Annotated in this window: 44 protein-coding genes (1 of these 44 running past the window's edge); 20 read left to right on the top strand and 24 right to left on the bottom strand. The window is 54.9% G+C overall.

Annotated elements, in window-relative coordinates:
- Nucleotides 1-119 precede the first annotated feature (119 nt).
- Nucleotides 120-623 (bottom strand): molybdopterin-guanine dinucleotide biosynthesis protein MobB, encoded by a 504-nt coding sequence (gene mobB, locus BJ887_RS00975; protein WP_121339076.1) that lies wholly within the window; start codon nucleotides 621-623, stop codon nucleotides 120-122.
- Nucleotides 620-1,204, bottom strand: coding sequence for a molybdenum cofactor guanylyltransferase MobA (gene mobA / locus BJ887_RS00970; protein WP_032679272.1), 585 nt, complete (start codon nucleotides 1,202-1,204; stop codon nucleotides 620-622). The genes mobB and mobA overlap by 4 nt, the downstream gene beginning before the upstream one ends.
- Nucleotides 1,205-1,272: 68 nt before the next feature.
- Here mobA and BJ887_RS00965 point away from each other — a divergent pair, with 68 nt between their 5' ends.
- From BJ887_RS00965 to dsbA, 3 genes are all read left to right on the top strand, one after another.
- Nucleotides 1,273-1,542 (top strand): YihD family protein, encoded by a 270-nt coding sequence (locus BJ887_RS00965; protein ID WP_010436801.1) that lies wholly within the window; start codon nucleotides 1,273-1,275, stop codon nucleotides 1,540-1,542.
- Between the two features lie 75 nt (nucleotides 1,543-1,617).
- A complete protein-coding gene (locus BJ887_RS00960) occupies nucleotides 1,618-2,604 on the top strand; it encodes a serine/threonine protein kinase (RefSeq protein WP_020883991.1) in 987 nt (328 codons plus the stop codon).
- A gap of 27 nt (nucleotides 2,605-2,631) precedes the next feature.
- Nucleotides 2,632-3,255 (top strand): thiol:disulfide interchange protein DsbA, encoded by a 624-nt coding sequence (dsbA, locus tag BJ887_RS00955; protein ID WP_020883990.1) that lies wholly within the window; start codon nucleotides 2,632-2,634, stop codon nucleotides 3,253-3,255.
- Between the two features lie 24 nt (nucleotides 3,256-3,279).
- Here dsbA and BJ887_RS00950 read toward each other — a convergent pair whose 3' ends face one another.
- Nucleotides 3,280-4,131: an acyltransferase gene (locus BJ887_RS00950; protein ID WP_229216791.1), complete on the bottom strand. Its 852-nt coding sequence runs from the start codon at nucleotides 4,129-4,131 to the stop codon at nucleotides 3,280-3,282.
- Between BJ887_RS00950 and BJ887_RS22985 the strand changes: the two genes are divergently transcribed.
- A complete protein-coding gene (locus tag BJ887_RS22985; protein WP_226864116.1) occupies nucleotides 4,028-4,306 on the top strand; it encodes a hypothetical protein in 279 nt (92 codons plus the stop codon). The two genes, BJ887_RS00950 and BJ887_RS22985, sit on opposite strands and share 104 nt — an antisense overlap.
- Nucleotides 4,307-4,628: 322 nt before the next feature.
- Nucleotides 4,629-7,421 (top strand): DNA polymerase I, encoded by a 2,793-nt coding sequence (polA, locus tag BJ887_RS00945; protein ID WP_032679270.1) that lies wholly within the window; start codon nucleotides 4,629-4,631, stop codon nucleotides 7,419-7,421.
- A 312-nt stretch (nucleotides 7,422-7,733) separates the two neighbouring features.
- On the opposite strand, the gene yihA is transcribed toward polA, so the two are convergent.
- Complete coding sequence (gene yihA, locus BJ887_RS00940; protein ID WP_014172255.1) at nucleotides 7,734-8,363, bottom strand: ribosome biogenesis GTP-binding protein YihA/YsxC; 630 nt, start codon at nucleotides 8,361-8,363, stop codon at nucleotides 7,734-7,736.
- Between the two features lie 578 nt (nucleotides 8,364-8,941).
- Here yihA and yihI point away from each other — a divergent pair.
- Together yihI and hemN are read left to right on the top strand one after the other, a co-directional pair.
- Nucleotides 8,942-9,457 (top strand): Der GTPase-activating protein YihI, encoded by a 516-nt coding sequence (gene yihI / locus BJ887_RS00935; protein WP_121339073.1) that lies wholly within the window; start codon nucleotides 8,942-8,944, stop codon nucleotides 9,455-9,457.
- A gap of 188 nt (nucleotides 9,458-9,645) precedes the next feature.
- Nucleotides 9,646-11,019 (top strand): oxygen-independent coproporphyrinogen III oxidase, encoded by a 1,374-nt coding sequence (hemN, locus tag BJ887_RS00925; protein ID WP_049021822.1) that lies wholly within the window; start codon nucleotides 9,646-9,648, stop codon nucleotides 11,017-11,019.
- Nucleotides 11,020-11,083: 64 nt separating this feature from the next.
- On the opposite strand, the gene BJ887_RS00920 is transcribed toward hemN, so the two are convergent.
- The 4 genes from BJ887_RS00920 to glnA all read right to left on the bottom strand — a co-directional run bounded on the left by BJ887_RS00920 (nucleotide 11,084) and on the right by glnA (nucleotide 15,373).
- Nucleotides 11,084-11,194, bottom strand: coding sequence for a YshB family small membrane protein (locus BJ887_RS00920; protein ID WP_032670298.1), 111 nt, complete (start codon nucleotides 11,192-11,194; stop codon nucleotides 11,084-11,086).
- A 110-nt stretch (nucleotides 11,195-11,304) separates the two neighbouring features.
- Nucleotides 11,305-12,717, bottom strand: coding sequence for a nitrogen regulation protein NR(I) (gene glnG / locus BJ887_RS00915; protein WP_020883985.1), 1,413 nt, complete (start codon nucleotides 12,715-12,717; stop codon nucleotides 11,305-11,307).
- Between the two features lie 11 nt (nucleotides 12,718-12,728).
- The gene (gene glnL, locus BJ887_RS00910; protein WP_014172250.1) at nucleotides 12,729-13,778 is read right to left on the bottom strand and encodes a nitrogen regulation protein NR(II); all 1,050 of its coding nucleotides are present in this window, start codon (nucleotides 13,776-13,778) and stop codon (nucleotides 12,729-12,731) included.
- Nucleotides 13,779-13,963: 185 nt separating this feature from the next.
- On the bottom strand, nucleotides 13,964-15,373 hold the full coding sequence (gene glnA / locus BJ887_RS00900; protein WP_014172249.1) for a glutamate--ammonia ligase: 1,410 nt from the start codon (nucleotides 15,371-15,373) through the stop codon (nucleotides 13,964-13,966).
- 387 nt (nucleotides 15,374-15,760) lie between these two features.
- Between glnA and typA the strand changes: the two genes are divergently transcribed.
- A complete protein-coding gene (gene typA / locus BJ887_RS00895) occupies nucleotides 15,761-17,584 on the top strand; it encodes a ribosome-dependent GTPase TypA (RefSeq protein ID WP_014172248.1) in 1,824 nt (607 codons plus the stop codon).
- Nucleotides 17,585-17,667: 83 nt separating this feature from the next.
- Here typA and ompL read toward each other — a convergent pair whose 3' ends face one another.
- From ompL to yihU, 7 genes are all read right to left on the bottom strand, one after another.
- Nucleotides 17,668-18,354 (bottom strand): porin OmpL, encoded by a 687-nt coding sequence (gene ompL / locus BJ887_RS00890; RefSeq protein WP_121339071.1) that lies wholly within the window; start codon nucleotides 18,352-18,354, stop codon nucleotides 17,668-17,670.
- A 74-nt stretch (nucleotides 18,355-18,428) separates the two neighbouring features.
- Nucleotides 18,429-19,853 (bottom strand): MFS transporter, encoded by a 1,425-nt coding sequence (locus tag BJ887_RS00885; protein WP_121339069.1) that lies wholly within the window; start codon nucleotides 19,851-19,853, stop codon nucleotides 18,429-18,431.
- A 43-nt stretch (nucleotides 19,854-19,896) separates the two neighbouring features.
- Nucleotides 19,897-21,279, bottom strand: a complete 1,383-nt coding sequence (locus BJ887_RS00880) for an MFS transporter (RefSeq protein ID WP_020883982.1) — start codon at nucleotides 21,277-21,279, stop codon at nucleotides 19,897-19,899.
- A gap of 45 nt (nucleotides 21,280-21,324) precedes the next feature.
- Nucleotides 21,325-23,349 (bottom strand): alpha-glucosidase, encoded by a 2,025-nt coding sequence (locus tag BJ887_RS00875; RefSeq protein WP_121339066.1) that lies wholly within the window; start codon nucleotides 23,347-23,349, stop codon nucleotides 21,325-21,327.
- A 16-nt stretch (nucleotides 23,350-23,365) separates the two neighbouring features.
- Nucleotides 23,366-24,607 (bottom strand): sulfoquinovose isomerase, encoded by a 1,242-nt coding sequence (yihS, locus tag BJ887_RS00870; RefSeq protein ID WP_121339065.1) that lies wholly within the window; start codon nucleotides 24,605-24,607, stop codon nucleotides 23,366-23,368.
- 14 nt (nucleotides 24,608-24,621) lie between these two features.
- A complete protein-coding gene (gene yihT / locus BJ887_RS00865; RefSeq protein ID WP_025202734.1) occupies nucleotides 24,622-25,497 on the bottom strand; it encodes a sulfofructosephosphate aldolase in 876 nt (291 codons plus the stop codon).
- 17 nt (nucleotides 25,498-25,514) lie between these two features.
- Nucleotides 25,515-26,405: a sulfolactaldehyde 3-reductase gene (gene yihU / locus BJ887_RS00860; protein ID WP_121339063.1), complete on the bottom strand. Its 891-nt coding sequence runs from the start codon at nucleotides 26,403-26,405 to the stop codon at nucleotides 25,515-25,517.
- A gap of 155 nt (nucleotides 26,406-26,560) precedes the next feature.
- Between yihU and BJ887_RS00855 the strand changes: the two genes are divergently transcribed.
- From BJ887_RS00855 to fabY, 6 genes are all read left to right on the top strand, one after another.
- Nucleotides 26,561-27,457, top strand: coding sequence for a sugar kinase (locus BJ887_RS00855; RefSeq protein ID WP_044867216.1), 897 nt, complete (start codon nucleotides 26,561-26,563; stop codon nucleotides 27,455-27,457).
- 34 nt (nucleotides 27,458-27,491) lie between these two features.
- Entirely contained in the window at nucleotides 27,492-28,292 is an 801-nt protein-coding gene (locus BJ887_RS00850) for a DeoR/GlpR family DNA-binding transcription regulator (RefSeq protein ID WP_032679260.1), read from the top strand.
- Nucleotides 28,293-28,414: 122 nt separating this feature from the next.
- Nucleotides 28,415-29,014, top strand: coding sequence for a glucose-1-phosphatase (gene yihX / locus BJ887_RS00845; RefSeq protein ID WP_014172238.1), 600 nt, complete (start codon nucleotides 28,415-28,417; stop codon nucleotides 29,012-29,014).
- Nucleotides 29,008-29,889 carry a virulence factor BrkB family protein gene (locus BJ887_RS00840; protein ID WP_014172237.1) on the top strand — a complete coding sequence of 294 codons (882 nt, stop codon included), beginning with the start codon at nucleotides 29,008-29,010 and terminating at the stop codon, nucleotides 29,887-29,889. Before yihX ends, BJ887_RS00840 begins: the two co-directional genes overlap by 7 nt.
- Nucleotides 29,886-30,323, top strand: coding sequence for a D-aminoacyl-tRNA deacylase (gene dtd / locus BJ887_RS00835; protein WP_020883977.1), 438 nt, complete (start codon nucleotides 29,886-29,888; stop codon nucleotides 30,321-30,323). The genes BJ887_RS00840 and dtd overlap by 4 nt, the downstream gene beginning before the upstream one ends.
- A gap of 44 nt (nucleotides 30,324-30,367) precedes the next feature.
- Nucleotides 30,368-31,309: a fatty acid biosynthesis protein FabY gene (fabY, locus tag BJ887_RS00830; RefSeq protein ID WP_020883976.1), complete on the top strand. Its 942-nt coding sequence runs from the start codon at nucleotides 30,368-30,370 to the stop codon at nucleotides 31,307-31,309.
- A 28-nt stretch (nucleotides 31,310-31,337) separates the two neighbouring features.
- Here fabY and BJ887_RS00825 read toward each other — a convergent pair whose 3' ends face one another.
- From BJ887_RS00825 to fdnG, 5 genes are all read right to left on the bottom strand, one after another.
- The gene (locus BJ887_RS00825; protein ID WP_121339060.1) at nucleotides 31,338-32,252 is read right to left on the bottom strand and encodes an alpha/beta hydrolase; all 915 of its coding nucleotides are present in this window, start codon (nucleotides 32,250-32,252) and stop codon (nucleotides 31,338-31,340) included.
- Between the two features lie 265 nt (nucleotides 32,253-32,517).
- On the bottom strand, nucleotides 32,518-33,447 hold the full coding sequence (gene fdhE / locus BJ887_RS00820) for a formate dehydrogenase accessory protein FdhE (RefSeq protein ID WP_014172233.1): 930 nt from the start codon (nucleotides 33,445-33,447) through the stop codon (nucleotides 32,518-32,520).
- Entirely contained in the window at nucleotides 33,444-34,079 is a 636-nt protein-coding gene (fdoI, locus tag BJ887_RS00815) for a formate dehydrogenase cytochrome b556 subunit (protein ID WP_014172232.1), read from the bottom strand. Before fdoI ends, fdhE begins: the two co-directional genes overlap by 4 nt.
- The gene (gene fdxH, locus BJ887_RS00810) at nucleotides 34,076-34,978 is read right to left on the bottom strand and encodes a formate dehydrogenase subunit beta (protein WP_014172231.1); all 903 of its coding nucleotides are present in this window, start codon (nucleotides 34,976-34,978) and stop codon (nucleotides 34,076-34,078) included. Before fdxH ends, fdoI begins: the two co-directional genes overlap by 4 nt.
- A gap of 12 nt (nucleotides 34,979-34,990) precedes the next feature.
- Entirely contained in the window at nucleotides 34,991-38,041 is a 3,051-nt protein-coding gene (fdnG, locus tag BJ887_RS00805) for a formate dehydrogenase-N subunit alpha (RefSeq protein WP_088202997.1), read from the bottom strand.
- Between the two features lie 383 nt (nucleotides 38,042-38,424).
- Between fdnG and fdhD the strand changes: the two genes are divergently transcribed.
- Together fdhD and BJ887_RS00790 are read left to right on the top strand one after the other, a co-directional pair.
- On the top strand, nucleotides 38,425-39,261 hold the full coding sequence (fdhD, locus tag BJ887_RS00795) for a formate dehydrogenase accessory sulfurtransferase FdhD (protein ID WP_025202740.1): 837 nt from the start codon (nucleotides 38,425-38,427) through the stop codon (nucleotides 39,259-39,261).
- Nucleotides 39,262-39,375: 114 nt separating this feature from the next.
- The gene (locus BJ887_RS00790; RefSeq protein WP_008501827.1) at nucleotides 39,376-39,588 is read left to right on the top strand and encodes a DUF1471 domain-containing protein; all 213 of its coding nucleotides are present in this window, start codon (nucleotides 39,376-39,378) and stop codon (nucleotides 39,586-39,588) included.
- Nucleotides 39,589-39,628: 40 nt separating this feature from the next.
- On the opposite strand, the gene BJ887_RS00785 is transcribed toward BJ887_RS00790, so the two are convergent.
- Together BJ887_RS00785 and BJ887_RS00780 are read right to left on the bottom strand one after the other, a co-directional pair.
- The gene (locus BJ887_RS00785; protein WP_025202741.1) at nucleotides 39,629-39,952 is read right to left on the bottom strand and encodes an AzlD domain-containing protein; all 324 of its coding nucleotides are present in this window, start codon (nucleotides 39,950-39,952) and stop codon (nucleotides 39,629-39,631) included.
- Nucleotides 39,952-40,611 (bottom strand): AzlC family ABC transporter permease, encoded by a 660-nt coding sequence (locus BJ887_RS00780; RefSeq protein ID WP_014172226.1) that lies wholly within the window; start codon nucleotides 40,609-40,611, stop codon nucleotides 39,952-39,954. Before BJ887_RS00780 ends, BJ887_RS00785 begins: the two co-directional genes overlap by 1 nt.
- 104 nt (nucleotides 40,612-40,715) lie before the next feature.
- On the opposite strand from BJ887_RS00780, the gene BJ887_RS00775 reads away from it, so the two are divergent.
- The 4 genes from BJ887_RS00775 (at nucleotide 40,716) to BJ887_RS00760 (ending at nucleotide 45,815) form a co-directional block, all read left to right on the top strand.
- Nucleotides 40,716-41,264, top strand: a complete 549-nt coding sequence (locus BJ887_RS00775; RefSeq protein ID WP_014172225.1) for a helix-turn-helix domain-containing protein — start codon at nucleotides 40,716-40,718, stop codon at nucleotides 41,262-41,264.
- 17 nt (nucleotides 41,265-41,281) lie between these two features.
- A complete protein-coding gene (locus BJ887_RS00770) occupies nucleotides 41,282-42,277 on the top strand; it encodes a substrate-binding domain-containing protein (RefSeq protein WP_032679253.1) in 996 nt (331 codons plus the stop codon).
- A gap of 104 nt (nucleotides 42,278-42,381) precedes the next feature.
- Nucleotides 42,382-44,505, top strand: coding sequence for an alpha-galactosidase (locus tag BJ887_RS00765; protein ID WP_121339058.1), 2,124 nt, complete (start codon nucleotides 42,382-42,384; stop codon nucleotides 44,503-44,505).
- A 44-nt stretch (nucleotides 44,506-44,549) separates the two neighbouring features.
- Nucleotides 44,550-45,815 carry an MFS transporter gene (locus BJ887_RS00760; RefSeq protein WP_121339056.1) on the top strand — a complete coding sequence of 422 codons (1,266 nt, stop codon included), beginning with the start codon at nucleotides 44,550-44,552 and terminating at the stop codon, nucleotides 45,813-45,815.
- A 36-nt stretch (nucleotides 45,816-45,851) separates the two neighbouring features.
- Here BJ887_RS00760 and rhaM read toward each other — a convergent pair whose 3' ends face one another.
- Together rhaM and rhaD are read right to left on the bottom strand one after the other, a co-directional pair.
- Nucleotides 45,852-46,166, bottom strand: coding sequence for an L-rhamnose mutarotase (gene rhaM / locus BJ887_RS00755; RefSeq protein ID WP_032679248.1), 315 nt, complete (start codon nucleotides 46,164-46,166; stop codon nucleotides 45,852-45,854).
- A 27-nt stretch (nucleotides 46,167-46,193) separates the two neighbouring features.
- Nucleotides 46,194-46,999, bottom strand: the 3' portion of a protein-coding gene (rhaD, locus tag BJ887_RS00750; RefSeq protein WP_059306261.1) for a rhamnulose-1-phosphate aldolase. The gene runs 25 nt beyond the window's last position; the window shows 806 of its 831 coding nt (coding positions 26-831); its start codon lies off the right edge, out of view — the gene reads right to left on this strand; its stop codon occupies nucleotides 46,194-46,196.

The following is a 46,999-nucleotide window of genomic DNA, read 5'->3' as shown; positions in this document are numbered from 1 at the left end:
TGGTAGTGTGGGGTCTCCCCATGTGAGAGTAGGGAACTGCCAGGCATCAATTAAAAGAACCCCGTACCGTATGGTGCGGGGTTTTTTGCTTTGGGTTTTTCCCGCCACCAGAGAGAGCATCAGACAGCACACCAATTCAAAATAAACGCGGCGATCTCCTCAACGTTATTCAAATTCAGTACCGGTACCTCCAGATCCAGGGCTACGTCACTGGCGACTGCAATTACATGCTCATCGAGCGTCAGCTCGTGAACATCATGCCCGGCATGGCTTCTGAACAGCAGGATCTTTGCCACCGCGTCATGCTTAAACCCCTCAACCAGCACCAGATCCAGAGTAGAGTGATCCATCCGGCTAACCAGATACATGAGATCCAGCGGCGCTTCATCCGGTGTTTCAGTCATCAATGCCCAGCGCTGATCACTCGCCACCATCGTTTGGGCTGCTCCCGCCTTACGCAGCTCATAGCTGTCTTTTCCCGGCTTATCGACATCCATATTGTGATGCGTATGCTTAATTAATCCGGGGCGAACACCTTTAGCGCAAAGCGCAGGGATCAGTTTTTTCAGCAGCGTCGTTTTCCCGGTACCACTCCAGGCTGAAATGGCCAAAACAGGTATCATTTTTTCTCCTGCATCATCTGCAAATCTTCTGTGGTATTGACGTTCATAAACGCCGATTTCAGATCGCTAAAATCGACGGGATGGCCGCCTGACTGGCGCATAAAAGCCATCACCCTGCGCTCTCCTGCCGTCAGGTACTCCTGTAACGCCGGAACTAACGAACGGTGGATCAACGCAACAGCAGGGTGGTCACGCTCACCGTCATGGGCCCAGACAACGGGTGCGCTACCACGAAGCCGCACCATGCGTTCGACAAGACAAGACGGAATAAACGGGGTATCACACGGACAGAAGATAAACCACTCCCCGTGCGACTGCTGCATAACCGAAAGCATACCGGCCAGCGGCCCGGGGTAATTCTCCTGCGTATCCTCGTAAACGGGATACCCGCTACGCTGATAAACATCTCTATGCCTGTTAGCGCTGATGGCCATTGTCATGACCTGGTCCGCAAGCGTATCAGCGACATGCTGCCAGAGTGGCTTACCGTTAAGGAGCTGAAGACCTTTATCTTTCCCCCCCATTCGGGTTGCCTTGCCACCCGCCAGAACAACGCCGATTATTTGCTGGCCATGATTCATGAATATCGCCTCTTTTATTGTGGGATTGACCCTGCTAACGTGTCACTCTCAATGAAAGGAGCACCACCATGAAATGTAAACGTCTGAATGAAGTCATTGAACTCCTCCAGCCGGCCTGGCAAAAAGAGCCAGAGCTTAATCTGATGCAATTTTTACAGAAACTGGCGAAAGAGTCAGGTTTTGACGGCGAACTGACAGACCTTTCTGACGATATCCTGATCTACCATCTCAAAATGCGCGACTCTGCCAAAGACGCTGTTATTCCTGGTATTCAGAAAGATTATGAGGAAGATTTTAAAACCGCGTTGCTGCGCGCACGTGGCGTAATTAAAGAGTAAAAGCTTGTAAGCGGCGGCACCGAAATCGCCACAAGATGATATCCTGAATCATTCGTATAATTTCCGGATGATCGGATGAACGACCAGGCTTTTACTTTCCAGACATTACACCCGGATACCATTATGGATGCGCTGTTTGAACAGGGTATTCGGGTGGATTCCGGGTTAACTCCCTTAAATAGCTACGAAAACCGCGTCTATCAGTTTCAGGACGAGGATCGTCAGCGCTTCGTCGTAAAGTTCTATCGCCCTCAACGTTGGTCCGCAGAACAAATTCAGGAAGAGCACCAGTTTGCTCACGATCTGCTGGATGATGATGTTCCCGTTGCCGCGCCGCTTAAATTTAATAACCAAACGCTGCTCACCCACGAAGGGTTTTACTATGCCGTATTCCCAAGCCTGGGGGGCCGCCAGTTTGAAGCGGATAATATCGATCAGATGGAGTGGGTTGCCCGATATCTGGGACGCATTCACCAGACGGGACGCAAAGAAGACTTTATTGCCCGTCCGACAATCGGTATTCAGGAATACCTGCTTGAACCTCGTCAGGTATTTGAAACCTCGGCGCTAATCCCCAAAGCGCTTAAGGATAATTTCCTCAACGCGACCGATAAACTTATTGATGCGGTGAAAACTTGCTGGCGCGATGATATTTCCGTTCTGCGTCTGCACGGCGATTGTCACGCTGGTAATATTCTCTGGCGTGATGGCCCGCTGTTCGTCGATCTCGATGATGCACGTATGGGGCCTGCGGTTCAGGACCTGTGGATGCTGCTCAATGGCGATAAAGCTGAGCAACGGATGCAGCTTGAAACGATTATTGAGGCCTATGAAGAGTTTAGCCCTTTTAATTCAGACGAAATTGTCCTGATTGAACCTTTACGCGCGATGCGTTTTGTTTATTATCTCGCATGGTTAATCAGGCGTTGGGACGATCCTGCATTTCCCCGTAATTTCCCGTGGCTTACCGGAGAGGATTACTGGCGCAGCCAGATATCCACATTTACTGAGCAGGTTAAGGTTCTTAAGGAGCCCCCTCTGCAATTAACGCCGATGTATTAATTGGACACACCCAGGAGAGAGTTAATCATGAAAAAAATTTGGCTGGCGCTGGCAGGTATGATTCTGGCATTTAGCGCTTCTGCTGCGCAGTTTACCGACGGCAAACAGTATACGACGCTGGAAAAACCAGTCGCTGGCGAGCCACAGGTTCTGGAGTTCTTCTCGTTCTATTGCCCACATTGCTATCAGTTCGAGCAGGTGCTGCATGTTTCCGATAACGTGAAGAAAAAGCTGCCAGAAGGCACCAAAATGACCAAGTATCACGTTGAGTTCCTGGGCCCATTGGGTAAAGACCTGACTCAGGCATGGGCGGTAGCTATCGCGCTGGGCGTGGAAGATAAGATCACTGCACCAATGTTTGAAGCAGTCCAGAAAACCCAGACAGTTCAGACGACTGCAGATATCCGTAAAGTCTTCGTGGATGCCGGTGTGAAAGGTGAAGAATACGACGCGGCATGGAACAGCTTTGTGGTGAAATCTCTGGTAGCCCAGCAGGAAAAAGCCGCCGCAGACCTTCAGCTGCAGGGCGTTCCGGCGATGTATGTTAACGGCAAATATCAGCTGAACACGCAGGGCATGGACACCAGCAGCATGGATATCTTCGTACAGCAGTACGCGGATACCGTGAAATATCTGGTCGAGAAGAAGTAAGATCAATAAAGAAAAAAACGCCGGTCACTGACCGGCGTTTTTGTATGAAGATTTAATCTTTTCTATCTGTTCATCTTTCTCATTCCAGAGCGTATTCAGCCAACGCTGGAAAAGACGTTTGAAATTCTTATCGTTAACGTAATCCCCGTGCAACCCGTCATCAACCGGCACCAGCTCGATGCGTACAACGATCCGCGTCAGCTTGCCGCTGAGCATATCGAAGAACGGTGTCCTGTCGTTTTCCGGATAGCAGAGCGTGACGTTGAGTAATTTATCGAACTGCGCGCCCAACACGTTAAGCGCCATCGCAATGCCCGCAGCCTTGGGCGGCAGCAGGTGCTGATAAGGAGAGCGAGTTTGTTGACGCTTCTCTTCCGTAAAGCGCGAGCCTTCCACGAAGTTCACAATGGTTGTCGGATGCGCGCGAAATTTTTCGCAGGAACGGCGCGTGGTTTCCACATCTTTACCACGACGCTCCGGATGACGAAGCAAATAGCTGCGCGAATAGCGTTTCATAAACGGCATATCGAGCGCCCAGCAGGCCAGACCGATAAAAGGCACCCAGGCGAGCTGCTGTTTCAGAAAGTATTTGTTCATCGGGATATGTTTGCGGAAAAGCACGCATAACACCACGATGTCTGCCCAGCTGTGGTGGTTGCAGATAAGCAGGTACCAGTTCTTTTTGTTGAGGCCTTCAAGCCCTTCCACATCCCACTTCAGGTGTGGGTTCAGGTACAACAGGAACGCCAGTCCTTCACACCAGCAGTACATCATGAAATTACAAAATGCGGATACGGCTCGCCATACCACGGGCACGGGCAGCAGCAACTTAATGATGCCGGCAACAATGATCGGCACAGAACAGGCGACAGTCACCAGAATAGTTAAAATGATGCTTAAAGGTAATGTTATTGCTGCGAGCAATCTCGACATGATGAGCTTTTTCAGATGGTTAGCTGTAAGTGAGCGGCCGGCTATCCGGTGCAGGGCGCTGATTTTATCAGAAATCAGACAAAATAAGGGTGCTTTCATGCCAGGCGTTGCGGGATAACGCCTGGGAGCAGAAGATTTCGCTATAACGGCATGCGGCCCTGGGCTTATATCCACATAGACTAAATTGTCATCAATTGGCCATAAAGATCAAATGAAACATAATAACTCTATGATATATAGAATCTATTTATTATGAGGTATGTACTTTTAGCGTCTGTTATTCCTGTGACGTAAAAGTATGCACAAACTTATCCACAGATTTATTTTTGCGAGCGATCCTCACGATCGCAAAATCTTTTCCTGTATCTGGCGCTAATAACTGATGTTTTCATCCTTCTGTGGCATCCTTTACGCATAAATTGATTAAAGGCACGGACATTATGGTTCAGATCCCAGAAAACCCTCTTATTCTCGTCGACGGCTCTTCTTACCTGTATCGGGCGTACCATGCGTTTCCTCCTCTGACCAATAGCGCAGGGGAACCTACCGGCGCAATGTACGGCGTGCTAAACATGCTGCGCAGCCTGATCCTTCAGTACCAGCCAACCCATGCGGCAGTGGTGTTTGATGCGAAAGGTAAAACCTTCCGCGACGAGCTTTTTGAGCATTACAAATCTCACCGTCCGCCAATGCCTGACGATCTGCGTGCGCAGATTGAACCGCTGCACGCGATGGTAAAAGCGATGGGCTTGCCGCTGCTGGCCGTCTCTGGGGTCGAAGCCGATGACGTAATAGGTACGCTGGCACGTGAAGCAGAAAAAATGGGTCGTCCGGTACTGATCAGTACGGGGGATAAAGATATGGCGCAGCTGGTAACGCCAGGTATCACCCTGATTAACACCATGACCAACACCATCCTGGGGCCTGAAGAGGTGGTCACAAAATATGGCGTGCCGCCAGAGCTGATTATCGACTTCCTCGCGCTGATGGGCGACTCCTCGGATAACATCCCAGGTGTACCTGGCGTGGGTGAAAAGACCGCACAGGCGCTGCTTCAGGGATTGGGCGGGCTGGATACGCTGTACGCGGAGCCGGACAAAATCGCCGGGCTCTCCTTCCGTGGTGCAAAAACCATGGCCGGAAAGCTGGAAGAGAACAAAGAGGTGGCTTATCTCTCCTATAAGCTGGCAACCATTAAAACCGATGTTGAACTGGAACTGGGTTGTGAGCAGCTGGAAGTGCAGCAGCCTTCCGCAGACGAACTGCTAAGCCTGTTTAAGAAATACGAATTCAAGCGCTGGACCACGGACGTGGAAGCCGGTAAATGGCTGCAGGCAAAAGGGGCCAAACCGGCTGCTAAGCCAAAGGAGACGATTGTCGTTGATGCCGAAGAGCTGGCAGAAGAAGAGGCCATCGCGCTCTCTTTCGACAATTACGAAACCCTCCTTGAAGAGTCACAGCTGGTGGCGTGGATTGAGAAACTCAAAAAAGCGCCGTTCTTTGCCTTCGATACGGAAACCGACAGCCTCGATAACATCTCCGCCAATATGGTCGGCCTGTCATTTGCGACGGAGCCGGGAATGGCGGCCTATGTGCCCGTTGCACATGATTACCTCGATGCGCCTGATCAGATCCCGCGTGAGCGTGTGCTGGAGCTGCTGAAGCCGATTCTGGAAGATGACAAGGCGCTTAAGGTCGGGCAAAACCTCAAATATGATCGCGGCATTCTGCAAAACTATGGCATTGAGCTGCGCGGCATTGCGTTCGATACCATGCTGGAATCTTACATTCTCGACAGCGTGGCGGGTCGTCACGATATGGACTCCTTATCCGACCGTTGGCTCAAGCATAAGACCATTACCTTTGAAGAGATTGCCGGAAAAGGTAAAAACCAGCTCACCTTCAATCAGATTGCCCTGGAAGAAGCGGGTCGCTACGCGGCCGAAGACGCCGATGTCACGCTGCAACTGCACCTGAAGATGTGGCCAAAACTGCAGAAGCACGAAGGTCCGCTGAACGTGTTCCAGCACATTGAGATGCCACTGGTACCTGTGCTCTCGCGCATTGAGCGCAACGGCGTAAAAATTGATCCGACGGTGCTGCATAATCACTCTGGAGAACTGGCGCAGCGGTTGACCGAGCTTGAGCAGAAGGCGCATGAGCTTGCCGGCGAACCGTTTAACCTTTCTTCTCCGAAACAGCTTCAGACCATCCTGTTTGAAAAGCAGGGAATTAAGCCGCTGAAGAAAACCCCTGGCGGCGCGCCATCAACGTCTGAAGAAGTGCTTGAGGAACTGGCGCTGGATTACCCGCTGCCAAAAGTGATTCTCCAGTACCGTGGTCTGGCGAAGCTGAAGTCTACCTATACCGATAAACTGCCGTTGATGATCAACCCTAAAACGGGCCGCGTGCATACCTCGTATCATCAGGCTGTGGCGGCGACCGGTCGTCTCTCCTCGACCGATCCAAACCTGCAGAACATCCCGGTACGCAATGAAGAAGGCCGTCGTATCCGTCAGGCGTTTATCGCGCCAGACGACTACCTGATCGTCTCGGCCGACTACTCGCAAATTGAGCTGCGTATTATGGCACACCTGTCACGCGACAAGGGGCTGCTGACGGCCTTTGCGGAAGGAAAGGATATCCACCGTGCAACGGCGGCTGAAGTCTTTGGGCTGCCGCTGGACAGCGTGACTCACGAGCAACGTCGCAGTGCGAAGGCGATCAACTTCGGTCTGATCTACGGCATGAGCGCCTTTGGCCTTTCGCGCCAGCTCAACATTCCGCGTAAAGAGTCGCAGAAGTATATGGATCTCTACTTCGAGCGTTATCCGGGCGTGCTGGAATATATGGAACGCACCCGTGCGCAGGCGAAGGAGAAAGGCTACGTCGAAACCCTGGATGGCCGTCGCCTTTATCTGCCGGACATCAAATCCAGCAACGCCGCGCGTCGTGCCGGTGCAGAACGTGCTGCCATCAACGCCCCGATGCAGGGGACGGCGGCAGACATTATTAAGCGCGCGATGATTGCGGTTGATGCCTGGCTGGAAAAAGAGAAGCCACGCGTGAAGATGATCATGCAGGTACACGATGAACTGGTATTCGAAGTCCACAAAGATGATCTGGACACCGTGTCGAAGAAGATCCACGAACTGATGGAAAGCAGCATGACGCTTGACGTGCCGTTGCTGGTGGAAGTGGGCAGCGGTGAAAACTGGGATCAAGCTCACTAAGGGTTCTGCCAATAACGCGATTTTTATGTAAGTTAGCAACATAACAAAGTGCGTTTTGTGACGATCATTAGAATTCCCTATGTAAAGAATGAAAAAAAACTACAAAAAGTGCTTTTTCTACAGCAAAAAAAGGGGTAGAGTTATTCGCGTAGGGTACAGAGGTAAGATGTTCTATCTTTCAGACCTTTTACTTCACGTAATCGGATTTGGCTGAATATTTTAGCCGCCCCAGTCAGTAATGACTGGGGCGTTTTTTATTGCGGCAAAGAAAAATCCAGGCAAAAAAAAGCGCGGACATCGCCGCGCTCGGTATTACTCTTCTTCCGCTTCCGTCGCGGGTTCCAGCTCGTTGAACCAGCTATCGAGCTTCTGACGCAGCTTGTCGACACCCTGCTTTTTCAGCGAGGAGAACGGCTCTACCTGTACGTCGCCGTTAAAAGCCAGCACCGCTTCGCGAACCATATTCACCTGCGCTTTACGCGCGCCGCTCGCCAGTTTATCCGCTTTAGTCAGCAGTACCAGCACGGCTATCTCACTTGAGACAGCCCAGTCGATCATCTGCTGATCGAGATCTTTCAGGGGATGGCGGATATCCATCAGCACCACCAGACCTTTCAGGCACTGGCGTTTTTCCAGGTATTCACCCAGCGCGCGCTGCCATTTGATCTTCATCTCTTCCGGTACTTGCGCGTAACCATATCCCGGTAAGTCGACCAGGCGTTTGCCTTCTGCCACTTCAAACAGGTTAATCAGCTGAGTACGGCCAGGTGTTTTTGAGGTACGCGCCAGGCTCTTCTGATTGGTCAGCGTATTCAGGGCGCTGGATTTCCCCGCGTTAGAGCGGCCAGCAAAAGCTACTTCAATGCCAGTATCAGAAGGAAGGTGGCGGATATCGGGCGCACTGGTGACAAAATGCGTCTGTTGGTAGTTCCAGGTAGTCACGTGGTCGTCTCCAAAATCGTAATCTGAGGGGGATTATACCTGAATGCCGGCAAAAGACTTTTTTGATTGCACAGTGCCTGTAGGTTAAAACCCTGGCGGTTGTGAGAGATTGGCTATGAATACTATGGGAGATTTCAGAGAATTCGCAGGCGTTAAAAAAGCCAAATTGTTTTAAATCATAAGCTTATTCTCGGGTAATTATCTGAAAATCCGTTTTTGTGCCGTTTCGTTGCTTGTCAGTTTAACTGAACAGGGTAAAGTGTGCGTCAGGGCGAGGAAGCCAACAGGAAACAGACTTAAGGATTAGGGTCAGGAGCGCCAGGAGGCGAAGACGCAGGATTGTCAGGATGACCAACGCCTGGAGGCGTTTTAACAGGAAACGGAACCGTATCATGGACGGTATTAGCCAAGGGATAAACAGGGTTTGTTGTTGGCAAACACGGAATGTCTGACCCGTTAAGGGTTGTGAGTCAGGAAAAAAGGCGACAGATTGCTCTGTCGCCTTTTTTCTTTGCTTGCTTTCTGCTAGATTTCGCCGCAATTCTATACTGAAGAAAACGACTTAAAGATAAAACATCATGAAAAAACCGACCTCCGCTGCGGGCGCTAAACGCCCTGCAAAAGCACACCGCAAAACGCGCGAAGAACTGAACCAGGAATCGCGCGATCGCAAACGCGATAAAAAACATCGCGGTCATGCTGCGGGTAGCCGTGCAAACGGTGGTGATGCTTCTGGCGCTTCTGCGAAAAACAATCAGCAGAAAGACCCACGTATTGGCAGTAAAACACCTGTTCCACTGGGCGTGACAGACACCCCGGTCACTAAGCAGCACAAACCAAAGAGCGAGAAACCTATGCTTTCACCGCAGGCTGAGCTGGATTTGCTGGAGAACGATGAGCGCCTGGACGCGCTGCTGGAACGTCTTGAAGAGGGTGAAACCCTGACCGCCGAAGAGCAGTCATGGGTTGATGCCAAACTGGACCGCATTGATGAGCTGATGCAGAAGCTGGGTCTGTCTTACGACGATGACGAAGACGAAGAAGAAGACGAAAAGCAGGAAGATATGATGCGTCTTCTGAAGGGTGGAAACTAACATTTGCATCCGGCAGGGACGATAGTCCTGCTAATAACCCTTCCGGTTATATGTTATCTGGTGTGGTTATTCGTTAAACTACGGCGGTTGTCGCGGCGACAGAAGTGGCTGCGCACCCGAGTGATGGCCCGCGATGGGGCCAGAACGGGCCGCCGTATGCGAACGCGACACCAACGGAAGGAGTGAGCATGTCTGTACCAACTATCGACTGGGATTTGGCCCTAATCCAGAAATATAACTATTCCGGGCCGCGTTATACGTCATACCCCACCGCGCTGGAGTTCTCCGATAGTTTCGGCGAAGCGGCGTTTCAGCAGGCTGTCGCACGCTACCCTGAGCGTCCGCTGTCGCTCTATGTCCATATTCCGTTCTGCCACAAGCTCTGCTACTTCTGCGGCTGCAATAAAATCGTTACCCGTCAGCAACATAAAGCCGATCAGTATCTGGATGCGCTGGAGCAGGAAATTCTGCACCGTGCCCCACTGTTTGCCGGCCGTCACGTCAGCCAGCTTCACTGGGGTGGGGGGACGCCAACGTATCTGAATAAAGCGCAGATCAGCCGTTTAATGACGCTCCTGCGCAATAACTTCCGTTTTAACGACGATGCTGAAATCTCAATCGAGGTCGATCCGCGCGAAATTGAGCTGGATGTACTGGATCACTTACGCGCTGAAGGTTTCAATCGCCTGAGCATGGGCGTGCAGGACTTCAACAAAGAGGTGCAGCGGCTGGTGAACCGTGAGCAGGATGAAGAGTTTATCTTTGCCTTACTCAACCACGCCCGCGATATCGGCTTTACGTCGACCAATATCGACCTGATTTACGGCCTGCCTAAGCAAACGCCGGAGAGCTTCGCCTTCACGCTGAAACGCGTGGCCGAACTCAACCCGGACCGCCTGAGCGTCTTTAACTATGCGCATCTGCCGACGCTGTTTGCCGCTCAGCGCAAAATCAAAGATGCCGACCTGCCTTCTGCCCAACAGAAGCTGGATATTCTGCAGGAAACCATCGCCTCGCTGACCGAAGCCGGTTATCAGTTCATCGGCATGGATCACTTTGCTCGTCCGGATGACGAGCTGGCTATTGCCCAGCGCGAAGGCGTACTGCACCGAAATTTCCAGGGCTACACCACCCAGGGCGACACCGATTTGCTGGGGATGGGCGTCTCCGCCATCAGCATGATCGGGGACTGCTACGCGCAGAACCAGAAAGAGCTGAAGCTTTACTACCAGCAGGTAGATGACGCGGGCAACGCGCTGTGGCGCGGTATCGCGTTAACGCGCGATGACTGCATCCGTCGTGATGTGATTAAGGCGCTCATCTGTAACTTCCGTCTTGATTTCAGCGACGTGGAAGCGCAGTGGGATCTGCATTTCAGCGATTACTTTGCTGATGACCTGAAGCTGTTAGCGCCTCTGGCAAAAGATGGGCTGGTGGATGTTTCAGAACGTGCAATTGACGTGACACCCAAAGGGCGCCTGTTGATTCGTAACATCTGCATGTGCTTCGACGCCTATCTGCGTCAGAAAGCGCGTCTGCAGCAGTTCTCACGCGTCATTTAAGACGTGCCAACATATTTGGCCGGGTAAGGCGAAGCCGCTACCCGGCTTTTTTGTTAGCGACTCTCTAGCTAAACAGCCCAACCAGCGCCGCGCACAGCACAGCAGCAACGGCTGTTTGTGGCGTGTGGCTTTCAGCTGCTCCACTTGAGAGCATATTCACTAATGTTTCCAGCATGATGATCACCCTCACTTTCCGGGCACGATCATACAAAAATCATTGATACAGTAAAGCGCAAAATAGCAGCAATTTGCGCTCAATTAATAACCTTTACACAAGGGTAAAGATCACTCCATGCCAAGCTCTTTCAGCTTACGCGTCAGGGTATTACGTCCCCATCCCAGCAGGCGTGCCGCTTCCTGCTTATGGCCCTGTGTATGGCGGAGTGCGGTGGTCAACAGCGTGCGCTCCATCTCGGGCTGGGCTTCAGACAGCAAGTTTTGATGACCGGAACGCAGCGCGCGATCGGCCCACTGTGCCAGCAGCGTCGCCCAGCTGTCCGGCAATGCATGTCCGGTGCTGCTTTCTGGCGCAGTCGCTTCAAACAGTTCAGCCGGTAAATCCTGAATCAGGACTTCCTGTCCGGCGGCCATTACGGTCAACCAGCGACAGGTGTTTTCCAGCTGACGCACGTTGCCCGGCCACGCCAGGCGGGTGAGGGCGGCATCGGTTTCCGGGTGCAACTGCTTGGCTTCCACGCCCAGCTCACGGGCAGCGACCTGCAGAAAATGACGCGCCAGGCGGGGAATATCTTCACGGCGTTCACGTAGCGGTGGCAAATGAACGCGGATCACGTTCAGGCGATGGAATAAATCCTCACGGAATTTACCTTCCTGGACGCGCTGCTCCAGATTCTGGTGCGTCGCGGCAATAATGCGTACATCGACCTTCACCGGCGCATAGCCACCTACGCGATAAAACTGTCCGTCGGCCAACACGCGCAGCAGACGGGTCTGGACATCCAGCGGCATATCGCCGATTTCATCCAGAAAGAGTGTTCCACCATCAGCCTGCTCGAAGCGACCCTGGCGAATGGTATTCGCGCCGGTAAAAGCCCCTTTCTCATGGCCAAACAGTTCGGATTCAATTAAATCCTTTGGGATGGCGGCCATATTCAGGGCGATAAACGGTGCTTTTGCCCGCGGGCTGTGGCGATGTAAGGCATGCGCTACCAGCTCTTTACCGGTTCCCGATTCGCCATTAATCAGTACGCTGATGGACGAGCGTGACAGACGGCCAATGATACGAAACACATCCTGCATGGCTGGCGCTTCGCCAATGATGTCCGTCGTGGGCCCGAAGTCAGGCGTGTGACGAGGCTGCTGCTGCTCCTGGTAGTGGCTGATCGCGCGCTCAACCAGGGCGACCGCTTCGTCGATATCAAACGGTTTGGGCAGGTAATCGAACGCCCCTTGCTGATAGGCGCTCACCGCGGCGTCCAGGTCGGAATGCGCCGTCATTATGATGACCGGAAGCATAGGATGGCGTTGTTTGATCTGCTTTAAAAGCGCCAGCCCGTCCATTCCCGGCATGCGAATATCCGAAAGCAGCACATCCGGCGTTTTGGTGGTGAGTGCGTCGAGCACTTCGCTGCCGCTCTCAAACGTCGTGCAGCTTAATCCTGCCCCTGTGAGCGCGCGTTCAAGCACCCAACGGATGGAGCTATCGTCATCGACTACCCAGACTATCCCTCGTTGCATAAACGTCACCTTTATTTTTTAATCGGCAGGAAAACCGAAAACTCGGTATGTCCCGGCCAACTGGTAAATTCAATTTTTCCAGAGTGTTGATCGATCAAACTACGGGCAATGGATAACCCCAGGCCGGTACCGCCTTCGCGACCGCTGACCATCGGGTAGAACAGGGTGTCCTGAAGATGCGACGGAATACCCGGCCCGTTGTCCTCAACGTCGATGCGGGCAGCCAGACGATAGCGCACGCCGTGCAGTGTGAGCTGGAACGCGGTGCGGGTGCGCAAAATAATTTCGCCCCCTTCCGGCCCCAGCGCCTGCAGGGCATTACGCACAATATTCAGCAAGACCTGCTCAATCTGGTCCGGATCGTGCGCCAGTTCCGGCAGGCTTGGGTCGTAATCACGGACCAGCGTGACGTTCTCCGGCAGCTCCATCGAGACGAGTTTCACAACCCGCTCAGCCACTTTATGAATACTTTCTGAGACATGCATGCCGGGCTGTTGCGGCCCGAGCAGACGGTCAACCAGGTTACGCAGGCGGTCTGCCTGCTCAATGATGACGTTGGTGTACTCCGCCAGCGCAGGGTCGGGCAGCGCTTTGGTCAGGAGTTGTGCCGCACCGCGTAAGCCACCCAGCGGGTTCTTGATTTCATGCGCCAGGCCTCGCACCAGGTCACGGGCGGCAATTTGCTGGGCATGCTGAAGTTGCTCCTGGCTCAGGCGGCGCTGATTATCCATCGGCGCCATTTCAAGCAGGATCAGTCCTTCAGGAAGCCGTTGTGCGGTAAGCGATAAAATATGTGAGCGCCCGTCGATCACCAGCGTGACTTCGTTATCGGTAAAGCCCTGACCGGCCTGCAGACTTTCCTGCATCAGGCCAATATTCAGCGAGAAATAGCTCAATAATTCCGGAAGCGGGGTGCCAAACAGTTTGCGTGAGCTCTGGGCGAGCAGCTGCTGCGCCGCCGGGTTGGCGTAATGTACGGCCAGCTCGTCGTCGACCAGCAAAATACTGTTAATCAAAGAATTGAGGATCTGCCCAGCATCGGGCAGCGTGCCAGTTGCCATTCAGCAGTCTCCTGGAGTTGGTTGCACTAATTTAGTGCAGTATAGCTTTTTCGTCGTAAAAAGCGCGTGAGATCAGTTTGTTGGTGGAGAAAAAAGCCCATCCGGAGATGGGCTGAAAGTTTCCACGGCAACAAATAAAAGCTTGTGAGATCGCGCGTAAAAGGGCGCGCGAAACTCATTGAAACTTAAACGCTGTAGTACAGTTCGAACTCAACCGGGTGTGGCGTCATACGCACACGGTCGTTCTCTTCAGTACGCAGGGCGATGTAAGCATCGATAGCGTCGTCAGTGAACACGCCACCCGCAGTCAGGAACTCGCGGTCTGCGTCCAGCGCCTGCAGGGCTTCTTCCAGAGAGCCTGCAACCTGTGGGATCTCTTTCGCTTCTTCTGGCGGCAGGTCGTACAGGTTTTTGTCCATGGCTTCGCCTGGGTGGATCTTGTTCTTGATACCGTCCAGACCCGCCATCAGCAGTGCTGCGAAGCACAGGTATGGGTTAGCAGCTGGATCCGGGAAGCGAACTTCGATACGACGCGCTTTAGGAGACGCTACCACCGGGATACGGATAGAAGCAGAACGGTTACGCGCAGAGTACGCCAGCATTACCGGTGCTTCGTAGCCTGGGACCAGACGCTTGTAGGAGTTAGTGGTTGGGTTCGCCAGGGCGTTGATCGCTTTAGCGTGTTTGATTACGCCGCCAATGTAATACAGAGCCTGCTCAGACAGACCGGCATATTTGTCGCCAGAGAACAGGTTGGTTCCGTTCTTGGACAGAGACATGTGGCAGTGCATACCGGAACCGTTATCGCCAAACATTGGTTTTGGCATGAAGGTCGCGGTTTTACCGAAACGGTGCGCAACGTTGTGCACAACGTATTTGTAGATCTGAATTTCGTCTGCTTTTTTGGTCATGGTGTTGAAGCGGGTTGCCACTTCGTTCTGACCCGCAGTCGCCACTTCGTGGTGGTGAGCTTCAACCACCAGGCCCATCTCTTCCATCACCAGACACATGGTGGAACGGATGTCCTGAGCGGAGTCGACCGGAGGAACCGGGAAGTAACCGCCTTTAACGCCAGGACGGTGACCTTTGTTACCACCTTCGTATTTGGTGGAGGAGTTCCATGCACCTTCGATATCGTCGATGGCAACGTGGGAGCCAGAAATAGAGGCACCGAAACGGATGTCATCAAACAGGAAGAATTCTGGCTCTGGCCCGAACAGTACGGTGTCTGCGATACCGGTTGAACGCAGGTACTCTTCAGCGCGTTTCGCGATGGAGCGTGGGTCGCGGTCGTAGCCCTGCAGTGTGCCTGGCTCGAGGATGTCGCAACGGATGATCAGGGTTGGTTCTTCGAAGAACGGATCAATGACCGCAGTGGAAGCGTCAGGCATCAGAACCATGTCAGATTCGTTGATACCTTTCCAGCCGCCAATGGAGGAGCCGTCAAACATTTTGCCTTCTTCAAAGAATTCGGCGTTTACCTGATGAGCAGGAATAGTGACGTGCTGTTCTTTACCTTTGGTATCGGTGAAGCGCAGATCAACAAACTTCACTTCATGTTCGTTCAGCATCGTCAAAACGTGTTCAGCGGACATACTTAACTCTCCAGATTGGTCATTGTCGTCGTGGTAACGAGGTCTTCAATTTCTGTCTTGGGCTGGCTGTGTGCCATTTTTTTGCCGTATTTTTATAAAGCGAAATCTGTGCCAACTTTTAAAACACCCCAAAAAGGCGTTATCATGCGCACCATAGTGCAAAAGTGCTGCACCACAATGGTTATGTTGCACCAGTATAGTGCTTCAGTGTGAACACTGAGCACCATATTGGTGCAATTTTCGTTAAAGTGCCCTTTTTACGCTCCGTGAAAGCGATCACAAAGCATCTCTGCAATACTTGTTTGCGGGGGATGTTTGTGATCCTGTTTTGTAGTGCGATTAATCCGTGTACAATAACGCGCTATTTCTAATGCCTGAGGCAAAGTTGTGATCGAAAATTTGCGTAACATCGCCATCATCGCGCACGTCGACCATGGTAAAACCACCCTGGTTGATAAGCTGCTGCAGCAGTCCGGTACGTTTGATGCTCGTGCCGAAACTCAAGAGCGTGTGATGGACTCCAACGATTTGGAGAAAGAGCGTGGGATTACTATCCTCGCGAAAAACACCGCTATCAAATGGAATGACTACCGTATCAACATCGTTGATACCCCAGGGCACGCCGACTTCGGTGGTGAAGTTGAGCGCGTGATGTCCATGGTGGATTCCGTGCTGCTGGTGGTTGACGCATTTGACGGCCCAATGCCGCAAACGCGCTTCGTGACCAAAAAAGCATTTGCCCATGGCCTGAAACCTATTGTTGTTATCAACAAGGTTGACCGTCCGGGCGCGCGTCCTGACTGGGTTGTTGATCAGGTGTTCGACCTGTTCGTTAACCTCGACGCGACCGACGAGCAGCTGGACTTCCCTATCATTTACGCTTCGGCGCTGAATGGTATCGCGGGTCTGGATCACGAAAATATGGCGGAAGACATGACTCCGCTGTATCAGGCGATTGTCGATCACGTACCGGCTCCGGATGTTGATCTTGATGGTCCGCTGCAGATGCAGATCTCCCAGCTGGACTACAACAACTACGTTGGCGTTATCGGTATCGGCCGCATCAAACGCGGTAAAGTGAAGCCGAACCAGCAGGTTACTATCATCGATAGCGAAGGCAAAACCCGTAACGGTAAAGTGGGCAAAGTGCTGACTCACCTGGGTCTGGAGCGTATCGACAGCGAACTGGCTGAAGCGGGCGACATCATCGCGATTACCGGTCTGGGCGAGCTGAACATCTCTGACACCATCTGCGACCCGCAGAATGTGGAAGCGCTGCCAGCCCTGTCCGTTGATGAACCAACGGTAACCATGTTCTTCAACGTCAACACCTCTCCGTTCTGTGGCAAAGAAGGTAAATTCGTTACCTCTCGTCAGATCCTTGACCGCCTGAACAAAGAGCTGGTGCACAACGTTGCGCTGCGCGTTGAAGAAACTCAGGATGCTGACGCATTCCGCGTTTCTGGTCGTGGTGAGCTGCACCTGTCTGTTCTGATCGAAAACATGCGTCGTGAAGGTTTCGAAATGGCGGTTTCCCGTCCGAAAGTTATCTTCCGCGAAATCGACGGCCGTAAACAAGAGCCGTTCGAGAACGTAACGCTGGACGTTGAAGAGCAGCATCAGGGTTCTGTTATGCAGGCTCTGGGTGAGCGTAAAGGCGACCTGAAAAACATGAATCCAGATGGCAAAGGCCGCGTACGTCTCGACTACGTGATCCCAAGCCGTGGTCTGATCGGTTTCCGTTCAGAGTTCATGACCATGACGTCCGGTACCGGTCTGCTGTACTCCACCTTCAGCCACTACGACGACGTGCGTCCGGGTGAAGTTGGCCAGCGTAACAACGGCGTTCTGATCTCCAACGGTCAGGGTAAAGCGGTTGCGTTTGCGCTGTTCGGTCTGCAGGATCGCGGTAAGCTGTTCCTGGGTCACGGTGCTGAAGTTTATGAAGGCCAGATCATCGGTATTCACAGTCGTTCTAACGACCTGACTGTAAACTGCCTGACCGGTAAGAAACTGACCAACATGCGTGCGTCCGGTACTGACGAAGCAACGGTTCTGGTTCCACCGATCAAGATGACCCTGGAGCAAGCTCTGGAGTTCATCGATGACGACGAACTGGTAGAAGTGACCCCACTGTCTATCCGTATCCGTAAACGTCACCTGACCGAGAACGATCGTAAACGTGCAATGCGCGGTGCGAAAGAAGAGTAATACGGTCAATCCGTAGGCCGGGTAAGCGCATGCGCCACCCGGCACGTAAAAAGCCGCTGAGCGATCAGCGGCTTTTTTTATTATCAGAACGAATACCTTAACCCCAGGCGGATACGGTACTGCTCGCGGTTGTAATCATTCCATCTGTCCAGCCACTGAAGCTCAAGATAGGGCAGCCAGTTTTTATCGATTTTATAGCTAAATTTGTGGGTGATTTCCCAGTGATGGTCTTTGCCATTTTTGCTGTGGTAATCGTTCACGCGCTGGAAAAAATGCGGTTCAAAGGTATAGAAAAACGCATCCGTGACCTTGAAATTCCAGTAGTTAGCGAATTCGTGAGTGTCGTTTTTATCCATCTGGCCGTTGTAGTCCGGCGTATCGTAATTGTTGTGGTTATAGCGATAACGGAAGGTCAGGTTAAACCAGTCGAGAAATTTATAATTGGTATCCAGATAGATAGCGCCTCCGGACCCGGCGCTGCTGTCATTCAGTAAACCGCCAGGCTGAAAGGTGAGTTTATCGGTCGGTTTAAAAAGCGGATACCACCCTTCAATTTCGTTATAGCTGTGCTTAAGCTCGTCCCATTTGCCCACGTTATAGGCGTTAGTGAACATCAGCCCCGCGCCGTTATCGAAGTTATAGCCGGCACGCAGGATCACTTCGTGCAGTTCAGAGGCCGTATTATAGGCTTCGCGCGTTTCGACATAGGCACCGGCAACTGCCGAGCAGGACACAGACGACACAACCAGTGCAGTAACGATTCTTTTCATAATCAGTCCATGTATGAGGTACAGAAAGGCCCCCCTCCTGTTACACAGGAAGGGAATCAGGGCCGGATTTATTGTTATAAAGTGACTGCTGACGCTTTATTGTTGGTGGTTAACTCAGGGGGTTTTGCGGGTTGTTTTTTCCGTTTTCCAATCTCCTCAATAATAAAGGCGAAGCGTGCTTCGTTGAGTTTATAAAAGAGTGCCATGGTTATCGCGGCAACGATCGCCAGGCCGCACGGCCAGAGAAAAATTAGCTGACGGAGCCCCAGTAGCGTGCCCGCACTCTGCACGGCGTGTGGAATGTAGCCAATCTGCGTCAACATAATGCCCGGCAGGAAACCGGCGAGGGCGGCGGAGATTTTGCGCGAGAAGGTATAACCGGTATAAACCGACCCTTCGGCGCGAATGCCTGTTTTCCACTCGCCATAATCCACGGTATCGGGCACCAGCGCCCAGTTGAGGCTGTTTACGAATGCCGTACCGAAAAAGGCCATGCAGGAAAAGAGCACAAAGAGCAGGGAGCTGGTTCCCCAGAGGAAGTTCATTACGTCGCCCACGGCCCACAGCGTCAGCCCGCCAAGGTAGACCGGCTTCTTGCCGAAGCGCTTAACCGCACCCGGCACCAGAAACACGCCAACCAGAATGCAGCCCATACTGAAAAAACCCATCCACGACAGCAGATGCAGATCGTTTAGCACGTACTGGGTGTAGTAGACCTGAATCGCCAGTTTGATATTAAACGCGGCGAGGGTGCAGAGATTGGCGATACACAACACCAGCAACGGCGGGTTGCGGAAAATGGCACAGAAGGATTTCAGGATGCCAGGCTTATGATGATCGGGCATGACCTCCACATAGCGCTCTTTCACACCGCTGTAGCACCACCACATGCAGAACAGACCGCCGGTGACGAACACCAGTGCGGCCACCAGATAGCCGAGACAGGGCTGGCTAACAAACAGCGCCTGGATTGGCATAAACCCCACGGTGCAGAGCAACAACCCAACCGTTGCGCCACCCTGACGCCAGGCCGCAAGCTGCGCCCGCTCGTTCGGATTTTTAGTGATGGCGGGAACCATCGCGCCATAAGAGCAGTTCATCAGGCTATAACAGAGGCCAAACATCATGAAGAGCAGGGTGGCAATAGCGGTTTTCACCGTCAGGCTAAAATCGGTGGCCACAAACTGCGCCGTGGCCACCAGGGCAACCGGCACCGAGGCATAAAGAATAAACGGCCTGAATTTGCCTCTGGCACCGATGTTACGCCGCGAATCCAGCAACACCCCGGTCAGCATATCGGTGAATGCGGTAAAGAACTTCGCTACCAGGAAAATAATGCCGCCATAAAAAGCGGGCATGCCCAGTTCATCAGTATAAAACTTCAGCAGATACAGCGTGCCAATACAGAGCATCAGGTTAGAGCCAAAATCGCCCATCCCGTAGGCGCACTTTTCGCGCAGGCTCAGCTTCAGGGTTAACGGATCACTCTTGTGTGTCATGGTCGATCCTCACAGCGCCCCGCAGGGCGCTCTCTCAAGTCAGTTATGCTGTACGTTTGCGCAGTTCAATTTCTTCCACGATGCGCACATACATCTTCTCGTTGAGGTTGTAGAAACAGCCCATCGCCACGATGGTGATGACGGCCAGCAGACTGGGGTAGATAAATATCAGCTGCCGCAGCCCTTCAACCGTTCCGGCGGATTGCACCACGTTTGGCACATAGCCGATTTGCGTGAGCATGATGCCGGGGAAGAAGCCGGCCAGCGCCTGTGAGACCTTCCGGAAGAAGGTAAAGCCGGTATAGACCGTCCCTTCGGATCGTACGCCGGTGCGCCATTCGCCGTACTCCACGGTATCGGACACCAGCGCCCAGTTGAGGCTGTTCACGAAGGCTGAGCCGAAGAAGGCCAGACAGGAGAACGCCACAAAGCTCACCGAACCACCGCCAAAGAAGTAGTTGAGCAGGTCGCCTGCCACCCAAATCAGCAGCCCGCTGATATAGACCTTTTTCTTGCCGAAGCGACGCACCGCGCCGGGCATCATAAAGACGCCGATAAAAATGCAGCCCATGCTGAAAAAGCCCATGTAGGACAACAGAATAGGGTCGTTCAGCACGTACTGCGTGTAGTAAACCTGAATGGCGAGCTTGACGTTAAAGGCCCCCAGCGTGCACAGGTTGGCGATGCAGAGAATAAACAGCGGTCGGTTACCGGCGATGGCGCGAAACGACTGCAGCAGGCCGGGCTTCTGGGCTGGATTGGCGGGCTGCATTTCAACGTAACGCTCGGTCACGCCCTTATAGCACCACCACATAAAGAACAGCCCGAACAGCGAGAAGAGGGTCGCGGCAAAGATATACCCAAGCTGGTCATTGCCTTCAATCAGGTTCATTACCGGCACAAACCCGACGGTACAGAGCAGCAGGCCAAGCGTGGCGCCACCCTGACGCCAGGCGGCCAGCGAAGCGCGCTCGTCCGGGTTTTTGGTAATGGCCGGCACCATCGCACCGTAGGAGCAGTTCATCATGCTGAAGAACAGGCCGTAAAGCATGAACAGCACGGTCGCCATCACTGTTTTGCCGGTGATTTCAAACGGCGTGCCGACAAAGTTTGCGATGGCCAGTAACGTCACCGGGAACGCCGCATACAGCACGAACGGGCGGAATTTGCCCTTAGGACCGATCTTGCGTCGGGAATCGAGCATGATACCCGTGCCCATATCGGTGAAGGCGGTGAAGAACTTGGCAATCAGGAAGATGATCCCGCCGTAGGTACCAGGCAGGCCAAGAACGTCGGTGTAGAACTTCAGCAGATACAACGTGCCGATATCCAGAAGGATGTTAGAGCCGAGATCGCCCATCCCGTAGGCGAGTTTCTCTTTAAACGGCAGGCGTAGCGTTGCCGGATCGGAAGCGTGTTGACGCATTATTGTTCTCCATCTGCCCGCAGGTTTCCCCGCGGGCGAGCCTTATCAGATATGACGTAAGGTGCTAAAAAGCTCTGCCCATTCGCTTTGCTGGCGATAAAACACCGGCGGTTTGCCGAGCGGAGCGTCAACGGTGATGTCACCGCCCTCATGCGTTTCACCCGTCCAGGCATTCACCCAGGTGTCCTCAGGCAAATAGAGCGTCCAGTCACGACGGCCTTCTTCATGGACCGGTGCCACCAGCAGATCGCGGCCAAACAGATACTGGTATTTCAGCGTGTAGCTGCGCGCATCGTTTTCGTAATGCAGGAACAGCGGGCGCATCACCGGCAGGCCGCTTTTCGCGTTCTGCGCAACGGCGGCTTTTATGTAGGGCTTCAGGGTAGTGAAGACGGTCGTCATACGCGCAAAGTGGGCGATGGTTTCGCCGTCGCCATCAAACTGCCAGTTATCGCCAGGGCGGTTGCCCTCGTGGGTACGCATCATCGGTGTGAAGGCGCTGAAGTCGCACCAGCGCAGCAGCAGCTCTTTGCTGCGTTTCATCTCAAACAGCGTGGTATAACCGCCGATGTCGCTGTGATGCAGCCCGTGCCCGGTCATTGCCAGTGAGAGTGCCGCAGGAACCACTGATGCCAGACCGTCGTCCAGGCTCCAGTCGACGTTCTGATCGCCGGCCCACATCATCACCGAGTGTTTCTGGCTGCCGGTATAACCCGCGCGCATAAAGAACAGGATCTCGCCGAGCTTGCCGGTCTCTTCCAGCGCCTCGTAGTTACATTTCGCCCATAGCGCAGGCCAGGCGTTATGCATGATTTCCGCGCTCACGCCGTTGTGCAGGAAGGTATCAGTCGGCAAATATTCACCAAAATCAGCCATCCAGCCGCCACAGCCCAGCGCTATCAGGTTCTTTTTGATGACCTCTTTGTACCAGTCGTAGGCTTCCGGATTCGTCAGGTCGATAACGGCCGCATAGAACTCGCCGAACTCGACGTGATAGTCCTGACCGTCGGCGTTTTTGGTCAGATAGCCGCGTTTCGCCGCCTCTTCACAGAGGTCTCTGTCGCTGGCCACGTAAGGGTTGATATAGGAGAGGAACTGCACGCCCTCCTGCTTCCACTGCGGGATACGTGTATCCAGCTGCGGATACAGATCGCTGTTCCACTTCCAGTTCCACATCACGCGTTTGCCAAAGGAGGTCATCCGGATGCCGGACCAGTCCTGCGCCCAGATACCGTTCACCTTCACACCGCCGTTGCGCATGGTGTCGAGCTTTTGCTGGCACACGTCGGTGCCGCCCTGAACGCCCAGCGTTACCCCGTCGTAAACCCAGTCCGGCAGTTCGGGCTGGCGGCCCAGTAACCCGGTCAGTTTTTCCAGCAGATCGACATACGTTTGGGCACATTCGAAGCGCAGCGTGGCGTTATCTTCCCAGAAGGCCAGCTCATGGAACGCCGGCGCGCTGAAGTCGAAATTCATATAACAGCTGTTATCCACGTGGCAGTAGTACTTCTGGGTACTCACAAAGGTGGGTTGCGGGAAGAAGGTCCAGTAGTAATCGCCGCCCGCGTTCTCTTTGCAGTCTGCCTGCCAGGTGACGTAGGTCTGCTTATTACGGCCCACGCCCTGCTCGCTGGTCCACAACGGGAACGGCTTGCCGCGCAGGTCGAAGTAGGAGAACTGCTCTCCGCAACCATAGATATGATCCTCGGGCTGGGCCGCCAGCCGCAGCCAGATGCGGTTATGGCTGGAGGCATCATTTTTGAGTTTCAGCTCCAGGCGTCCTTCGGCATCCACACCCACCAGTAGCGTGGCGCTGACGGCGTCACCCCGGGTAAAGCGAATCGCCCAGCCCGCATTTTGCGGCGCGACGGTGGCCTCGGTCAGGGCAATTTTTTCGTTGAGTTTGTCTTTGATGCTGAAGTTGCCGCGAAACATCTCGATATCGGCTTCACCTGCGCCGATCCACAGGCACGGGGTGTCGGCGGTGTGGGACAGAATCAGACGATCCTGCCAGCTCAGGGTGAAACCATGTTCACTGCTTTTAAGAATAATATTGTGTAGGGTACGCATAAGATCTCCGTTTTTATTATTTGGCCTGGCTATCCAGTAATCCGGCGGCAACGGCCGGGGCTAACCCTGGCGCCAGCGGTAAGCGAGGGATCACCAGGCAATGCAGCAGATGATAAATATCCTGCTTGCCGTCCCAGACTTTGGTGGTCACTTCGTTATGGATATCCAGCTCCTGCCACCATGAACCGTTCTCGTAGTCGATCAGGTATTTGATGCAGTAATCCCACCATTTCTGATACCAGGCTTCGTACTGCGCCTCGCCGGTGACGGTATAGAGCGCATAGGCCGTTCCCATCGCTTCGACAATCGGCCAGCGCACGCGCTCGCGAACGATGGGCTTACCATCCCAGCCAACGGAATAGACAAAACCGTCGGCACCATCGGGTGCCCAGGCGTCGCGGATTGTGGCGTTGAACAAGCCTTTTGCATCTTCCAGCAGCCATGCGGGTGGTGTTTCAAAACGCGCTTCCAGCGCAGCGCGCAGGTGCAGCATCAGGCGGCTCCACTCGATCCAGTGGCCTGGCGTACCGCCGTAGGCGCGAAAACGGTGAGCGGGGTTATCAATGTTGTAATCGCGGATGGGGTTCCATTGCGTATCGAAATGCTCATTAACCCGGTACTCGCCCTTGCGTGCCACGTCGTGAATGATCACCGAAGCAATGCGCAGGGCGCGGTCGAGCCATTTACGGTCATGCGTCACGTCATACACAATCAGGAAGGCTTCGACAGCGTGCATATTGGCGTTGCCACCACGGTACTCTTCGGTTTTGCTGAAGGCCTCATCCCAGGATTCCAGGCACATCTGTTCCTGTTCGCTCCAGAAATAACGCTCAATCACCTCGATGGCATCGTCCAGTAACTTGCGAGCCTGCGGATGGCCGGTGGTGACGGCGCTGGCCGCGCCCAGCAAAACAAAGAAGTGCTGATAGCCCTGCTTGGAGGCATCCATAACGCCTTCATCGTTAATACAGGCGTACCAGCCGCCATATTGCGGGTCACGCAGCGGGCCATTCAGGGCGTTGATGCCATGCTCCACCAGGGCATATGCGCCGGGACGCCCCATGTTTGCCGCCACGGCATAAACGTGCAGCATACGGGCGGTGATCCACAGATGTGTGCCCATATCGCTGCGCACCTGACCGTTATTGCCCAGCCAGCCAAAGCCGGTCGGCACGGCGGCGTTTTTACCGAAATCGAGAATGCGGTCAGTCTCTTGTTCAAGCCAGCGGTTATGGCTCAGGGTGTTAAACCATTTCATGTTCGGGTCCTTTCTTAACGGCGAGCCATCATTTCGTCGACGATCTCACCCAAACGCTGCAGTTTCGGCACAGAAATATCACGGAGCATCAGTTCCGTGTCCGGCAGGCCAATCACTGATGACCAGACGGCGCGGCCGGCTAAAAAGCCGGATGCGCCTGCCTGCATGGCAACGCTCACCGCCCTTGGGAACAACTTATCGTCCACGCCGGATGAGAGGATCACCCACGGCATGGCGATGTTCTCGTTCAGTTTTTGCGAGGCAGTCAGCAATTCCTGCTGAGAGCCTTTGCCGAACAGGGGCATCTCCACTTTGTAGAGATCAGCTCCGCTGTCTCCCAGCTCTTTTGCCGCGTCGATAATGGCCTGTTCACGATTAAACGTCGCGCCGCGACGCGGCGGGCGGACTACCGGCTCAATAATGCTGAGCAGTCCATTGTCATGGCACAGCTGATTGAACGCTTTCACCATCTCCAGACGCTGCTGCGGATCTTCGTCGCTACGCCACAGCACCAGTAGCTTCAGCGCTTTACCGCCATCGCGCCTGACCGCCTGGGCATCAACGTTTTTATCGATGACGACGCTATCAACGGGGATCCCGTTTCCCGGAATAAATTCGTCTGCTGCCACAATCATCGCGCAGCTTTTGGCAACGGCCTGTTGCTCAACGATCTGCTGGTAGCAAAACTGCTGATCGACAAGAATGGCGGAGGCATACGGCGACAGAATCTTGGCCGCGTTGACCTTAAAGTCGGTGAGATGCCGATCGGTGACCGGCACCGGTGCGCCAGCCGCAGCAAACATCAGGCGCATTGCTTCGCGCTGGTCAACGGCCAGCATCGCAAAACCGCCGGAAGGTCGGGTGATATCTTTCAGGGTGTACATCGTCATTCCTCAGTCCTTTCGTATCAGTGTGTTTTTTTCAGCCCGGCGGATGCGCGAACCTGTTCAAGAATGGCTGTCCAGTCTTCGCGCCCGCGTCCGGCGGCCCGCGCCTGGTTGTAGACTTCACGGGAGGCTGCGCCCAGCGGCATCGGGACGTGGAGCTGGTTTGCCACGTCCAGCGCGATCCCCAGATCTTTATGCGCGAGGTCGATCATAAAGGCCGGTGTAAGATCGCCTTTGAGCACCTTGTTAGGCCATGAGGTGGTGAAGTGGCCTTTGCCTGCTGGCGTACCGCTCATAACGCTGAGCGCCACATCGAAAGAGAGGCCGAGGGCTTCACACAGCACGGCGGCTTCAGCGGACAGCGCGTTCAGGGCAATGCTCATGTAGTTGTTAATAAGCTTCACGCGGATGCCCATGCCTGGCCCACCTGCGTTTATCAGTTCATTGCCCATCGCCATCAACACCGGCGTGGCTCGTTCAACCTGCTGCGCGCTGCCGCCAGCCAGAAGGAGTAATGTTCCGGCGACGGCATGGTCCGATGTGCGTCCGACAGGCACATCCATCATGCTGAAACCACGTTCAGCCATGTCGCGGATCAGGGCATCGGTCTGTAGTGGGTGAATGGTGGACATATCAATGACCAGCGCTTCGCGGGATAAGCCTTCGCAGACGCCCTGCTCACCAAACAATACTGTGCGAACCAGGTCTCCGTTTGGCAGCATGGTGATGACAAATTCGGCCTCCTTTACTGCCTGTGCAGGCGTGGCTGCAGCCAGGGCTCCACGCGCCACCAGGGCCTGTATCGCCTGCGGGTTTACATCAAAAACGTGAAGCTGGTGGCCCTGTTTAAGCAGATTCGTTGCCATGGGCGCACCCATCTGTCCTAACCCGATAAAGGCAATTGCTGACATGCTTCTCTCCTGTCACATCGTGTCAATTATTGAGCGTTTGTGTTGTCTGTTTTTGATCGTATTTGTAATTTATAGTCAAAAAATTGACAGGGGTCACTTTTTAAACATTTCGTGAAATTAAAATGAGAGCATCAGAAAACGCAGAAGGAATCACCATGACTCGCATCGTTTGTGTCGGCATTACCGTGCTGGATCGCATCTGGTATCTCGATGATTTACCGAAAGAAGGTGGCAAATATGTCGCAAAAGACTATACGGAGGTGGGCGGTGGTCCCGCGGCGACTGCGGCGGTGGCGGCAGCGAAACTGGGGGCTGAGGTGGACTTTATTGGCCGGGTGGGTGATGACGATACCGGCAGAAGACTGCTCGCGGAGCTGGAGTCCCTGGGGGTAAACACGCGCTATACGCGGATGGTGAAAGGAGCCCGTTCATCGCAATCGGCCGTGCTGGTTGATGGCCACGGGGAGCGTGTCATTGCTAACTACCCCAGCCCCGATCTCCCGACTACAGCGGCATGGTTGCAGGATATCGATTTTTCGCAATGGGATATCGTATTAGCCGACGTGCGCTGGCACGAAGGGGCTAAACAGGCGTTCACCCTTGCCCGCCAGCAGGGCGTCAGCACGCTGCTTGATGCCGATGTCACCCCGCAGGACATTGCTGAACTGGTCGCCTTAAGCGATCACGCGGCCTTCTCCGCGCCGGGTTTGCGGCGTTTAAGCCAGCTGGACGATACGGAAAACGCGCTGAGAAAAGCACAAACGCTCACAAATGGACATGTCTACGTCACGCAAGGGCGTGAAGGGTGTTACTGGCTGGAGCAGGGCGCGCTTCGTCATCAGCCGGGATTTGCGGTCGACGTGGTGGATACCACAGGTGCAGGGGATGTCTTTCACGGCGCGCTGGCGGTGAGTCTGGCGCAGCAGGGGGCGTCACCAGACGCGGTACGTTTCGCGAGCGCGGTTGCGGCACTGAAATGTACCCGGCCCGGCGGACGGGCGGGTATACCTGACTGTGATCAAACCCGCTCTTTTTTGTCACTTTTTGTATAAAATGCGGGGCGTGATGGTTTTCAGAGGACAGCCCATGAGCCTTACCGAACTGACCGGCAACCCGCGGCACGATCAACTGCTTACGTTGATTGCTGACCGCGGCTATATGAACATTGATGAACTGGCGCAACTGCTGGACGTCTCAACGCAAACCGTGCGCCGGGATATCCGCAAGCTGAGTGAGCAGGGGCTGATCACGCGTCATCATGGCGGCGCGGGCAGGGCATCCAGCGTGGTGAACACCGCATTTGAGCAACGTGAAGTCTCCTTGACCGAAGAGAAGCGGGCCATTGCCGAAGCGATTGCCGACTACATTCCCGATGGTTCAACCATCTTCATTACTATCGGGACGACGGTGGAGCACGTTGCCCGGGCGCTGCTCAACCATAATCATCTGCGCATCATCACCAACAGCCTGCGGGTGGCGCATATTCTGTATAAGAACCCGCGCTTTGAAGTGATGGTGCCTGGCGGTACGCTGCGTCCGCATAACGGAGGCATTATCGGGCCTGCAGCGACGGCGTTCGTGTCAGGCTTCCGTGCCGATTACCTGGTGACCAGCGTCGGAGCAATTGAACACGACGGCGCGATGATGGAGTTTGACGTTAATGAAGCCAGCGTGGTGAAAACCATGATGGCCCACGCTCGACATATTTTACTGGCGGCCGATCATACGAAATACCACGCCTCTGCTGCCGTTGAAATTGGTAACGTGTCGCAGGCAACCGCGCTCTTCACCGATGAGCTACCGGGATCTGCGCTGCACAATCATCTCAAATCCAGCAAGGTTGAAGTCGTTGAGGTAAATTCAGGCGACGAACAGCAGGCAGGCTAACCCTTCTTAATGGCCCGATATTCAGGCTCGGGCCTTTCCTTTCTGTAAGCTGAATCTGGCGCATAGCCAAACCTTATCTTTCCCGCTACAGTTACTTTTCCACGGCGAGCAGGAGATAAAAAATGCTTTATATCTTTGACTTAGGAAATGTAATCGTCGATATCGATTTTAATCGGGTGCTGGGCGCATGGAGCGACTTTAGCCGTGTCCCGCTGGCGACGTTAAAGCAGAGTTTCGCCATGGGCGAGACCTTCCATCAGCACGAGCGCGGCGAAATTAGCGATGAAGAATTTGCTGAACGTCTGTGTCATGAAATGGATGTGCCGTTAAGTTACGAGCAGTTTTCCCATGGCTGGCAGGCAGTGTTCGTCGCGATCCGCCCGGACGTGATCGCCATTATGCATAAACTCCGCGAGCAGGGGCATCGGGTTGTGGTGCTGTCGAATACTAACCGTCTGCATACCACGTTTTGGCCTGACGAGTATCCTGAGGTGCAGGCGGCGGCCGATAAAATCTACCTCTCCCAGGAGATGGGGATGCGTAAACCCGAAGCGCGTATCTATCAGGCGGTTCTGCAGGCGGAAGGATTCACCGCGGCCGATGCGGTCTTTTTCGACGACAATGCCGATAATATAGAGGGAGCTAACCAGTTGGGTATCACGTCAATTCTGGTGACCGGAAAGGAGACGATACCAAACTATTTTGCGAAGCAGTTATGCTAAAAACCGTTCATCAAAAAGCCACGCATCATACTCGTCCGCTCAGGGCGTGGCTGAAACTGCTCTGGCATCGCATTGATGAGGACAACATGACCACGCTGGCGGGTAACCTCGCCTACGTGTCATTGCTCTCGCTAGTGCCGCTAGTGGCCGTCATTTTTGCGCTATTTTCCGCTTTTCCAATGTTTGCAGATGTCAGCCTGCAGCTTCGCCACTTTGTCTTTGCGAATTTTATTCCCGCCACCGGGGATGTCATACAGAACTACATTGAACAGTTTGTCGCTAACTCCAGCAAAATGACGGCGGTCGGGGCGTGTGGCCTGATCGTCACGGCGCTGTTATTGATGTACGCCATAGATAACGCGCTGAATGCCATCTGGCGGAGTAAAAAGGCGCGGCCCAAGGTTTATTCCTTTGCGGTGTACTGGATGATCTTAACGCTGGGGCCCTTGCTGGCCGGTGCGAGTCTGGCTATCAGTTCGTATCTGCTTTCGCTGCGCTGGGCCAGCGATCTCAACGGCGTTATCGATAACCTGTTGCGTATCTTCCCGCTGATTTTATCGTGGCTCTCTTTCTGGCTGCTTTACAGCGTGGTACCGACCACGCGCGTGCCTAACCGCGATGCGGTCGTGGGCGCGCTGGTCGCGGCATTGCTCTTTGAACTGGGCAAAAAAGGGTTTGCCCTTTACATCACCATGTTCCCGTCTTATCAGCTGATTTACGGCGTGCTGGCGGTGATCCCCATTTTATTTGTCTGGGTCTACTGGACCTGGTGTATCGTCTTGCTTGGTGCCGAAATAACTGTCACTCTCGGCGTATACCGCGAACTTAAAAAAGCAGCAGAAGCTGAAAAACAACAAGAAGCAGACCAACCATGATTGCATTGATACAGCGCGTAACCCGTGCCAGCGTCACCGTGGAGGGAGAGGTGACGGGTGAAATTGGCCCAGGACTTTTAGTGTTGTTAGGTGTCGAAAAGGATGATGACGAACAGAAAGCCAACCGCTTGTGCGAGCGCGTGCTGGGCTACCGCATTTTCAGCGATGCGGAAGGTAAGATGAACCTGAACGTTCAGCAGGCGGGTGGCAGCGTGCTGGTGGTCTCCCAGTTTACGCTGGCGGCCGATACCGAGCGCGGCATGCGCCCGGGTTTCTCTAAAGGTGCCGCACCGGATCGTGCAGAAGCCCTTTACGAGTACTTTGTGGCGCGTTGTCGTCAACAGGACATGAATACGCAAACCGGACGATTCGCTGCAGATATGCAGGTATCGCTGGTGAACGATGGCCCCGTCACATTCTGGCTCCAGGTATGAGCCAACTGGCGGCGTGGCCGCGGGTAACAAGAGAGAGTACAGCTATGTATCACCTTCGAGTACCGCAAACGGAAGAAGAGTTAGAAGCCTATTACCAGTTCCGCTGGGAAATGTTACGCAAGCCATTACATCAGCCAAAAGGGTCTGAGCGCGACGCCTGGGATGCGATGGCCCATCACCAGATGGTGATGGACGAAGAGGGTAACCTCGTCGCCGTTGGGCGTTTGTACATTAATGCCGATAACGAAGCTTCAATCCGCTTTATGGCGGTTCATCCTTCCGTGCAGGATAAAGGCCTCGGCACCTTGATGGCGATGACCCTCGAGTCCGTTGCCCGTCAGGAAGGGGTTAAGCGCGTCACCTGTAGCGCCCGCGAAGACGCCGTCGAATTCTTCGCCAAACTCGGTTTTGTTAACCAGGGGGAAATCACCGCCCCGCAAACCACGCCGATTCGTCACTTTTTGATGATCAAACCCATCGCTACGCTGGATGATATTCTCCATCGCGCCGACTGGTGTGGGCAGCTCCAGCAGGCCTGGTATCAGCACATTCCCCTGAGTGAAAAAATGGGCGTGCGTATTCAGCAGTACACCGGGCAAAAATTCATTACCACCATGCCGGAAATCGGCAATCAGAACCCCCATCACACCCTGTTTGCCGGCAGCCTGTTTTCGCTCGCCACGCTGACCGGCTGGGGGCTTATCTGGCTGATGCTCCGCGAACGCCATCTTGGCGGCACCATTATTCTGGCCGATGCCCATATTCGTTACAGCGCGCCGATCAGTGGTAAGCCGAGCGCCGTTGCCGATCTTGGCGCACTTGGGGGCGATCTCGACCGCCTGGCGCGCGGGCGTAAAGCGCGCGTACAGATGCGCGTTGAGCTGTTCGGCGATGAAACGCCGGGTGCTGTCTTTGAAGGTACCTACATCGTTCTTCCTGCGAAGCCGTTTGGCGCGTTTGAAGAGGGTGGAAACGAAGAAGAGTAGACTCCGTCGTCCCGGCATGATTGCCGGGCTAATTCCCCGCGCCGATCCGTCTGGCAATATCCCTCAGAAGATCGCGCGCAGACGGGCTGACCCCACCAAGCTGGAAAAATCCATGGATAACCCCCAGCCACCGCTGAGCCGTACACGTGACGCCTTGCTCAGTCAGGCGCTGATATAGTGCCTCACCTTCGTCGCAAAGCGGATCAAACTCGGCAGTAATGATGTGCACGGGAGGCAGGCCGCTAAAATCCTTTCGCCAGAGCGGGCTCGCTTCAGGATGCTGGCGTTCCGTGTTGGCCAGATAGAGCTCATATCCGCTCAGCAGCGTATCGCGGGTGATGACGTAATCCGCGCCGTTACGGGTATAACTTTCAAAAGAGGCCGTGGCATCCAGCATTGGGTAGATAAGAATGAGCTGCGCCGGCTGCCAGAGTCCGGAAGACGTGAGCCGCAGGGCAGTCACCAGTGCCAGATGACCTCCCGCGCTGTCCCCGCACAGGGTGATACGGTTTTTATCCACGCCAAATATATCCGCGTATTGCCAGATCAGATGTGCGCATCTTTCTGCATCATCATGAGCGGCAGGGTAGGTATGTTCAGGAGCAAGTCTGTACTGGATCGCAATGACGCGGCAGTTGCCATAAAACGCTAACTGGCGCAGTTGATTATCGTGAGTATCGAAGCCGCCGCTGATAAAGCATCCCCCGTGGTAGTAGATAACGGTCGGCAGCTTTTCACCAGCATCTGGCGGAGAGAAGACGCGATATGTGATGCCTTCGAGGTTCAGCGTTTCTACGTCAACGCGCGTTTCTGTCTCACCGGCAAGCGCCGTGCTGGCAATATAGCCTGCTCTCCGGTCATCAATACTTTGGCTACGCGCAGAAGGGCGTCCTGCTGCGATGAACGCCTGAACCAGCGTATCAATCCCTTTTTCGAGTGCCATGTGGGTCCCTTTAATCTGTATGAATATACAGTGTTATAACTCAGTTTGTTGTCGAGTGAAACAGGGAAAATGAGGCTGAAAACGATTCTGGAAAGCGGCTCGCAAAAGTAAACATGGATATTAAATTTGGCTTTAGTCCTGAATAACGCACGTGTAGTTTGCCTGCACAGTGATGCTGGAAGATATGCGAGAGGAAGGCGAGGATGTTTCAGTCAACCAGATACAGGCCGGGCAAACCAACGTTGCCCGGCACTGTGAGTGGGGATTACTCCCCTTCACCCGGGAACAGGAACGGGTTAATAGAGCTGCGGGCAAAGCCCTCTTGCTCCATTTTGGCGTCCAGAATCAGCGAGGCGAGATCGTCGGCGACGGCTTCGACTTTCGGGTCTTTTTCCTGATAAAGGATCTTCAGGTAGGTACCGCAGTCGCCGCAGCTTTCAGCTTTGACCGCCGCGTCTTCATTTTCCAGCGACCAGTAGTTGAGATCGCGCGTCTGCTCGCAGTTGCTGCATTTAATGCGCACCACGTGCCACTCGGTTTCACACAGGTTGCAGTGCAGATAACGCAGCCCCTGAGTGGTACCGATCTGCACCATGCTGGACACCGGCATTGAGCCGCATACCGGGCAGAATTGACGCGCTTCACCGTATTCGGCACGGGCTTTACCCGGGATCAGGCTGGCCATTTGCGCCCAGTAAAGCGACAACGCTGCCCAGATGAACGGCGCTTTGTCGCTGCTGACCAGGGAGAAATCGGACGCAAACAGCGCGCTCGCCATCTCTTCCAGCTCCTGATCGGAGGCTTTTTCCAGATTCTCAATGACCGCCAGCGCGGTACCGCTCATCTCGGGTTTCAGCTCGGCAATCAGGGAGTGCAGCAGCGTATGCCAGTGCTTATCGCGCGGCAGAACGTGGATATCCAGCGGAGGCTTACCCTGCTCGCTGGCCTCTTTGATGCGCGCGGTCAGGTCAATTTGCAGCGGGTGGTCGTACAGCACCACTTCCTGCGCATGGGCAACCAGCGCGGCAAAACGCAGAAAATCGCCCAGTGGGTTGTTCTCTGCCAGCTCGCGCAGACGCTCTGCGCGGCGGTTATAGAGGTTCTTGAGTCTGGGGAATAACAACGGCGGAATATAATCCGCCGTGCGTTTCTCGCTCGAACCCAGCTCATCTTGCGGGATTATGCGAATACTCATTCAGATGACTTTTCCTGTTTCTGGCGGACCTCTCGGTACCAGCGCGGGTGATGTTTCTTCGCCCACGTACTGGTTACCCAGCCTTCCACCATCGCGGTAATGGTGCCTTTCACCCAAAGGGCGGCGTAAATATGCACCATGATAACCACAATTAACGCCACTGCGGCAAATGAATGCAGCATCAGCGCGAATCGGATCACCGGGATTGAGAAAGCAGGCGCAAAATACGGACGCCAGATGATCACGCCGCTCACCAGCAACAGGACCAGGAAGATAATCGCCGCCCAGAATACGCACTTCTGGCCGAAGTTATAACGCCCGGTATCACCCACTTCCTCGTTGACGACGATCTTACGAATATTCTTCGCCCAAAAGATATCATCCCGATTGATTAGGTTATGGTGCCAGTATCGGAAAAACATGATGATGAACGACGCGAACATGATGACGCCAACAAACGGGTGCAGTATACGCGCCAGCTGTGGTGTCCCCATGATCTGCATCAGCCAGTTGAAGGAGGGGAAGAAGAACCCCAGCCCGCTTATCGCCGCCAGCATGAAGCAGAAGGCGGTGACCCAGTGGTTGATGCGTTCCGGCGCGGTATAGCGCACGATGGTGTCACGTTTTTTCATTTGCGCACCTCGTCTTTCTCTTCATGCAGGTTGTCGTCTTCCTCTTCCGCGCGGTTCGGACCGACACCGACATAGTGGAAGATGCTCGCTGCGAAGGTGGCAGCAAAACCCACCGCTGCCAGCGGTTTCCAGATGCCTTTCCAGAACTTCACGGTCGCGCTGATTTCCGGGTTCTCCGGCAGGCCGTGATACAGATTCGGCTTGTCTGCGTGGTGCAGCACATACATCACGTGCGTGCCGCCCACGCCGGCCGGATCGTACAGGCCTGCGTTGTCGTAGCCACGGGTTTTCAGTTCGCCCACGCGTTCAGCCGCCAGCGTTTTCATATCCTCTTTGGAACCAAAGTGGATAGCGCCCGTCGGACAGGTTTTCACGCACGCAGGCTCCTGGCCGACGTTTACGCGGTCTACGCACAGCGTGCATTTGTAGACGCGGTTGTCTTCCGGGTTCATGCGAGGGACATCGAACGGGCAGCCCGCTATGCAGTAGCCGCAGCCAATGCACTGCTCGGACTGGAAGTCGACGATACCGTTAGCATACTGAATGATAGCCCCTTCTGACGGACATGCCTTCAGGCAGCCCGGATCCGCACAGTGCATACAGCCGTCTTTGCGGATAAGCCATTCCAGTTTGTCGTTCTGTTCCACTTCCGAGAAACGCATCACCGTCCAGGACTTGGCGGTCAGGTCAGCCGGGTTGTCGTACACCCCGACGTTGTGACCCACTTCATCACGGAGGTCGTTCCACTCAGAACAGGCCACCTGGCAGGCTTTACAGCCGATACAGGTGGTCACGTCGATAAGCTTCGCCACTTCCTGCTGGTGGTCCCGCGCCTGAGGCGCGGGCGTGAAACCGTTAGTCGCGGAACGACGGATAATGTCTTGAGATTGATAAGCCATAAGTCGTCTCCGTTACACCTTTTCCACGTTCACGAGGAAGGCCTTAAACTCCGGCGTCTGCGTGTTCGCATCACCGACGAACGGCGTCAGGGTGTTCGCAATGAACCCTTTCTTCGCCACGCCCTCATAACCCCAGTGAATCGGAATCCCGATGGTATCCACCTGCTGACCGTGAACGTTCAGCGTGCGAATACGCTTGGTCACCACCGCCTTGGCCTTGATGTAGCCACGGTTAGAAGAGACCTTCACGGTATCGCCATGGGCAATGCCGAGCTTGTTCGCCAGCTTCTCGCCGATCTCCACAAACTGTTCCGGCTGCGCGATAGCGTTAAGCAGCGCGTGCTTGGTCCAGTAGTGGAAGTGTTCGGTCAGACGGTAAGTGGTGCCCACATACGGGAACTTGTCTTTTTTACCCAGCGCGTCGAAATCGCCCTTAAAGATGCGGGCTGCCGGGTTAGAGACCACGTTCGGGTGCAGCGGGTTGGTGCCCAGCGGCGTCTCAAACGGCTCGTAGTGTTCCGGGAATGGCCCTTCCGCCATCTTATCGATAGCAAACAGGCGTCCCATCCCTTCAGGCTGCATGATAAACGGCCCGACATCGCTGCCTGGAGGGGCAGTACTGTAGTCCGGAATATCCACACCGCCCCATTTCGCGCCGTCCCATTTCAGCAACTGACGCTTCGGATCCCACGGATTACCCTGCGGGTCAGCGGAAGCACGGTTGTAGAGAATGCGGCGGTTCAGCGGCCATGCCCAGGCCCAGCCCAGCGTATTGCCGAGGCCTGACGGGTCAGCATTATCGCGGTTGGCCATCTGGTTACCTTTCGGCGTCCAGCTACCGGCAAAGATCCAGCAGCCACTGGCGGTCGTGCCGTCATCACGCAGGTGCGCGAAGGTACTGAGCTGATCGCCTTTCTTCGCCAGCACCGTCCCGGTGGCCGGGTCGATAACATCTGCCAGCGCTTTACCGTTGCTCTCCATCGCCACTTCTTCCGGCGCTGGGTTTTCCGGCGTCGAGTAGTTCCAGGTCATGTTCAGCACCGGTTCCGGGTTCGCACCACCTTCTGCCGCATACATCTTACGCAGGCGTAAGAAGATACCGGCCAGGATCTCGCCGTCGTTCATGGCGATGCCCGGGGCGTCCGCACCTTTCCAGTGCCACTGCAGCCAGCGGCCGGAGTTCACGATGGAACCGTTCTCTTCCGCGAAGCAGGTAGAAGGCAGACGGAACACTTCAGTCTGAATCTTCGATGGGTCAACGTCATTCGACTCACCGTGGTTCTGCCAGAAGGTCGACGTCTCGGTGTTGAGTGGGTCAATCGTCACCAGGAACTTCAGTTTCGACAGCGATTCAACCACCTTGTTCTTGTTCGGGAATGAGGCGACCGGGTTAAAGCCCTGGCACAGATAGCCATTCACCTTGCCCTGATGCATCATCTCAAAGTACTGCAGAACGTCGTAACCTTTGTCCCACTTCGGCAGCCAGTCAAAGCCCCAGCTGTTTTCCGCTGTCGCTTTGTCACCGAAGAAGGCTTTCATCATCGAGACGAAGAACTTCGGATAGTTGCCCCAGTAGTTCACCTGACCTTCGAGCAGTGGTTTAGGCGTGCTGGCTGTGAGGTAGGTTTGCAGGTCGGTCTGTTTTTCGCTTGGCAGGTTCATGTAACCTGGCAGGCTTTGAGACAGCAGACCAAGGTCGGTCAGACCCTGAATGTTGGAGTGACCACGCAGGGCGTTCACGCCGCCGCCAGCCATCCCCATGTTGCCGAGCAGCAGCTGAACCATCGCCATGGTACGGATGTTCTGCGCGCCGACAGAGTGTTGGGTCCAGCCGAGCGCGTAGAGGAACGACGCCGTTTTGTCTTTCGCGCTGGTTTCGGCGATAAGCTCGCACACCTTCAGGAAGTCTTCCTTCGGCGTACCACAGATGTTTTCGACAACGTCCGGCGTGTAGCGGGAAACGTGCTCTTTCAGCAGGTTCCACACGCAGCGCGGATGCTGCAGCGTCGTATCACGCTTCGCAAAGCCTTTCTCGTCCAGCTCATAGTTCCAGCTGGTCTTGTCGTATTTGCGTTTTTCGGCGTCATAACCGCTGAACAGTCCATCTTCGAAGTGGTAATCCTCACGCACGATCAGGCTGGCGTTGGTATAGGCTTCGGTGTATTCGCGGTTATATTTTTCGTTGGTCATCAGGTACAGCAATACGCCTGACAGGAAAGTGATGTCAGTACCTGAACGAATAGGGGTGTAGAAATCCGCCACTGACGCAGTACGCGTAAAGCGGGGATCGATCACAATCAGTTTCGCACCGTTGTGGATTTTGGCTTCCATCGCCCAGCGGAACCCGACAGGGTGCGCTTCAGCGGCGTTACCGCCCATCACCACAATAAGGTTGGCGTTCTTGATGTCGACCCAGTGGTTGGTCATCGCACCGCGACCAAATGTTGGAGCAAGACTTGCTACCGTTGGTCCGTGTCAGACACGCGCCTGGTTGTCGACCGCGAGCATACCGAGTGCACGCGTAAATTTCTGGGTTAAATAGCCGGTTTCGTTACTGGAAGCAGACGCACACAGCATCCCGGTGGAGAGCCAGCGGTTGACGGTGACGCCTTCAGCGTTCTTCGCAATAAAGTTGGCATCGCGGTCTTCTTTAATCAGTTTAGCGATGCGGTCAAATGCGTCTTCCCAGCTGATTTGCTGCCATTTATCGGAACCTGGCGCACGATATTCAGGGAATTTCAGGCGGCTTTCGGAGTGGATAAAGTCAACCAGGCCGGCACCTTTCGGGCACAGCGCACCGCGGTTGACCGGATGGTCCGGGTCACCTTCGATATGGAAGATAGACGCTTTGGCGTTTTTAGCACCGTCGCCGAGGCTATACATCAACAGCCCGCAACCGACAGAGCAGTACGTACAGGTATTACGGGTTTCACGGGTGCGCAGCAGTTTATATTGCCGCGTCTCCGCCAGCGCTACACCGGGTGCAAAACCCAGTGCCGCCGCCGTGGTGCCTGCCATACCGCCAGCGCAGATCTTAAAGAACTGCCTTCTGCTGACCTGCATGGGTCACTCCTTGTTTCGACATTGCTTACATATGTAGTTTTGACTTCGCGGTTGAACGGTGACCGCAAAGGAGAAAAATTTGCGTTAATCCCTCAGTTCTACGAGGGATATCATCAGAATACCACAATGTCGGTACGCCTGTTCCAATGGCGTTAATACAAAGTGAACGTATTATCACTGTGTTGATTATAAAGTGTGACGCGAGTCACATTATTGCCCCGGCATGTTAAAGGGCTGTATCACCGCCTCGGTTGCGCCTCTCCCAAATGAGTAGGTAAACTTGATGAGGATGGGTGCTGAAAAGTTGATCCATACTATGCGTATGGCCTGCGGTTTGTGATGCAATAGCAGGCTCACCTCCGTGGTTGTTCAGGAATACCGCTGTGTCTAAACAAAACCGTGTTACCCACCCGTCGCCACTGCCTGCCGGTATCGTGGAACTGTCGGTACACAGACCGCCCCACATTACCCACACCACGCCTGATTTTCTGGCGGAGGAAGTGCCCGTTGCTCTGGTTTACAACGGTATTTCCCATGTGGTGATGATGGCCTCGCCCAAAGATCTGGAGCTGTTTGCGATTGGTTTTTCCCTCTCGGAAGGCATCATTGAGCACCCGCAAGAAATTTACGGCATGGATGTGGTGAAGGCCTGCAACGGCCTTGAAGTGCAAATCGAACTCTCAAGCCGCCGGTTTATGGGGCTCAAAGAGCGGCGACGCGCGCTGGCCGGGCGTACCGGATGCGGGGTTTGCGGGGTAGAGCAGCTCAATGATATCGGTAAGCCTGTCGCACCTCTGCCGTTTACCCAGACCTTCAATCTGGCCCATCTCGACCATGCCCTTGAACATCTGAATGACGTGCAACCTGTCGGCCAGCTGAGCGGATGCACGCATGCGGCGGCATGGGTTCTGCCATCGGGCGATATTGCCGGGGGGCATGAGGATGTCGGCCGCCATGTGGCGCTGGATAAACTGATGGGCCGCCGGGCGCGCGAAAGCGAACTCTGGCAGCAGGGAGCGGCACTGGTCTCCAGCCGCGCCAGCTACGAGATGGTGCAAAAGTCGGCGATGTGCGGCGTTGAAATCCTTTTTGCCGTATCGGCCGCGACCACGCTGGCAGTGGAAGTGGCGGAGCGCTGTAATCTGACGCTGGTGGGGTTCTGTAAGCCGGGAAGGGCGACGATTTATACCCATCCGCAGCGATTAATAGTTAATCAGTAAATTTGAAAAAGAATAGCAAATCCTTCCGCTTTTAGTTGTTCATGATGAGGTCTACTATTTACCTCATCAAGGCACGGTGCCTTAAACAAACAACTAATTGAAAGGGTTTATATCATGAAAAGCATCAAAACTTTTGTCGCAGTAATCGCTCTGGCTACATCTTTCGGTTCTTTCGCTGCACAGACTGTGACCGCAACCGCCTCTACCATTGATGGCGCAGAAGCCAAAATTGCTGCACAGGCTCAGGAAGCGGGCGCGTCATCTTATAAAATTACCCAGGCGTTTACGGGTAACCGCGTACACATGACTGCTGAACTGAACAAATAAGCTGCCACACCGTCGAAAGAGCGCCCCCGGGGCGCTTTTTTTATTGGATACCCGCCAGGCGCAGCATTGCAGTCACGACCGCTGCCGCCACGATCACCACAATTAACGGCATTTTTCGCCATGCCAGAAACACTGCAAACGCCACGCCCAGTACGCGCGCCATACCGGCAAAATGCTCACCTTCATAGAAAGTGGTCGCCAGCGCGACGGAAAACAGCAAAACCGTTGCCGCATCTGAAAGCAGAGCCTGAGAGCGGTCTGACAGCGCCAGTCGGTTGCCGAGTTTTGCCCCGCCGAGACGCATTAAATAGGTTCCCACAGAAAGAAGGGCGATACCGAGAATAAAGACCGTCATATTCCCCATTATTTTTTCCTCGCAGCAAGACCCAGTAAAGAGAGCAGAACCGGTAAACCCACCGGGGCAAACGGCACGGCGGCCAGTGACAATGCAGCACCGCTACAGGCGCGGATCAGGGTGGTGCGATTTTTAAAAGCCGGCACCACTAACGCCAGTAAAATCGCCGGGAATACCGCATCCAGCCCGATGGTTTCAAGGTCCGGCAACAGTTTGCCAACCATGGTGCCCAGCAATGTACCCAGCGGCCAGACGATCGCCACGCCTAAACCGCATAACCAGTATGCCGCCTTACGCTGTTCGGGCGTCTTTTGCGACAACCCGAACACCACGCTTTCGTCGTTCATAATGTGGCAACCCAGAAAACTCAGGCCACGTTTACCCACCAGTTCACGCACCGTCACCCCAAACGGTACATGGCGTGCATTAACCAGTAATCCGGCAGCCGCCGCCGCCAGAGGGTTACCGCCGCTTGCCACAATGCCGATAAACATAAATTCAGAGGCACCCGCCAGCACGGTAATGGAGAGTAAAAACGGGACCCAGACCGGGAAACCGTAGGCCATTGCCAGCGAGCCATAGGACATCCCGACGACGCCTACCGCGAGACACACCAGGATGATTGCTTTTATCGTGTCGCCTTTCAGGGTTGAGAGATGATGCTTCATACAATTTTAGCCATATCGAACGTATTTCCATTATAATGAACGCATCAGAACCGTTTTTCAAGACGAACGATTCGTTCGATTTATAGAACAAAGGGGCCGTTTTTATGACGCAGCCAATCAGCGTGATCGCTAAAAGTCTGGTGCGAGAACGCCTGCGAACCGGACTTTCACTGGCGGAAATCGCGCGCCGTGCCGGGATCGCTAAATCCACGCTGTCGCAGCTGGAGTCCGGCAACGGGAATCCCAGCCTGGAGACGCTCTGGTCACTCTGTGTGGCGCTGGACATTCCTTTTGCCCGTTTGCTCGAACCGCAGCAGCCGACCACTCAGGTGATCCGCCGTGGAGAAGGAACGAAGGTGGTTGCCGGACAGGCCAACTATGAAGCCATTTTGCTGGCGGCGTGCCCGCCGGGCGCGCGTCGTGACATCTACCTGTTACTCACCCAGCCGGGTGCCGACCGCATTTCTCAGCCACATCCGGCAGGCTCAGTGGAGCATATTATTGTGACGCAGGGTAGAGCGCTGGTTGGTCTGATCGACGCGGCGGAAGAGCTTGGCCCGGGGGATTACATTTGCTATCCCGCTGACCAGCCGCATATCTTTAAGGCCCTGGAGCCGGATACGCACGCGCTTCTGGTGGCTGAACAAAATTAACGCAGATACGGAAAATCATGTCGCTTAAAGCCATTGCCAAAGAACTGGGGCTGTCTGTTACCACCGTCAGCCGCGCCCTTAACGGGTATGACGATGTCTCCCGCGAGACGCGCGCCCGCGTCGAAGCGGAGGCTCAGCGCCGTGGCTACCGGCCAAACACCTTTGCGCGTCGCCTGAAGATGGGCAAAATCGACGCCGTGGGTCTGGTTTTTCCGGTGCATCCTGTTCCGCTCAATAACAGCGTCTTTATGGACATGGTCGGCGAAATTAGCCACGAACTGGCGCGACATGAAATCGATCTCCTGCTGATTGCCGATGACGATCTGGCGGACAAGCACAGCTATATGCGTATGGTGCAAAGTCGTCGCGTGGATGCGCTGATTGTGGCGCACACGCTGGATCATGACCCGCGGCTGGAACAGCTTCAGGCCGCCGGTTTTCCCTTTCTCGCGCTCGGGCGCAGCCAGCTGCCGCAGCCCTATGCGTGGTTTGATTTCGACAACTATGCCGGCACGTATAATGCCACCCGCTGGCTGATTGAAAAGGGACATCGCCGTATCGCCTTGTTGGGCGAAAGCAACAATCAGGCCTTCATCACCCAGCGCCGCCAGGGTTTTCTGGATGCGCTACGCGAAGCCGGGTTATCCAGCGAATGGCTGCGCGCCATGCCGCCTTCGCGCCGCGTGGGTTACGCCACGACGAATGAACTTCTCTCCTTGCCGCAGCCCCCCACGGCCATCATTACCGACTGCAACACTCACGGCGACGGCGCGGCCATGGCGCTGGCGCAGCGGGGTCTTCTCTGCGGTGAAAACGCCGTTTCGCTGGTGGTTTACGACGGCTTACCGCAGGACAGCATTGTCGATGTTGATGTGGCGGCGGTTATTCAGTCCACCCGCCAGGGTGTCGGGAAACAGATCGCTGACATGGTGCGTCAGTTGATTAACGGCGACGATATCGCTCAGCTTCAGGTGCTCTGGCAGCCAGAGTTCTTCCCGGGCCAGACGGCCTAAACACAGCAAAATTCCAAAGCCGATCACAGATCCGAAACGTTTTGGTTTGTATCCGAAACGTTTCGGATCAACACTCAGATCATCCCGATGACAGGAGAGGTCTGATGCACGATTCCATTTTTCGACTCGAAAGTAAGGCGGTTGACCTGGTGATAACCACGCACCCGTTCGCCGAAATTCTCTACTGGGGGCCGCACCTTCACCACTTTTCACCGCAAGATGTGGTAAGTCTGTCTCGTCCTGTGGCGAACGGCAGGCTCGACGTTGACGCCCCGGTGACGCTGATGGCGGAGCTGGGACACGGTCTGTTTGGTTCGCCCGGTATCGAAGGACACCGCCAGGGGCTGGACGGGTCGCCTGTCTTTAAAACCACCCATGTGCAGCACCAGGGGCAAACCCTGACGTTAACGGCGGAAGATGAACATGCCGGGTTGCGTCTGACCAGCGAGCTGGCACTGGATGCAAGCGGGGTACTGGTGGTGCGTCACGGTTTAACTAACCTGCGGGCGCAGGCGTGGCAGGTTGATCGTTTTGCCGTGACGCTACCGGTCGCTGAACGCGCGCAGGACGTGATGGCGTTCCACGGACGCTGGATCCGTGAGTTCCAGCCGCATCGCGTGAAGCTTGAACACGACAGCGTTGTGATTGAAAACCGCCGCGGCAGGACCTCTCACGAACACTTCCCGGCGCTGATCGCCGGTACGTCCTCATTTAACGAAATGCACGGCGACGTCTGGGGCGTGCATCTGGGCTGGAGCGGCAACCACCGCCTGCGTGCGGAAGTCAAAACCGACGGACGCCGCTATCTGCAGGCCGAAGCCCTCTACCTGCCGGGAGAAATGGCGATTGAAGAGGGGGAAACGCTCTGGACACCACGCCTGTATGCGAGCTACTCCGCACGGGGTCTGAACGGCATGAGCCAGTCGTTCCACCGGTATCTGCGCGACAACGTTATCCGCTTCCCTGAAAACAAACCGCGCCCGGTACATCTCAATACCTGGGAGGGGATCTACTTCAGCCATGACCCGGCGTACATCATGCGCATGGCCGATGAGGCTGCGGCGCTGGGCGTGGAGCGTTTTATCATCGACGACGGCTGGTTCAAGGGCCGTAACGATGACCACGCGGCGCTGGGTGACTGGTACCTGGACGAGAAAAAATACCCGGACGGGCTGACGCCGGTGATTAACCATGTGAAAAAGCGCGGCATGGAATTTGGTATCTGGATTGAGCCGGAGATGATTAACCCGGACTCGGATCTGTATCGTGCCCATCCCGACTGGGTGCTGGCGCTGCCGGGCTACACCCAGGCAACGGGCCGTCATCAACTGGTGCTCAACCTGAATATTCCGCAGGCTTTTGATTATCTGGTCGAGCGCATGAGCTGGCTGCTGGGCGAACATGCCATCGACTACGTTAAGTGGGATATGAACCGCGAACTGGTACAGCCCGGGCACCACGGCAAAGCCGCTGCGGATGCGCAGACGCGGCAGTTTTATCGTCTGTTAGACGTGCTGGGCGAGCGTTTCCCGCACATTGAATTTGAGTCCTGCTCCTCGGGCGGCGGGCGAATCGACTATGAAGTCCTGACCCGCAGTCACCGCTTCTGGGCCTCTGACAACAACGACGCGCTGGAGCGCAATACCATCCAGCGTGGCATGAGCTACTTCTTCCCGCCGGAAGTGATGGGCGCGCATATCGGTCATCATAAATGTCACGCCACCTTCCGCCAGCACAGCATAGCTTTCCGCGGCCTGACGGCACTGTTTGGCCACATGGGACTGGAGCTTGATCCGCTCACCGTCGATGCTCAGGAGCGTGAAGGCTATCGCCATTACACCGCGCTGCACAAGCAGTGGCGGGAAGTCATCCATCACGGTACCCAGTGGCGCGTGGATATGCCGGATGCCAGCACGCTGGCGCAGGGTATAGTGAGCGAAGACAAAACGCAGGGGTTGTTTATGGTCAGCCAACTGGCCATGCCGGATTACACGCTCATGATGCCGCTGCGCATGCCGGGGCTCGACGCGCAGGCGCAGTACCGCATCACGCTGCTCGACCACCCCAACATTCGACTCACCGGTGAGGGCGGGCACACCATGCGCAAGCTACCGGCGTGGATGGAAACGTCCCAGACGGCCAGCGGTGAGTGGCTGATGCAGGCGGGGATCGCACTGCCGATTCTGGACCCGGAAACCGCCATTCTGATTGGCGTTGAACGCGTGTAAGGGTGATGGGCCGGGAGACTGGCCCTCCGTTGAGGATAAAAATAATGAACACAACAACCTGTACCCACAAAGACAACCCTAACTTCTGGATCTTCGGGCTGTTCTTCTTTCTTTACTTCTTCATTATGGCCACCTGCTTTCCGTTTCTGCCGATCTGGCTGTCGGATGTCATCGGCCTGAACAAAACCCATACCGGGATCGTATTCTCCTGTATCTCGCTTTCGGCCATCGCCTTCCAGCCCGTACTTGGGGTCATTTCGGATAAGCTGGGGCTGAAAAAACACCTGCTGTGGATTATCACGGTGCTGCTGTTTCTGTTCGCGCCGTTCTTCCTGTATGTCTTTGCGCCACTGCTGAAAAGCAGTATCTGGCTGGGGGCATTGAGCGGCGGTCTGTATATCGGTTTTGTCTTCTCCGCAGGTTCAGGCGCGATTGAGGCCTACATCGAACGCGTGAGCCGTAACAGCGTGTTTGAATACGGCAAGGCGCGCATGTTCGGCTGTCTCGGCTGGGGGCTGTGCGCTTCAACGGGCGGTATTCTGTTTGGCATCGACCCGTCGTATGTCTTCTGGATGGGATCAGCGGCTGCGCTGCTGCTGATGCTGTTGCTGGTGGTTGCGAAACCGAAGCCAAACCAGACTGCGCAGGTGATGAATGCGCTGGGGGCCAACCAGCCGCAGATCACCGCCAGGACGGTCTTTAACCTGTTCCGTCAGCGCAGAATGTGGATGTTCATTCTGTACGTCATCGGTGTGGCCTGCGTGTATGACGTTTTTGACCAGCAGTTTGCCACCTTCTTTAAAACCTTCTTCGCAACGCCGCAGGAGGGAACGCGAGCCTTTGGTTTTGCCACTACGGCGGGGGAAATTTGCAACGCGATCATCATGTTCTGCTCGCCGTGGATCATCAACCGTATCGGCGCGAAGAATACGCTGCTGATTGCCGGGCTGATTATGGCGACGCGCATTATCGGCTCGTCGTTCGCCACCACCGCGGTGGAGGTCATTGCCCTGAAGATGCTGCACGCGCTGGAGGTTCCGTTCCTGCTGGTGGGGGCGTTCAAATACATCACCGGCGTGTTCGATACCCGTCTGTCGGCCACTATCTATCTGATTGGCTTCCAGTTTTCCAAACAGTCGGCGGCGATTTTCCTCTCTGCTTTCGCCGGGAATATGTATGACCGGATCGGTTTCCAGGAGACCTACCTGATGCTGGGCTGTTTTGTACTGGCAATTACGGTGATCTCGGCCTTTACGCTGAGCAGTAAGCAGGAGATTGCGGCGCGGCGCGCTGCGGTGGAGGCAAACTAACGCAGGACGCTGCCGCGGATGCGGCAGCGTTAACGCTTAGGGCAGGTAAAACACCGCTTTTAGTTCGGCACTCACCGGGCTGTTGTCGGGGTTCGAGGGCATTACCTCACCCATGTATTTCCACCAGCGCTGACAAACGTCGGTCTTTGCCACCGCGTTCCAGCGCGCTTCCGATTCAATTTCAACGCTCGCAAACAGCAGGTTACGCGCCTCATCGAGATAGATAGCGTAGTGGTGCGCACCGTGGTCTTTTAATACCGCCTCCAGCTCTGGCCAGATGGGGTTATGGCGACGCGCGTACTCGTCGTGCGCGTCAGGGTTCACCTGCATCACAAATGCTTTGCGGATCATCATGCCTCCAGCCGCTTTCGCGGGCCGCTATGGGTACAAATCCAGTGCCGACTGCATCGGCGTGACGCCAAAGCGTTTACCGAGTGCAATCAGCTCTTCCCGGGTGATGGTCTGCTTCATGCCGCCCATCGACAGGACCTTCACCAGCACCTCGGCGGACTTCTCGGCGGTATCAATCAGACCAAACGTTTCGTCGAGCGTCGGCCCGCTGCCGAATACCCCGTGGAACGGCCACAGCACCAGGGAGTGGGACTGCATTTCGATGGCGGTGGCCTGGCCGATTTCGTCGGTACCCGGCACCATCCACGGCAGAATGCCGACCCCGTCGGGGAAAACCACCAGACATTCGGTGCTGCCTTCCCACAGCTTCCGCGTGAGGTAGTCGCTACTGTTTTCCAGCACGTAGGTCAGGGCGATCAGGTTGGTGGCGTGACAGTGCATGATCACCCGGTCTTTGCCGTGGGTTGCCTTGATACGCTCACAGTGAGAGAGGAAGTGCGCCGGGAGTTCAGACGTGGGCACTGCATCGTCCGTCAGCCCCCAGAGGATGTGATAGCCTGCGCCGTCGCTGTCCACTCTCACCACCCCGAGGTTGGCCTGCGGGTCGAGCTGCACGTTACGGAAGAATTTACCGGAACCGGTGACGATAAACGGCGTACTGGCGAGCTGCGGCATTGGCTGGCTCAGGGCGATATAGCGCGGCCTCTGATGGAACTCGGCGGCGAACGGTTCAATGTCGGCATCATCCAGGCGCAGCGTCAGGTTACCGCCATTGCGCTCGTCCCAGCCTTTCAGCCAGGCGTCGGAGGTGGCTTTAATCATGCCCTGGACGA

The sequence above is a fragment of the Enterobacter sp. WPR_3_1 genome (assembly GCF_003635055.1).
In the GTDB taxonomy this organism is placed as follows: Bacteria; Pseudomonadota; Gammaproteobacteria; order Enterobacterales; family Enterobacteriaceae; genus Enterobacter; species Enterobacter ludwigii.
This window is presented reverse-complemented; position numbering and strand designations above follow the sequence as displayed.

What these genes read in the sequence shown, in the direction of transcription:
- BJ887_RS00790 (WP_008501827.1), top strand. Translation starts at nt 39,376, where the DNA reads ATGAAAAGCATCAAAACTTTTGTCGCAGTAATCGCTCTGGCTACATCT.
- rhaM (WP_032679248.1), bottom strand. Translation starts at nt 46,166, where the DNA reads ATGATCCGCAAAGCATTTGTGATGCAGGTGAACCCTGACGCGCACGAC.
- BJ887_RS00875 (WP_121339066.1), bottom strand. Translation starts at nt 23,349, where the DNA reads ATGCGTACCCTACACAATATTATTCTTAAAAGCAGTGAACATGGTTTC.
- BJ887_RS00770 (WP_032679253.1), top strand. Translation starts at nt 41,282, where the DNA reads ATGTCGCTTAAAGCCATTGCCAAAGAACTGGGGCTGTCTGTTACCACC.
- yihU (WP_121339063.1), bottom strand. Translation starts at nt 26,405, where the DNA reads ATGTCAGCAATTGCCTTTATCGGGTTAGGACAGATGGGTGCGCCCATG.
- BJ887_RS00765 (WP_121339058.1), top strand. Translation starts at nt 42,382, where the DNA reads ATGCACGATTCCATTTTTCGACTCGAAAGTAAGGCGGTTGACCTGGTG.
- mobB (WP_121339076.1), bottom strand. Translation starts at nt 623, where the DNA reads ATGATACCTGTTTTGGCCATTTCAGCCTGGAGTGGTACCGGGAAAACG.
- BJ887_RS00780 (WP_014172226.1), bottom strand. Translation starts at nt 40,611, where the DNA reads ATGAAGCATCATCTCTCAACCCTGAAAGGCGACACGATAAAAGCAATC.
- BJ887_RS00920 (WP_032670298.1), bottom strand. Translation starts at nt 11,194, where the DNA reads ATGCTGGAAACATTAGTGAATATGCTCTCAAGTGGAGCAGCTGAAAGC.
- dtd (WP_020883977.1), top strand. Translation starts at nt 29,886, where the DNA reads ATGATTGCATTGATACAGCGCGTAACCCGTGCCAGCGTCACCGTGGAG.
- BJ887_RS00840 (WP_014172237.1), top strand. Translation starts at nt 29,008, where the DNA reads ATGCTAAAAACCGTTCATCAAAAAGCCACGCATCATACTCGTCCGCTC.
- yihS (WP_121339065.1), bottom strand. Translation starts at nt 24,607, where the DNA reads ATGAAATGGTTTAACACCCTGAGCCATAACCGCTGGCTTGAACAAGAG.
- fdoI (WP_014172232.1), bottom strand. Translation starts at nt 34,079, where the DNA reads ATGAAAAAACGTGACACCATCGTGCGCTATACCGCGCCGGAACGCATC.
- dsbA (WP_020883990.1), top strand. Translation starts at nt 2,632, where the DNA reads ATGAAAAAAATTTGGCTGGCGCTGGCAGGTATGATTCTGGCATTTAGC.
- BJ887_RS00825 (WP_121339060.1), bottom strand. Translation starts at nt 32,252, where the DNA reads ATGGCACTCGAAAAAGGGATTGATACGCTGGTTCAGGCGTTCATCGCA.
- yihI (WP_121339073.1), top strand. Translation starts at nt 8,942, where the DNA reads ATGAAAAAACCGACCTCCGCTGCGGGCGCTAAACGCCCTGCAAAAGCA.
- BJ887_RS00775 (WP_014172225.1), top strand. Translation starts at nt 40,716, where the DNA reads ATGACGCAGCCAATCAGCGTGATCGCTAAAAGTCTGGTGCGAGAACGC.
- BJ887_RS00785 (WP_025202741.1), bottom strand. Translation starts at nt 39,952, where the DNA reads ATGGGGAATATGACGGTCTTTATTCTCGGTATCGCCCTTCTTTCTGTG.
- glnA (WP_014172249.1), bottom strand. Translation starts at nt 15,373, where the DNA reads ATGTCCGCTGAACACGTTTTGACGATGCTGAACGAACATGAAGTGAAG.
- BJ887_RS00855 (WP_044867216.1), top strand. Translation starts at nt 26,561, where the DNA reads ATGACTCGCATCGTTTGTGTCGGCATTACCGTGCTGGATCGCATCTGG.
- mobA (WP_032679272.1), bottom strand. Translation starts at nt 1,204, where the DNA reads ATGAATCATGGCCAGCAAATAATCGGCGTTGTTCTGGCGGGTGGCAAG.
- hemN (WP_049021822.1), top strand. Translation starts at nt 9,646, where the DNA reads ATGTCTGTACCAACTATCGACTGGGATTTGGCCCTAATCCAGAAATAT.
- BJ887_RS00965 (WP_010436801.1), top strand. Translation starts at nt 1,273, where the DNA reads ATGAAATGTAAACGTCTGAATGAAGTCATTGAACTCCTCCAGCCGGCC.
- BJ887_RS22985 (WP_226864116.1), top strand. Translation starts at nt 4,028, where the DNA reads ATGAAATTACAAAATGCGGATACGGCTCGCCATACCACGGGCACGGGC.
- fdxH (WP_014172231.1), bottom strand. Translation starts at nt 34,978, where the DNA reads ATGGCTTATCAATCTCAAGACATTATCCGTCGTTCCGCGACTAACGGT.
- BJ887_RS00885 (WP_121339069.1), bottom strand. Translation starts at nt 19,853, where the DNA reads ATGACACACAAGAGTGATCCGTTAACCCTGAAGCTGAGCCTGCGCGAA.
- BJ887_RS00960 (WP_020883991.1), top strand. Translation starts at nt 1,618, where the DNA reads ATGAACGACCAGGCTTTTACTTTCCAGACATTACACCCGGATACCATT.
- fabY (WP_020883976.1), top strand. Translation starts at nt 30,368, where the DNA reads ATGTATCACCTTCGAGTACCGCAAACGGAAGAAGAGTTAGAAGCCTAT.
- polA (WP_032679270.1), top strand. Translation starts at nt 4,629, where the DNA reads ATGGTTCAGATCCCAGAAAACCCTCTTATTCTCGTCGACGGCTCTTCT.
- glnG (WP_020883985.1), bottom strand. Translation starts at nt 12,717, where the DNA reads ATGCAACGAGGGATAGTCTGGGTAGTCGATGACGATAGCTCCATCCGT.
- yihX (WP_014172238.1), top strand. Translation starts at nt 28,415, where the DNA reads ATGCTTTATATCTTTGACTTAGGAAATGTAATCGTCGATATCGATTTT.
- BJ887_RS00880 (WP_020883982.1), bottom strand. Translation starts at nt 21,279, where the DNA reads ATGCGTCAACACGCTTCCGATCCGGCAACGCTACGCCTGCCGTTTAAA.
- BJ887_RS00850 (WP_032679260.1), top strand. Translation starts at nt 27,492, where the DNA reads ATGAGCCTTACCGAACTGACCGGCAACCCGCGGCACGATCAACTGCTT.
- fdhE (WP_014172233.1), bottom strand. Translation starts at nt 33,447, where the DNA reads ATGAGTATTCGCATAATCCCGCAAGATGAGCTGGGTTCGAGCGAGAAA.
- ompL (WP_121339071.1), bottom strand. Translation starts at nt 18,354, where the DNA reads ATGAAAAGAATCGTTACTGCACTGGTTGTGTCGTCTGTGTCCTGCTCG.
- yihT (WP_025202734.1), bottom strand. Translation starts at nt 25,497, where the DNA reads ATGACGATGTACACCCTGAAAGATATCACCCGACCTTCCGGCGGTTTT.
- BJ887_RS00760 (WP_121339056.1), top strand. Translation starts at nt 44,550, where the DNA reads ATGAACACAACAACCTGTACCCACAAAGACAACCCTAACTTCTGGATC.
- glnL (WP_014172250.1), bottom strand. Translation starts at nt 13,778, where the DNA reads ATGGCAACTGGCACGCTGCCCGATGCTGGGCAGATCCTCAATTCTTTG.